The organism is Chryseobacterium sp., from assembly GCF_041914225.1.
Classification (GTDB): Bacteria; Bacteroidota; Bacteroidia; order Flavobacteriales; family Weeksellaceae; genus Chryseobacterium.
Genome location: NZ_JAYSDT010000030.1, coordinates 1 through 52,817, shown reverse-complemented (window position 1 = coordinate 52,817; position 52,817 = coordinate 1). Strand labels below are relative to the sequence as shown.

Genomic DNA, 52,817 nt, shown 5'->3' with positions numbered 1-52,817 from the left:
TTTTAAACTTTTTGTCTAAATTATAGTCGTACTAGTTACGGGGGAGCTTACAACACAATCTATACTAAAAGATATAGCCGTTTTACATTTAGTTTTTCCTTGTAAAAGCAATTGTAATAGTGTAGGGTTGAGATGTATTGGGGCTAATCATATCAAATACAATATTGCCTCCACTCTCAGTAAAAGCATAAGTTGGAATTCCATTAGGTGATCCGCTTGAAGCTACAAAACTAATGATCACAGGTGTAAATTCCGAAAGACTTACTCCAGTCGCTACTACTACAGGAGGAGCGTTTACAGCAATATTCGAAACAGTGATATCTGCCGGAAGTGCTTTAGCAACTCTATTAGCATAACCTAAATTACCACTATTATCTGCAAGAATCTGTCTTGTAAAATTAGGATTGCTATTAGCATCTGTTAATGCTCTCCCTCTAATAGTTCCATTAACATCTAAAGTAGCTGTTGGGATCGTTGTATTTATACCTACTTGAGCGCTGTAAAAAACACTGCTGCAAATGGCAAGTAATAAAAATTGTGTTTTTTTAATCATTTGAATTAAATTTTAATTGTTAATCATTAGGTTTTCAGAAAACAGGGATTAATAATAACCCCTGTGTTTCTTTCAGAACAAGTCAATTGGGTTTTAAAACTTATGAAACTTCACATTATAATTGTGACACAAAACTATTAAATGGCTTTGAAGATTAATGAAATACACTGTATACAATATGTGTACATGTTAGTTTTTGACTGTTTATTTTGTATACAATGAATATGTTTCTAGCAGTCAAAAAGTTTAGTTGTATTGTAATTAAGGATATCCATAATTCAGATTTGATATTCCTGATTAACTTTGTGAAAGATTAAAACTTAAGGAGGACTGGTGCTTATTTTCCAATACCTGAATTCTTTCTTTTCATAACATCCTCTTTTTGACTACAACAAACTAACTTTTGGCTACATCCGGACTGTCAAATCATTGCAACTTTGCTTCAACAAAATAGTAATACAATGAAAGTATTTGTAACAGGAGCATCTGGCTTTAACGGCTCTGCAGTTGTAAAAGAATTAATTGGTGCCGGACATCAGGTCGTAGGTTTGGCCCGTTCGGAAAAATCGGCAGAAATCATTCATAATCTGGGTGCTGAAGTATTGAAAGGCAGTCTTGAGGATCTTGATATCCTGAAACAGGCCGCTGCTGATACGGACGGTATCATTCACTGTGGCTTCAACCATGATTTTATGAAGGGTGGGGCAACTACATTCTCTGAGGCTGCAGCAACAGACAAAAATGCCATCCATGCAATGGGAGAAATGCTTACGGGCACAGATAAATCTATTGTGATAACTGCAGGAATGCTGGGCTTGCCCGCCATCAATGGTTTTATAACGGAAGATAGCATTGCGGAAAATTCACTCAGGTCATCTGAAGCTGCTGCATTGGCTTTAGCTGAAAAAGGAGTGAATGCCTCAGTGATCAGGCTGGCCCCTTCGGTTCATGATAAAGGTGATGAAGGCTTCATTCCTTTCATAATTCATCAGGCACGCAAAAACGGAGTTTCAGCTTATCCGGATGCCGGCAAAAACCGCTGGATAGGAGTACATCGTTTGGATGCTGCAAGGGCTTTCCGTTTAGCTTTGGAAAAAGGACATAGAGGAGCGCGGTACAATGTGGTAGAGGAACACAGCATTGAGATAAAAACTATAGCCGAAGTTATCGGCGAAAGTCTGGATCTGCCGGTTATCTCCGTTTCCGGCGAAGAACTTCAAAAGCATTTTGAGTGGATGAGTCACTTTATTACAATGGATTGCCCTGTAAGTAACCTCAAAACACAGGAAATGCTGGGCTGGAAACCTGTACACATTGGATTGCTGGAAGATATGCAGCAGCATTATTTTTAAAAGACCGATGCAAAACATTAAAGTAAACGTAAATTTTAAGATTTCAAAATGAAAAAGATACTTATAACAGGTGCCAATCAGGGGATTGGTTTTGAGACCGCCAGGCAGCTGGCTGCACTTGGACATTATGTTTATCTCGGTAGCCGCAACCGGTCAAATGGGCTGGAAGCACAGGAAAAACTGAACAAGGCAGGTTTTCAGAATGTAGAATGCATTGAAATAGATGTTACGGATATTCATTCCATACAATCTGCGAGACAGGTCCTGGAATCCAAAACAGAGCAGCTGGATATGCTGATTAACAATGCCGGAATTGCAGGTGAACAGCCGCAGAATATATCCGGTGGAAGTATGAGCAACCTTCGGAATGTCTTTGAAACCAATTTTTTCGGAGCCGTACAGACCACCCAATTGTTCATTGACCTGTTAAAAAAATCGGATGAGCCAAGAATAATCAATGTGTCAAGTCCTTTGGGTTCCCTTTCCATTCAAAGCGAATCTCCGAATCCCAATTTCAGGATGTACGATGCGTACAGTGCCTCCAAAACAGCACTCAATGCTTTTACCGTTCTTCTTTCAAAAGAACTCCAGGAAACGGATTTTAAAGTAATAAGTGTAGAGCCCGGATATACGGCATCAAATCTTAACCAATATCGAGGCACTCAAACTCCTGAGCAGGCTGCAGGTATCATTGTAAAATTTGTAACTTTACAAGACGTACCGTCAGGTAAGTTTTTTGACAGCAACGGAAACGAGTTAGCCTGGTAATACAAATGCTCTAACAATCAGTTTTAATTTTGAACGATGGAAAAACGGCAAATCCAACGGATAAAAACCATTAGCGAATTTCACCTGCTGCGCGGCCTGCCAAAGCCCGAGCATCCTCTGATCAGTGTGGTCGATTATTCGGCGATCAAAAGACCTTCGGACATTAGCGAAGTAAGTATAGTGCTGGATTTCTACATGATTTCCCAGAAAAGGGGAATTGGCGGGAAAATGTATTACGGACAGCAGGAGTTTGATTTTGATGAAGGAGTGATGGCTTTTATAGAACCCAATCAGGTTTTCAGGATACAGTCAGACCCTGCTTCTGTCGAAAAACGCTCTGGCTGGATGCTGCTCATTCACCCTGATTTTTTATGGAACACACCGCTTGCGAAAACAATTAAACGATATGATTATTTTGATTATTCCGTCAATGAAGCGTTGTTTCTTTCGGAAAAGGAGCAAAAAACACTAAACGGCATCATTGAGAACATTCAACAGGAATATCATACAAATATAGATCAGTTCAGCAAGCAGATTATCATTTCACAGATCGAAAGCCTGCTCAATTATTCTGAAAGGTTTTATAACCGCCAGTTCATAACAAGAGAGAAGGCTAACCATCAGATTTTGGGCCGTCTGGAAAACCTGCTTGAAGACTATTTTGACAGCGATGATTTAACGATGAAGGGATTGCCGACGGTTCAATATATTGCAGATACCTTACATGTTTCGCCAAAATATCTGAGTGGCTTGCTCAAAACATTAACAGGGCAGAGTACACAGCAGCATATCCATGACAAATTAATCAGCAAAGCTAAAGAAAAGCTTTCCACCACCAGTCTATCAGTCAGTGAAATTGCTTATGAGTTAGGATTTGAACATTCACAGTCTTTCAGTAAACTGTTTAAGACAAAAACAGATATGTCACCATTGGAATTCCGGGCTTCCTTTAATTGAGACTGGAGGTCTGGGAAATATCAAAGAAAAATAAAGAAGGATGCTATCCCAGCATCCTTCTTTATTTACATTTTTATGATGTACTGTCTCCTGAATTTAGTGCTTTCCCTCATTAATTTCCTCTACAAGCTTCGAGTTGAAAGCAGGAAGATCTTTGGGAGTCCTGCTGGTAACAAGTCCGGAGTCTACAACCACTTCACAATCTTCCCAATGGGCTCCTGCATTTTTCAAATCCTGACTGATGGAGTGAACTGAAGTTAAGTTCCTGTCTTCAACAACGCCGGCATTGATGAGAACCTGAGGTCCGTGACAGATAGCACCTACAGGTTTATGCTGGGCAAAAAATTCTTTCACGAAGGAAATTGCCTTTTCATTGGTCCGTAGCTGATCAGGATTGATAACACCTCCCGGCAGCACCAATGCATCATAATCTGCGGCTTGTACCTGATCTAAATTCTTATCTACATGATACTCTTTACCCCAGTTTTTTTCTGCCCAGGATTTAATGCTTCCGTTTTCAGGGCTTACAATGTGTGTGATCCATCCCTGTTGTTCCAGATATTCTTTAGGGGAGCTCAGCTCACTCTCTTCAAAGCCATGAGTGGCCAGTATTGCAATCTTTTTTGACATAATTTTATTTTTTTGTGATAAAGCAGTGGCTCAACCTCCTGTAAAACCGCTGATAGCCACTATAAGAAACCCCGCTTCCAGATGCGGGCATGGTGTTATTTCTTTAACTCCTCAAGATTCTCAAATTTATCATGAGAAGCTTTCAGCTGGTGAAGCTGATCGAGCACCACGCGGGAACTTTCCGGACATAGATCACCACTGTCTAAGGCATCCTGATAGGCATCAATAGCAGCACTTTCCCCATACACAACATTTCCGAGTGTAGCACCGGCTGTATCTCCTGCAAAGGAATTTTTTACATCAATCCAGGCCCTGTGGATGGCTCCTGCAGCAGAACCAGACTGATCCGGTGTGCCTCCTCTTTCTGTGATCAGATCGGTAAGCTGGTTTTTCATGGTGTATGACTGTGATACCATATTGTCGTAATCTGCACGCAACAGAGGATATTGGTCCCATACCTTGTCCTCAACTTTAGAAAATCCTTGAATTCTGTCGTTTGTAATGTTCAGTAAATCGTTTAATACTGACACTGTTTTTTCGTTGTTCATATTGTATATTTTTTAAAATGGTAGTATAAACTTTACAAGTGCCGTGCCTTAAACAGCCTGTCTGGTGAGATGTGGTATTTAAAGAAATCTTAAATTTTTAATAGAGATAAAAGAAAAAAGCCCGGGAATTTCCGGACTTTGGGTTAAATTATTGAAATAAGATTTTTATAATTGTTTAAAACGATGACTAAAAAATGATATATTTAAGGAAGTAACTATCATTTTAGCTTATCTTAATTAAGAGGTTTTCTCCCTGTAAAAAGATTAATCAAAACAACGATGATGGCAATCACCAAAAGCGTATGAATTAAATTTCCTGTATCCATACCCGGAATGATTCCGAGCCTTCCTAAAAGCCATACGGCGATGCAGATTACTGCAACAAGCCATAATAAATTTCTCATAATATTATTTTTTGTGGTTAGTGTGATGTATTGGTGGTTCAAGTCTATTGATGCCTTAAGCCTTTGTGGTGGTAGAACGGATTTTTCTGATTGGTTTTGTAGTTCAGAATACCGTTATCTGTTTTTCCATAATTCATATTGCCGGCTTTAAGGTCATCATGCAATTCCGGAACATTATAATGAAATTCTTTACCGTTCTTATAAAGTTTGTTGTCATATGTACGGTAAATCTGATCCTTTTTATAAGTGTTTCCGTCAGGAGCGAGGTATAACTTTTTCTTTTGGCTCTTTTTTCGCAGGCCCAGATAAAGCAAAGAGCTTCCTGCCGCTAAGGCCATTGCTATTTTTACTGTATTGTTCATACGATATCTGTTTTGTTCAAATAATTACAATTTTTTTGCCATTGCATGAAATGTGGTATTTATTTCTTCCCTCCTGTATTTTGATTTAGCATGAATTTCTATGTTTTAGTACGAGGTAAATCTATATTACCGGCAATTTCAAAAGACGGGTTGTCATAAGAGCAATTCAACCAGATACAAAACTCCGGTGAATTTCCTAAACCTGAATATGGTATAATTCCGGAATAATATATCCCTCTGCAGAAAAGAAGTAAACCTACCGGATTCCGATAGGTTTTTGGTACGCAGAAACGATAATCTTTTCAAATCTATATGTTTTTAGTAACCTTTTGAATGCTCAAAGGATTGAATTTACTGAATTGTGTAATCTTTCGTGTCTGCTTCTGACAATCTGAAATAGCCCAAAGGTGCATTGGAAGAGTGGGTCAGGTTACTGATATTCCCGTTAACAGAAGTTGGGGTCGTAGAAAACGGGCCACTGTCTGAACCGGAGGCATTCAGTATTTTCCGGAAATAATCATAATATCTTTTGGAAACTGCAATTAGCTTTATATTGATAACATCTCCTGCAGTCAGGTCTTTATCAGAATAATATACAGGATTCAATCCGCCGTTATTGTTTTCATCATCTTTTACCTTATACTGGGGAAATGCAATATGAGGATTTTTATTACTGAAAACATAATAATTTTTTTCACTGACATTATCCTGATAATAGTACGTAATCTCAATTTCATCCCCTGATATGCCTCCATTATTATTTTGGATAATTTGATCTTCTATTTCAGGAGCAGCTATTAATGTTTCTGTGGCTTTGTAAGTTTCTCCGTTCAAAATGATAGTTAATGTATAGTTTTCTCCGATCACCGGCAGGAAATTATTACAGATATATTCTCCGGTTCCCGGGTTTTCAGTAAAATTAAAAGCTGTATTTGCTGAATTGGTAATTACTATGTTTGCCCCTGAAACGCCTGGAAAATCTGAATTATAATATCCTGTAGTAGTGGAAAGCTTTATTTTCTGACGGTTTCCGGACGTGTTTTTAATCCAGTCTATGGAGGCGTCCACTACCAGTCTGGGTTGTTCTGTATCAAGGTTTACATCAATTACTTTTTCACAGGAAATAAGAAATATTCCCATAACAATCATTGTGTATTTTCTTATTATTTTCATTGCTTTGATTTTATCGGTCAGGATTTAGAATTTAAAATTATACGTAATACCCGGGACTATCCCGAAAATTGATATCTGTCTTGCCTCACTGATTCCGGTGTCCGGATTCTGTCCGAAATTAACGGCTGCCGCATTGCTTCTCCCATAAACATTGTAAATACTGAAGATCCATTCCCCCCTCCATTTTCTTATTTTATCTGCCTTTGGAGTATAGGTTGCGGATAAATCCAAATGATGATAAGCAGGAACGGAATTTCGGTTTCTTTCTCCATAGCTTGCAATGGTAATCCCCTGATACTGGTATTTTCCATTGGGATAGGTAGCTGCTTTTCCCGTCTGATAGGTGAAAATTCCTCCAAAACTCCATTTTTTTGAGAGCTGATAAGCGGCTGTCAGTGATAAATTATGCGTTTTATCATAATTAGCGCGATACCATTGGCCGTTGTTGATTCCGGGTTCGTCTGCATTCCTGCCTGGTGTTCTCTGTTCTGCGCGGGATAGGGTATAGGAAAGCCATCCAGTCAGTCTGCCCGAATTTTTTTTCGCCATAATTTCTAAGCCATAAGCTCTTCCTTCACCATTCAGCATGACCTGTTCAATTGCTTTATGGGCAATAAGCTCTGCACCATCAATATAATCGGCTTTATTCTTTATCTTTTTATAAAAAGTTTCTATTTCCAGGGAGTATTTTCCGTTATTGAAATTCCGGAAATAGCCCAATGCGATCTGGTCCAGAATCTGAGGCTTCAGATATCTGTCGCTGGGAGCCCAGATGTCTAAAGGAGAAACAGAAGCTGTATTGGAAATAAGGTGTACATATTGGGCCATACGGTTATAGCTGGCTTTAAAAGACTGGTTGTCGTCCAAAGCATAAGAAATTCCCAAACGAGGCTCCAGATTGCCAAAACCAATAATTTTTTTATTCTTCCCGTAGCTGATGCTGCCTGTAGGTGTTCCTTCCTCGTAGATCTGCATTTGCTGATTGTAAACAACAGGTTCATTATTGGTGTAAGTATTGACCTGCTGTGCTCCCAGTCGTATAAAATTACTGTACCGTAAGCCGTAAATGACAGACAGGTGATCTGAAAACTTTTGTTCAGCGCTAATATAAACAGCATTTTCCATCGCATTTTTCTTTGCGATCTGATCCGGCATTATGGTTGAATTTTCTCCAAAAGGGGCAATAGTTCCCGGATTGAACCGGTAATAAATAGAGTTCAGTCCATAATTCAGATTCAGTTTATCAGACAGGTAATGTTTGAAATCATATTTGAAATTGTAATTTTTAATATTCGATTTCCAGTCGATTCCTGCAAATTTTATCTGTAATCCATAATTATAGTCGCTGTAAATGACCGACGCGTTGGAAAATAATCGATCAGAAAATATATGATTCCATCTTATATTGAGAAGGGTATTGCCATAATCGTTCATGAAGCTGTTATTGAAGCTCATATCATCTTTCCCAAAATATCCTGATACATAAAGGCTGTTGTTGGTATTTAACTTGTAATTCAGTTTTGCATTCAGATCATAAAAATAAGCTGAGTTAGGTTTTTTGGCCAGTTTCATAAAAAGATGTGCATAGGAAGCCCTGCCAGCTATTACGAAAGAGCTTTTTTCTTTTACAACAGGGCCTTCTATCAGTAACCGGCTGGAAACGGCTCCGATACCTCCTGTAGCATGAAATTCCTTATTATTTCCTTCTTTCTGATAAATATCCAGAACAGAAGAAATACGGCCTCCGAAATTGGAAGGAATTCCTCCTTTATACAGCTTCAGGTCTTTAATCACATCAGAATTGAAAACAGAGAAAAATCCAAACAGATGGGAAGTATTATAAACAATTGCCTCATCAAGAAGTACAAGATTTCCGTCCACAGAGCCTCCTCTGACATTGAATCCGGAGGAGCCTTCCTGGGCATTGGCCACCCCCGGAAGCAGCAGGATAGATTTCAGGATATCTACTTCGCCCATTACCGCAGGCATTTTTCGGATCGTAGAAATGGATAGTTTGTTAACACTCATTTCCGGAGTCCGGATATTGGTTTGGGCAGTATTTCCTTTTACAATTACTTCTCCTACTGATTTTGTACGGATGCTTTCCGTCATGCTGAAGTTTCTCTGCATACTTTCTGTAACCGGAATTTTTTCTTCGGTTACATCAAAATCCGGGTAATTAATCACGACCGTATAATCACCTTTAGGAAGGCTGATAGAGTAGAAGCCGTAGGAGTTGGTAACCGTTGAGACATTGGCCTCAGGAACTGAAATGACAGCTCCGATAAGGGTTTCGTTATTCGATTTGTTGACAATGATCCCGCTAAGTGTCACTTTTTCCTGTCCAAAAGCCGCTGCTGAAATCAATACAAAAAGTGAAAGATATGATTTGTTCTTCATTAGGATCCGGTTAATTATAAATCTTGAGCGAAAGTATCATTTTAGAAAGCCCGGAAGCCTGGTAATTATACCAAAGCGTTTGGTTATTAGATGAAAAGATGTTTTTGAAAGATTAAAATTCAATATGCTTTTTTATAACTTTAGAAATTGAACTATAATATTAAATTTTTTGTATACAAAAGAGAAGGTTTCGTATAATATGTCATCTGATCCTGTTCTATGATTTAATTTTGTAATATATTGTTTAAAGCAATGAATCAAGATATAAATAATCAGTTAACGGATGAAAACAGGATATTCCAGTTTTTTATTTCCTCCCGATACAGAATCATCAGGCATTTGATCCTGTTTCTTTTTATAAGTATTGTACTGTATAACAGCAGGCCGGAAATTGCAGAACCCACCCCCGTTTTAATTCTGGTCATCCTGCTGTTCTACTGCAATATGTACATTCTGATTCCTAAGCTTTTGTTCAAAAATAAATATATATGGTATTGCATGGCAGTCCTTATAATTCTTGCAGCCATTGTTATTTCAGCAAAAGTGCTGTTAGCCTATTTTGGACGGACTGCTTCCGATGACGGCCTGAATATCCTCCTTTTTTCGGCCCTTATCTTAGTGCTCTTTGCTGCTTCTACTTCTATAAAATTATTTCAGAAATGGATACTGGATAAGCAACTGATTTTTGAGCTTGAAAAGTCCAGAACTTCTTCCGAGCTGGAGCAGCTGAAAAACCAGATCAATCCGCATTTTCTTTTCAATATGCTTAATAGTGCCAATGTTCTTACTAAGAAAGACCCCGAAAGAGCTTCACAGGTTTTGTTGAGATTAAGTGATTTGTTACGCTACCAGCTGTACGACAGTACAAGAGAAAAGGTCCTGCTGACATCGGACATTCATTTTCTGGAAGATTTTCTGAATCTGGAAAAGATAAGACGTGATACGTTTAATTTTATTCTTTCGAAAGAAGGCAACATAAGTGGTGTGCTTGTTCCTCCGTTATTATTCATTTCATTTGTCGAAAATGCTGTAAAGCATAATAATGATGCTGCAAGGTCATCGTATGTGAATGTTTTTTTTGAAGTGAAAGATGATGAACTGATTTTTCAGTGTATCAATTCAAAGCCGCAGCATAGGGCCGTTCCTTATTCCGGAGGTTTGGGGCTGGCCAATATTAGACGAAGACTTGAACTATTATTCCAACCATTCATTAAAAATTATAAATGATGTTGAAACCTTTACAGTCTATTTATCCATTAAATTATGAATTGTATTATTGTAACTCAGGATTTACTGACAGAAAAGGGAATCAAAAAATTAATACTGGAGTCGGATCACCTGCATTTTCTGTCTGCTTTTCAAGTATTTGATCAAGCGTCTGCATATATGGTAGAGCATTGTGTTGATATCCTGTTTTTTGACATTCAGATGTATGATTTTGACAGCATCGAATTTATTTATACCATTCCTGAAGATACGTTTGTAATCTTCGTGCCGCAATCTGACTCATTTATCAGCATGGACGGGACTGTCAGGGAAAAACCTTTCTCTGATCTTATGATGAAGCGCTTCAGGGAAGGAATTGATGAGGCCTGCTTTTTTCTCAGCGTGAATGAAAAGGAAAAATACAGTGCCACACACGATTATTTTATTATTTAAATGAAGTGGAAAAATGGTAATTTTATTTTTAAATCCTGAAATATGAAATGTATAATTGTAGATGATGAACCTCTGGCAAGAGAAGCCATTAAGATGCTTATAGATGAAACCAAGGATTTATATCTGCTGGGTACGTTTAACGGTGCGGAATCTGCCGGAATATTTCTAAAGAATAATCCTGATACGGTAGACCTTGTTTTTCTGGACATTCAGATGCCCGGCATCAATGGTATTGAGTTTTCAAATTCTATTCCCAAAGAAACACTTGTTGTGTTTACCACTGCTTTCTCTGAATTTGCAGTAGACAGTTATGAGGTGGATGCGGTGGATTATCTTATAAAGCCTGTCAGGCTGGAACGTTTTCAAAAAGCGGTGGAAAAGGCAGGAAGCTATTCCAGACTGATGAAAATAGATCGCAGTATTTCAGATATAGAGACCAGTACGGATGATTATTTGTTTGTACGGGCAGAACGGAAAATGTTTAAGCTCCATTTTAAAGATATTCTTTTTATCCAGGGACTGAAAGACTATGTAATTTTACATACGGAGAATCAAAAGATCATTACAGCCATGAATATTAAAACGATTCAGGATCAATTACCCAGAAACATATTTGTAAGGGTGAGCAAATCATATATCGTTAATTCCTTACATATAAACTCTTTAGATAATAATACCATTTACATTAGAGAAAGTGAAATCCCTATTGGAAATATATACAGGGACTATTTCTTCAGAGAATTTGTAACCAGGAAGATGCTGGGCAGATCTTAGTACATATAAAATTATTGAAGGAATTCCTGATGTTTAGTAAAGAAAAACTGAATACCGGAATTATTTATACAAATCCTTTTCTATAAAATTATTAAATCGTTTCAGAAACTCTTTTGCACGTGTTTCTTTGTTCCTTATTAACTCTTGTTTGCTCAGGGGATTTCCTGTATTTGAATCAAATAATATTGTTTCTGACATTCCGGAAGTGCTGTGCATGAGTTTGATATTTTTAGCAGGATCTTGTATGTATTCATTCCAAAGCTTGTTGAATTTTTCCTTTGTCAGGAATATTTCTGCTGTTTTTGCATCTATAAGTGAAAAGCTGTCGTTGATCTTCATACTCCCAGCCAGATTGAAGATATGAGTTTCTTCTTCGTCTACAATCTGTAAGATCAGACCTGGCAAACCACAAAATTTATAAGGTCCGTCCTGTATCTGAATATCATTCGTGAACCAGGCAGTCCAGTTTCTTCCTCCGAAATGCATAGTAGCTTTCTGAGCTTTAAAACCTTCGATATTTTTTGTTTCAGGATGAACCGTCCAGGTCATTTTATTCAGCTCTTTTACTGCAACATTGCTGGCGTTAAGTGAAGTGTGATATACTGTTGCCAGGCCGGGATATGTTTTGGAAATCCTGAAATTGACTTTCGGATGTCTGATCTTTCTAAAATCAATGTTAATGGAATTTGAAGCCTTTCCTTTTTCAACTTCAGCATTGACAAGAGAATCACGCGTAATCAGCAATGCACTGTAAAAATAGGAACCTTCTTTGGTGATATCAAGATTCATGATTTCCTTTTCTACTTTATCCTTGTTTAACGTATCCATCTTAAATGAATATTCGTAGACAAATCTTTGATTTTGAGAAAACAAAATTCCGGAGATAAAAAGGAAAAGAGTAATGATGATTTTCATTTTTAAAATTAACAGATGGTTATTAATATCGTTCAAATATAACAATGTTTCTGAAAACAGACTGTTTGGATGTCTGTAACTTAATATGGCAATTTCAAGAGATCCCTTGTTGAAATTCATTGAGAGATCTATTCTTTTCAAAAAGATTACCGGTAAAATCAACAAAAAAGCCTTGAATCACCTGATTCAAGGCTTTATATGTATTGATGTTCTTATTCAATCCACAGGTGTCCCGCAGAATAAGTTTTGGCTTTTCCTGCCACAATCACTCTTTCATTGTTGTTTTCACAAAAGAGCTGGCCGCCTCTTTCAGATAGTTGTCGGGCAAAAAGCTTATCTTTTCCCAGTTTTGCTGCCCAGAACGGGATGAGCGAGCAGTGTGCAGAGCCGGTTACCGGATCTTCAAGAATGGTTGACTGTGGGGTAAAGTATCTTGATACAAAATCACAGTCGGTTCCAGCTGATGTTACCACGACACCGCCCGGATCCAGATTGATAAGGTCAAAAACAGATCTTTCAATTTTGATATTTTTTATATCTTCTTCAGAATCATATACCAGCACATAGTCTCTTGATTGGAAGACTTCTTTAGGCTGTATATTCAGAGATCTCGTTATGATATCCGGAAGTGAGGCCGGCTCAGGCATTCTGGAAGGGAAGTCCATATAGTAAATTCCATCTTTTACATGTACTGTTAGGTCGCCGCTTTTGGTATCAAAAATGATAGTATTGTTTGGATAATTTAAAATAGAAATCAGGCAATGGGCTGTAGCAAGGGTAGCATGTCCGCACAAATCCATCTCTACCTCAGGGGTAAACCATCTCAGCTGAATGGTATTATTTCCTTTATCGATAAAGAAAGCGGTTTCCGCTACAGCGTTTTCGCGGGCTATTTTTAAAAGTAATTCATCGGGTAACCAGTTTTCCAGTGGGGCAACGCATGCAGGATTTCCATGAAAGATATCTTCCGTAAAAGAATCGATCTGATATAATTCTAACTTCATTATAATAAAAATTTCATTCCGTATAAAGGTAATCTATTTCCGGGAAAAAGCTTCCGGTCAGCAGTGTTTTCTCAATAAAGTTGTTTAAACTTTACCCAACTACAAAAGTCACAAAAGTTTTAAACATTTAAGTTTTCAGAACTAAGTCTTATGCGTAATAAGTAAACCTAAGTTTTGTGAAAATCTCTGATTTTTATCTTGTGAACTTTTCTGCAGTATCATTTTAAACTTACTTAAGTATTTTAAATTAAACCTTCTGTGACTTTTGTGGTTAAATAATGAATATAAAAGTTTAAACAACCTCAATATTCTGAATAGATCAGGAATAGAATAATTTGAGATTCAAATCTTTTATATAAAATAGTAATGATTTATTCCCATTTAATTTGTAATAATTTTTCCACATGCACGTGGATATTTTCTTACAGGTGTTTTTTCGGAAAAGGTTTAGGAAAATTTAGTTTTGTACTATCAAAAGCAGAAAACAATGAAAAAATATGACCATGATTTTCTTCATTTAAATCTTTCAGAAAGAGGTTATTCCAATTTCATTCTGTTGACAAAACCCGGCAACGTATGAAACTTTATTCTAACTGATCCGGATCACAAATCAGATCTCTAACAGTTTTCATACGATTTCTTCACTTCATTAAAAACTCATAATTATATAAGAATGTTTAAAAACTTTACTACATTATCAGTAGCGGCAGCATTGCTTTCATACAGCATTATGTCAGCGCAAAGTGTGGGAATCAACACAGCCCAGCCCGGATCAACCCTTGACGTTAACGGCTCTCTGGCCGCAAAGTACAGCGCAGTAACCTCTGCAGCTTATACCATGACCTCCGGAGATTTTCATATTTCGTATAACGGAACAGCCAATGCCGTTTTTACATTGCCAGCCGCGATAACGGGTACAGGTAATTTCAAAGGCCGTATGTATACCATTAAGAATAACACGGCTTTTACCATTACAGTAAATCCTGCAGCTACAGAAACCATTAATGGTAATGCCAGCGTTACTGTAGGTCCTAACCAAAGTTTGCAGCTGATCAGTACCGGCCTTACAGGGGCGGCTTCCACATGGGAAATATCCGGAAACAATTCTGCCGTGACAGCTAATGTAACAGCAAGTAACGGACTTAGCACTGTAGGTAATGATGTGAGACTTGGGGGTACACTTTTGCAGAATACAGCAATTGATTATGCAGATAAGGCTTTATATTTCAGAAGTAATGTTGACGGCTTCGGACTTACGGCAATCAGTAACAGCAACCCGGGAACCAATGCAGCAGCACTGTTACAGTTTACCAACGATACAGGCAGTTCTCTGAACATGTTTCTGAACTCTTCTACAAAAACTACGGACGGTGGAGCCAATGCGTCAACCATCAATAGTGTGGGAGGTCCTTTAACTGTTGCCGGGAATAATAATGTGGCACAGTTCAGGCTGAGCCAGCTGAACGGTGGTGATTATCTTTATAACGGAGACAGAAAACTCAACTTCAATGGTGATGGAGATATTACAGCTTTTGGTGCTGCCGGGAATGCTGTTAATGCCTACAACGGCCTTCTTACTTTAAAAGGGAACAGCAACAGTGCTGCATTTTCTCAGGTAACGTTGGGGACTACAGGTTTTAGATATTATTATGGCAATAATACAAGCAGCATGCTTGACATCGATGGCAATGGGGATATCAATATGAACAGGCCGGAAACAGGAGGTGTTGGTGGAAATAAAGTTGCCGCTACAAAAGGGCATCTTGATTTAAGCGGATATAATACACTGAATGGTTCCGTTACCCAGATTTATCTTGGTGCAGAAGGATTCAAATACAGCTACAATGGCAGTACTAAAGTAACTATTGACGGTAACGGACAGGTGAGTGCTGCCGGAGGGTTTGTCAATACTTCGGATATGCGTCTGAAAACCCAGGTTAAAGAAATAGGATATGGTCTGAGTACCATCATGGTATTGCAGCCGAAGCAATATGAACTGTCTGCCAATAATCAGATTAAAGAAGGAAAACCTGCTGTAAATCCAGGCCAGAAAACGCAGCATAAAATCGGATTTCTGGCACAGGATCTTTATAAAGTGATTCCTGAAGCGGTTTATAAACCAAAAGATGACACAAAAGAAGCCTGGGCTGTTGATTATGCTTCACTTGTTCCTGCACTTACAAAAGCTATTCAGGAGCAGCAGGCTGAAATAGAACTGCAAAAAGCTAAGATTAAAAAGCTGGAAACAGAAATGGATGCCATCAAAAAGAAATTAGGACTGTAAAGCGGTTATACTACCCGGAAGACAAATCGCCTTGAAAAATGATCATTTTACAGATTCTAAAAACACACAAGACATTATCATATTCATATTTAAATGAGAAAAGAATTTTAGTAAAAACAACCCTCGGTTTTCATTAAAATTCTCACTACCAAAAGTTATATTGAAGTTTCCAGCCACAAAAGTCACTTTAACACTTAAGTTGATTTTAAGTTTAAAGAAAGACTGCTGGGAAGTTCACTAAAGTTTTAAAAAAATCTTTGATTTTTATTTGATTTTGAATTTTAAATTCGTTGTAAAAGCCTGCTATCTGCAGGCTTTTTTATACTAGGTAATGAGAATTACCAGTCAGATTTATTGATTTATATACCTATCTCTGATATAAATAATCCTGAATAAAATGTTTATATTGTCTTTATTTCAGGTATATTCGTAATCAGAAAGAAACTGAATATGGAGTTAAATATACTTCCATAGCAGGTACATCTTAAAAACTAATCATGAGGCAGACTTTTATTACAGCTTTATTTTTTTTATCATCCTTTGGTGTAAAAGGGCAAAAGCAAATGATTTCTCATGACAGCCTTGCTGTGTTTTTCGATGAGTTAAAAACCGCTTCAACGAAGAATATCAGGCTTTGGGACAAAGATTTATATGGTCCCACAATTTTAATAAATCCGAAGACCAGAGAAGTTTTTGCCAATGAGCAAGATGCAGAAGGGATTTTGAAACAAAACGGAAATATTTTTTCCGGAATTCTGCCCCCTAACATTAACATTGCCAATACTGCTGTCAACTGGAGTGGAAAAAAATGGGCGATGATCATGCTGCCTCTTTCTCAAAACCGGCAAAACAGAATAAATCTGCTGGCCCATGAATCATTTCACAGGATCCAGCCTTTATTAGGATTTACGCTCAATAATGTGGAGAATAATCATCTTGATCAAAAAGATGGGAGAGTCTATCTTCGGTTAGAGTTAGAGGCACTGAAACGGGCAGTCCGCTCATCTTCAGAAAAAGAATTAAAGCAGCATCTCACCAGTGCATTTACTTTTAGAAAATACAGGAATACGCTTTATAAAGGTTCAGAGGCTGCAGAAAATTTACTGGAACTGAACGAAGGAGTTGCCGAGTTTACAGGACTTGTTGTGAGCGGCAGAAATAAAGTGGATGCAAAATCATCTCTTTTGAACGGGATAGATGATTTTATGAAAAATCCCACCTTTGTAAGATCCTTTGCTTATCATACGACCCCTGTTTATGGATATCTTTTGTATAATAAAGATAAAGGCTGGAACAAAAAAATTGAGGCAGAAACAGATCTGACCGGTTATTTCATTAAAGCATTCAATATTACAATTCCGACGGATCTGCAGAAAGCAGTTGAGAAATTATATGATGATTATAATGGCAAAACAATTATTAAAGAAGAAGCAGAAAGAGAAGAGCGAACTCAAAAGCTTATTGCTGAGTATAAGCTGAAATTTATTCAACAGCCTCATTTTGAAATCAGATTTGAGAAGATGAATGTTTCGTTTGATCCAAGAAATATTGTCCCGCTGGAAGATAAAGGGACCGTATATCCCAATATCAGGGTTACAGATTTATGGGGCATCCTGACGGTGGAAAACGGGGCATTAATGAGTCCGAATTGGGATAAAATTTCAATATCAAATCCGGTGAAAACTGAAAATAAAAAAATATCGGGGGATGGCTGGACCCTTGAACTGTCTGACGGCTACACCATAAGCAAAGATAAAGACAGTGGAAATTATAAACTGGTTAAGAATTGATACCAATCGATTAAAAGCTCCTAAAACCAGATATTTTAGGAGCTTTTTTATGGGAAAATCAAAATATGACTTAAAACTTAAACTTATATATAATTAAGGATATACAGACATTCCTGATTATCTGGTTTGATTGAACATATACCGTGAAATCTTCCAGGCACCATTTTCATTTTTCATCAGGAAGAACTCTCTGTTAAGCTCTTCAGTTTTTTGGCCATTGGCATGTATTAATTGCGTTCCGTTTGATTGTGTACGGACAAATGCGGTATTATCGTCAAGTGTTACGATTTCTTCGATTTTAAAATTTACATTAAGCTGAATTGCCTGGAATATATTTTTATAGGCCGTTGTAAGTTCTGATGTTCCGGAAGCTGTTGGCAGTCCGGCTGGCATAAAAATTCCGTCCGAGGTATACTGGCCAACTGCCTGTTCTGCATTTGATTGGTTCAGTGCATCAAAGTAAATATGTAATGATTTTTCTATTCCTGTCTTTGTTGTTGGGTTTTCCATTGCTGTTGAATTTGGGATTGCAGAATTGTCTTTTTTTTGCTTTATATCTTTCTGGCAGGCTGTTACACTGAATAGCAATACTGCCGTTATGATAACTGTTTTCATAATGGCTGGTTTTATTCTTTGTGCTGATTAAGAGCGTTTTTAGCCTCTTTAATGGATACAGGTTTACCCAATCCGCCAAACTCATGAAGGTCACCAAATACTTCAATACGGATAGACTGGCTGATACTGCCTATGTGTAAAGGTTCAAAACCACTGTCAATAATGAGTTCTTCAATAGCTTTATTACTGTTAATACTGTCTGAAGCGTAGAAAAGAACTTTTCTTTCAGGTTCTGAAAATGCAGATCCCGACAAGGAGGCGGCTCCTAATGTTCCGAAAGCTTTGATGAAATGTGTCTCTTTAGGTATTAAAGATGAAAGTGTCTGACCAGCTGAGGTGTCTTTATCAATAATCTTTTTAAAACCCCCGTTTCCATCCGGTGCAATAGGGTTTGAGACATCCACAATGATCTTTCCTTTCAGCTCTTCGGCATACTGTTTTACAAATTCTTTAATCTTGTCAAAATAAATTGCCGGAATAATCACATCTGCATGATGGATAGCGGCAGATATTTCCTCTGCATCGGCAAGTTCACCCAGTTCTCCTGCAAAACCTTTTGCTTTTTCGATTTCTCTTGACGATACAATAACCGGATGACCGCCTTTTACAAGATTGGCAGCAATAGCTTTACCTATGTTTCCTAAGCCTATAACGGCAACTTTTGTTGTTGAATTGTTTGTGTTCATTACTCTGTTTTTTAAATTGTTTGTCAATATTGACATTACAAAGTTGCAATGAACTGCTATTTGCCACCTATAAGGTATCTTAAGAAATACCCTTAAACTAGATTAAGGGTATAAGTTATTTTTTTAACCTGTCATTCTTTATTTTGCTCAGAAACTCGGCAGTAACTCCTAGATATGAAGCAATTTGTGTATTGGGTAGCCTGTTGGCCAGATGAGGATACTGGCTGATGAAGCTTTCATATCTGTCCAGGGCAGTTGTGCTAAACGTTTGAAGCAGCCGGTCCTGAAGTTCAATATATTTATTTTCAATGATTACTCGAAAGTTTCTGTCAAATTTTGGATAATTGGTATACATATACCACAAATCTCCTTTGGAAATCTGCAGAACCACTGATGGCTCAATTGCTTCGATAAACAATTTGGAAGGGATTTCCTTATGTAGGCTGCCAATGTCTGAAATCCAGTCATCTTCAGCCGCAAAAACAAGATTGTGCTCCACACCTTTATCATCTACACCATACATTTTGAAGCACCCGCTTTGTACATACGTGAAATATTTACATATATCCCCTTCCTGCAAAAGAAACTGTCTGCGTTTAATTTTCCTTTCCGTTACGCGGTCTTTCAAAGCCTGTATTTCTTCGTTATTAAGGGGTAGGTACTTTTTAAAATGATTGATAATATTTTCCAAAATGATGGTTGTTATAGGTATTCAAATATACAAAATGGGAATAGTATACCTATGATAAAGAATTTGATCTCAATGATACCTGCATGATTATTTTTTGATTTTTGAAAACACATAGAATATTTCTTCAGCAATCTGTAAACTTCTTTCAGCATAAACCGCTGTTTGATCTGGAGTATTGTCTGAGATTTTTGGATCTTCAAATGTAATGGGGATTCTTTTTTCAGCACCAGGAATAAAGGGGCATTCGCCATCTGCCTGTGAACATGTCATTATCGCAGCAAAACCGGATACAGGATTGAACAGGCTGTCGTATTTCTTTGAAAAACCAATTATTGGAAGACTGTTATCATCATATTTTACAGCATATACAGGGTTGGTTGTATCAGAAACACTGAAAACTGTAAACCCCTGATCGGTTAAAGTTGCCGCAATCTTAGGGAATAATGCCGTTGTTTCCGTTCCTCCGGAATAGCAATGAACTTCCGGAATCGCAAAGAAAGAAGCAGCTGTCTGTGCCCAGATCTGTGCCAGATGACTCCGTCGTGAATTGTGGGTGCAGATAAAATTCAGGTTGACTTCCTTTCTATCATCCACTTTTTGCTGGATAAAGCTGATTAGTGGCTCCAGAACGTCTTTTCTGTCAGTATCTGTCTTTTCCCATTTCAGAGATTGAACCGTATTTAATAATTTCTGATACATAAGTTTCTAATAAAATTAATTAGCAGCATCCTGATCCCGGAGTGCAGGCCGATGTTGGGTTTACAGATAGTTCAGACAGGTTTTTCTTTTGTTTTTCAGATGGGATTCCACAAGCTTCCTGTGCAAGGCACGCTGTAGTTTTATTTTTAAGGATAAAATTTCTCCCGTTGAATTCCAAATCATATTTACCGATGGTTTCACCCTGATATTCTACTTCAATTTCCGAATCTTCTATATCTAATTTTTCTTCTGAAAGCTGTATAATGTGAAGCAGTTTTCCCGGCTTAAGACGGTGTTCGTAGTCATTGGCATTCCATAACTGAAAGTTTACTGCTTTTTCATTCCGGATCACACCTCCGCAATCGATGAACTTTTTTATAATCTGACCAATCTCCGTTATATGGAAATGTTCAGGTACAAAAGTTCCATTTTCCAATTGAAATTCAACACTTTTGAGAGTAGGTAGAATTTCTTTAATTTCTGATAATTTCATAATAGGTATTTTTAGAGATTAAATGTATTGATTTTATAATTATATATTGCAATATTACGATGTTGAAGTGTAAAAAAATGCTTAACAGCATTGCTTTATTGTGACATCCTGATTAAAGAACAGATTAAATTCATTTTGAAATTTTTTCCAGGTGCTTTCATTAATGCAATAGCATACGGATTTCCCTTCAATGGAACCTTTGATAATATCAATGTTCTTTAATTCCTTTAAATGTTGTGAGATAGTAGCCTGTGCCAGTCCAAGTTCTTCAACGAGATCATTACAAATACATGCTTTCTGATTGATAATGTATTGTAAGATGGCTATCCTCGCCGGATGCCCCAAAACTTTTAGAAGCGAAGCCAGCTTATTCTGTTCTTGCGTGTAAATGTCAGTTTTAGTAACTCCCATTATTTTTATTTTATATTGCAATATTACGATGTTAAATTCGTAAAACAATGAAAGAAAGATTTTAATTTTAAAAAATTATTTTAACTGATTGAATTTCAGATTGTAAAAATAAAGATGAAGCAGTAATATACTTCATCTTTCAATTGGTTCTTATGGTAAACTTATCTTTTTACCCTGTTCAGGGAAGATATAATTTATTTTTAAAGGATTGTTTTGTAATAATTCTTTTTTGATAAGTTCGGGATTATCTCCGGTAGGTTTTCTGTGAGTAACAACGATGCTGAGGTTCTCAAGGCTGTTTTGTCCTGTCCTTTCTTTCAGTTTACTCAGTTCCTCTATCAATAGGTTAGGAGTAAGGTGCCCAAAGAGCAGATGCTCCGGCTGGCTGTTAGGAAAAGAAACTTCAATTAATATGGTGTTTAACTGTCTTTTTTTAACAAGAGGAGCTATAGTCTTCCATAGGTTGTCAAGGCGGTCAGACTTTTCGATACGGTCAGCACCGGTATCTCCCAGATAAAGAAGGTAGTGATCATCTCTTCTTACCAGTGCAGCACTGCTTTTGTAAGGGTTCACATGGCTTAACTCGTAGCCTGTTATAAAAAACGGTGTTTTAGGTGCCGGAATTTCGGTTCCTTCCTGAAGCTCATTGTAATGATACTTTCCAAGGATTGGTTTCTGACCTTGATCAGCAAAATTAATCCAGGTATCTGTAATGAAATAATGATTCTGCAAAATCTGAATTACCGGAGGTATAGCGAAAATATCCTTTTTAGAATCAGCCGGAGAATTGATGATAAGACCAGACAGGTGATCCAGGTGACCATGTGAGACGAAATATCCTTTTATCTGATCCTTCAGAACTGTTTCTGTAGTTCCGTCTAGGCTTTTCAATTGAATCGCTTTTCGGATTCCTGCATTGACGGTACCTGCATCAAGGCATAAAAATGCATTGTCTTTAGGTGCACCTACCAGATAAGCTGATAAATTATCTTCCTGCTCTCCACCATATATCCCTAAGGGAATCACATCAAAATTCTGGGCCTGACAAACAATATTCAGAAGAAGGGCCAATAAAGAAACTGCTGTTTTTTTCATAATATTTAAAATAGAAAACCATCCTTAATGAGATGAACAGGGCAAATTTACGGTATTTTTTGATGAATAACTTTCAATTTTGTGAACAAATAAAACCTTCAGCCGCAGGCTGAAGGTTTTATTTTAAATGTGTCAAATATTTATTTTTAATTGCGTAAAAACTGACCGATTCCGGGAGAATCAAATGTGAAAGTATTCTGGCTTTCAGATTTGTCGATTTTATTGCTGATGGTTAGTGCCCACAGCACAAGCTCTTTACAGAAATTCTGGTCTTCAGCACTCAGTTCGGAAGCATTTTCTTCAACAACGGTTACCAAAGGTTCTATTTTATCAAGTTTAGCATAGAATTCTTCATCCGTATCATTGTAATTAAGTTCCAGGTGATTTTTATTGAACCACCTGATCAGGTCGGTGTATGGTGTTTTGATTCCTTCTTTTTCCAGTTTGGAAATGCGTGGGAATATGCTTTCAAACTGTGTCATCACAGCTTTGTCGATCAGCATTTTGGCTACATAATCGGCACCTTCCTGTTCACCTTCATACACGAGTTCAATTTTTCCTGTAATAGATGGGATAATTGACATGAAATCAAGCAGGCGGACGGTAGTTTTCTCTTCACCGGATTCAATCAGCCGTAATTTAGCTGCTGCAACTAAATTTTCCATAGCACTGATTGTCAGACGGGCACTGACACCGCTTTTTGCATCTACATATTCACTGATACGGGCTGCAAAAGCAACTTCCTCCAAAAGATCTTTAGCCAGATCTGGAATTTGTATCTGTGCTTTATCTTGTGCAGAAATCAATGCCTCCTGTTCCGTAATCTGGCGGGCTAGGGCAATTGTTTTTGGATAATGGGTGAAAATCTGGGACCCGATTCTGTCTTTCAACGGAGTTACAATACTTCCTCTGTTGGTATAATCTTCCGGATTGGCTGTGAATACAAACTGAATATCAAGAGGCATTCTCAACTGGAAACCACGGATCTGAATATCTCCTTCCTGTAAAATATTAAACAGGGAAACCTGGATTCTTGCCTGCAGATCCGGCAGCTCATTCAGAACGAAGATAGAACGGTTGGCACGTGGGATCATTCCGTAATGTAAAACACGTTCGTCAGAATAAGGCAGTTTTAAAGTAGCTGCTTTTATTGGGTCTATATCTCCGATTAAATCAGCAACATTCACATCCGGAGTGGCCAGTTTTTCATAGAAACGGTGAGAGCGGTGTACCCAGGAAATCGGAGTATCATCGCCAAGCTCCTCAATAAGATCCCTGGCATATTTTGAAATCGGATGAAACGGGCTGTCATTGATTTCTGATCCTTTTACAACAGGCATATATTCATCAAGCAGGTTGACCATACTTCTTGCGATTCTTGTTTTTGCCTGTCCGCGCAGTCCAAGTAAATTGATGTGGTGGCCTGCAAGAATAGCTTTTTTCAATTGTGGAACAACAGTATCCTCATAGCCCCAAAGGCCTTCAAATACAGGTTCCTTAGCTTTAATCCTGGCAATCAGGTTGGCCTGGATCTCCTCATTAATTGTTTTATGGGTGTAACCGGAGTCTTTTAATTCTTTGAATATAATATCGTTTTTCATTGTCTTGTAATACTAATTATCTTGTAAGATTTTATGTAATGTTTTAAGAGAATTCTGTTTTTTTATATTCTTCTTATTCTGTTTTTCTCATAATCTTCAAAAATCATTTGTCCTAGGCCTGAAAGTCCTGTCAGAAAAGCTTTCCCTTTATTCTGAGCGGTAAATTCCTCTACAAACTGACGGAGATAAGGATCCTGCGCAATCATGAAGGTTGTGATAGGAATTTTAAGTTTTCTGGCCTGCGCCGCCCTGTTGAGGCATTGGTTAACAATCCTTTCATCCAACCCAAAACTATTCATATAAAACTCCCCGCTGGGCAGCTGAATACAGCTCGGTTTACCGTCGGTGATCATAAAAATCTGTTTGTTGGTATTTCTTTTTCTGCGGAGAATATCCATTGCCAGCTCAAGGCCTGCTACCGTATTGGTATGATAAGGCCCTACTTTCAGATAGGGAAGGTCTTTGATCTTAATAGGCCAGGCTTCGTTTCCGAATACTATAATATCGATGGAATCTTTAGGGTATTTACGCTTAATCAGCTCCACAAGTGCCATGGCTACTTTTTTGGCCGGGGTGATGCGGTCTTCACCGTATAAAATCATGGAGTGGCTGATGTCGATCATCAGAACAGTACTCATCTGTGCCTTATGTTTGGTTTCCTCTACGATGAGGTCATCTTCAGTAAGGCGAAGGTCTGAGATACCGTTATTGATCTGGGCATTTTTTAAGCTTTCAGTCATGTTCACTGCTGCCAGGTCATCTCCATATTGATACGATCGGTTTTCACCATCGCGTTCATCTCCGATTCCTGTTTTGCTGGTGCGGTGATTTCCGGCTCCGTTTTTCTTCAGTTTTCCGAAAATCTGATCCAGGGCATATTCACGAAGGGCTGCCTCCAGTTTTGGTGTTAATATATTTTTACCTTTTCCGCTTCCTGTATTTCCCTCTTCGGGATCATCTTCCCTGATATAGCCTCTTTTTTTCAGATCTTCTTCAAAATCCTGAAGGGTATATTCATCACTGAAAATATCATATTCCTGGTCAAGCATATCAAGCCACTCGAAGGCTTCTTCAATGTCTCCGGAAGTGTGGGTAAGCAAATCTTTGAACACATCAAAGACCCGGTCAAAATGTGATAATTCCTCCGGCACATGTTTGCTGAATATAAAGCCTCTCTGAGGATTAAAATTTTTGTCTGTCATAATGATGATAAAGCTGTTTTGCTGTTATTGATTTGAATATCTTGGATAACCAAATGAATTGTCTGGGATATTCTTTGTTTCATTTAAAACTGAAAAGTTAGGAAAATATCATCTCAGGATTCCATCAGAAAAATAGAAAAAACTAATGATGGTGATACGGAATAAGAATATAATCAGCGATCTTCCTTGAAAACTACAGGAGAGGAAAACTGAATTTTATATAATGAAAAAGCCTGTCATTCTGATAGACAGGCTTCCGTTTTATTCTGAAGATAATCTTTATAAAACTAGGGTTTCCAGAAAGACCATACTGTTCCGTTGAAGACCGCAAGCTGATGATTAGCGGTGTCATAAGCAATTGTTCCGGCGGCCGGACTGATAATATTTAAGTGTGGATTATCCATCTTGGGAAGCACCATAGATTTATTATCATCAGTTAACACTAAAATCCCCGGAGTGGCATCTGTACTGCTGTTATTTCCAATTGCTACTTTGGCGTTTATAGATTCTGTTTTTGTATTCTGCAACGCAGTATTTACAGCACCTGTAGTATCTATACTCAGATCTGTCCAGATTCCTGATTTACGGTATTTTACTTTTTTATCACTGATATCATAAATGATTGTGCCGTCTACGGCTCCGGAAACGGCAGCAGCAGATGTAACCCATGGAAGGATGATTCCTCTGTTACCATCAGGAAATTCAAGAGAAACGGACGGGTTGGTCATTGTAGTTTTACCAATAGCAACCTATGCATTGTAATGGCTGAAAAGAAATAGAATAATGAGGGTGATTATCTTTTTCATTGTTAAAGTTTTTAAAGTGAATGATTTTAGATGGTTTAATTCATACTATTGATCGGGGCACGTCTGAATGTTGATACAATGCCATCCGTATGTTGCTCCGCTGTCATTGGTCGTGTACAGTTTCAGGCAGCTGTTTGTTGTATCATATACCGTCATTCCCTCTACGAAGTCAGAAGGAGAGATCCCTACAGGGTTTCCTGATGCATTGAAAGGAACCCGGTTCAAAACAAAACCTTTCGTCTTGGCTTCCAGTGCTACCCATCCTCCTTTTCTTACCATGGGCCAGTTATCGGGATTACCACTTCCAGCCCTTCCCAAAGCTGTTATTCCCATTTTAGTATCAAGAGCAGTCCCGCCTAAGACTCCCGGTTTATAGCAGCTGCTGCATGCATTACTATTTTGAGAGCTTCCAAGTCCCTGTCCCTGGTCATTACCTATATCAGCGGCTCCTCCTGAATTGACAATAAGAGGAACCCCCTGAAAATCGATGCAGGAAGAAGTTGCGCAGAGATTTTTATTCTGGGCTATGGATCCCGGTCCTACGCCTGCTGTTCCGTTAGCTGTTACCAGTTGACCAGAAGAGACATTTTCATCACCTTCCACCGCATCCAGACATCCGTCGTTATCCGAATCAAGATCAAGATGGTTAGGAATACCATCGCCATCATAATCACAGGGTAATGGGAGAGTAGCCCCAAAAGTAAAGTTGGCATAATTTTCTGCTACGGTATAATTAAAGGAAATACTATTGTAAACGCCAGGTATTCTTAGAATAACATAGCCCTCAATTCCTGTAATCTGAGTAGGTGAATTTACCGTTACAGTATTTCCGCCGGAAGCCCAGATAATTTCTATTGGATTGCTGAAGATAATGGGAACAGCTATTGAGGAACTTCCGATAGAGGAAAAAACCAATACCGGATCTGTCATAGGAGATGAGAAAGTGAGCGTATTGGTGGTGACCTGGATATTTCTGATCGTAGGATTGTTATTGGGAACCCCATAGGAAGCAGGAAAATTAGAATGGGCATATAGATTTCCTGTTGAGCTTAAAGGCTGGCTGGAGGTATATGTGTAATTAACTCCGTTGATAGTTCCGGTTGCCACTTTATTATCTATTGCAGAAAATGTAATGGGGCCGGTCCAGAAAAACTGCCCCGGACATTCTAAAGCATCAGGAATACCATCATTATCATCATCCCGGTCTTCATCATCCATAATTCCGTCACCATCGGTATCCGTTAATTTTGCTGCTGAAGGAGGAATGTGGGCACTTCCTCCGGTAACCGGGGTTTTAACCTGAGAGAAAAACAGGGAACAAAACAACAATCCAAAGATTGTGAGAATCTTTTTACTCATGTTTAAAATTTTTTTAGTGGTTATTTAAGATTTGTGTTTATAGATTTTAATGAGGCTGTATGTGTTTTTTAATTTAATGATGAACAGGCTCACTCAATTGGTTGATAAAGTAAGAAGGTGTCACTCCCTTTTCTTTTTTGAATGCAATTACAAATACCTGTGAAGAGGCATATCCGCTTTCTTCTGCGAGATAGCTTATCTTATATTCTCTGTATTTAGGATTGTTGTATAGTTTGTAAACAATATAATTGATTCTTAATTTATTGATGTAAGCATTAAAGTTCTGAGCCTTATTGTTTTTGATAATTTCTGACAGATATTTTGGGTTTGTATTGAGAATATTGGACAGGTAACCGATATTGATCCCCTTTTTAAGGAACTTTTCTGAATTTTCGAATGCTTCCAGCTTTTTCAGCAGTTTTTTCTCAGTTTCTGTGGAGAGACCTGAAGCCATAGGGTCTTTTATATCCAGTTCTTCATGATTATTTTCATTACCTGTATTTTCATCCGATGCTTCCAGGCTCTTTTGATGAAGTTCATGGATAAGTTCATCATATTTTTTACGATGCTCACGTTCTTTCTTTTTATTGTAATACCATGAGACCATGATAATAAGAAGGATAACACCTGCAGCAGAGAAAATGACCGTCAGCCTGTTTTCATTATATACATCACGGAATGTATTGATTTTATTTTTAGACTGATTGATAACCATTATTTTCTGCGCATTTTTGATGCTGTCACTCAGATCAGTATAGAGTTTTAAATATTTAAGTTCTTCCGCAGAGTTTCCTAAAGCGCTATATGCATCCTTAATTCCTTCATAGGCACCCAGTCTGTGTTCAGGTTTTTTCTTTACCTTTTCCAGTTCCAGTACTTTCATACAGAAATCGATGCTTTTCTGGTACTCTTTTTTTGTAAAATAAAACCAGCCTAAAGATTCATAAACTTCTATATCACAAAGCTTAAAGTATTGAGGATATGTAACAGAATATTGCAGGGCTCTCTGAAAATACTTTTCAGCAAGGTCTATTCTTGGGTTTTTCGGATGATAAGCATAAGCAATTCCTAAATTCATCAGCTGAAATATTTCAAGGTAATAATATCTTACTTTCTGATATTGAGTCAGTTGATTAACAGGAGTTCTTTCGATAACATCCAGACTTTTTTTAGTATAATACAACATTGAATCCTTTTGCTCCATTCTGGAATATAATCCGGCAAGAAGCATATAGGAATTGGAAAAATAAATATTTTTATCGGCCTTATTCGTAATATTATCACCATAAGTTGTGTTCTCAAGAATCGTTTTAGCATCAGAATATAACCCCAGATCTATGGCTACACAAGCTTTATTAAGCTGAATATGGCTCAGGGAATAGTTGTCATTTTCCATAAGGGCTAATTTTTCCGCTTCATCCCCATACTTTTCCGAGAGGCTGTAGTTATCTCTTCTCAATGCATTTCGCTGTAAAAGTACTAGCCCTCTTATTTCACCTGCTCTGAACTTAATTTCTCTGGATTTGTTAACCATTTTCTGGATATCATCCATATTGGCAATCTTTCCCACATCATTATATTCAATCTGGTCATATTGATTCATAATCAGTTTTTCTTTCTTTCTGATATCCTGAATCTGGGCGGAAAGTTGATGCGTAATAAAAAGTAACAGTAAAAAAGATATCAGGGAACTTTTGGGCATTATTTTATCAATTCATTTATGATGTTAAATTTAAAATAATTTTCATAAAAATTCTTAATATAATGAAATGAATACTGAAATTATTCTATATGATATTGATTTTATTGTACTCATTTACAGTTGATAATGGTGTTTTTAGCTAAGAATGTCAGAAAATTATTTTCTTTCATCTCATCTGTGGAATAAATTCAATATTCTTTCCCTTATTGAGTTGTTACAAGCATTCTCAGCACAATAAATTTGGCCAAGATTTTATGATGAAAAAAAATTAAGACCAATTCTGCTTGTAGTTTTTAACTTTTGTAAATCTACAGCTTTGTAATGCCAACATATTCTCTGTACCCGGTTGAGGATTAAACAAACAGGTAGTTATTGCAAAAGTTATTACACAAAACGGAAGAGTAGAAACTAAAAAACTTCTGGTTAAATAAAGTAAAGTGATCAATTTGACTTCAGACAGGAAGAAAACCGTTAAGCCGATGTCATCCTTAAGGCTCAAAAACTAATAGCCTTCAAAATGGTAAAACCTTCCTGTCTGTATTTTATACAAAGCTCCGGATTATTCCAGAGCTTTGTGTATTATGCTGTATATCAATTGTTTAACATTCTGTATGATATATTATGGGTTACAGTTTTTTTAACTTGAAAGAAAACCTTTCAACCTGTAGAAGCTGTCCATTGTTTCCGGATGTAATGCAGATACTATTCATCAGATAAAATAAATCAACAGATTTGGAATATTTTATAGAGGCTCTAACTTTTACAATTGCTTTAAAAAAACAGATTTACGTGAATAAAACTTAATGTCTGTAAGACGTTTTAATAGTAAAAAAAATTAATTTCCCGGAGTTTTATCAGATATTCATTATTATAAGAAGACAAAAATTACTTTAACTTTGCCAATTGGATAATATACCGGCATTATGAAATTATTGAAAATAATGGTATATTGTTATAGGCTAATATCTCATGAACTTATGTAGTCAGGAAATTAATTTAACTGATAAACAAATATGAAATATAAATTCTTAAATTTTAAATTGAGAAAACTTGTTCATTACTCATTGATCCTTTGTATTCTGCTGATACAGGTCATTATTGCCATATTTTTTTATAACGAAATTGTCAACGGGAAAAAGCTGAAGTTTATTAAAGATCAGCTGGAAGAAAGCCGTGCCCTGGGTGGTTTGACAGATCATTCAAGGAAAGATTTCCTGGAAGCCCAGGAGCATCTCCAGAAATATATGGCTACTCAGGATAATAAAGAGCTGCAGTTGTATTTCCAGTCTCTGAGAAAGCTGAAATTGAATTTTGACAAAATAGGGGAATATGAAAATACCAGTCCGGGACTGAAAAAGATGCTGGCCCTTCATCGCCAGGATACGGTGAAAGCTGCAAAACTGAAAACACTGATAGATTCAGTGTACCAGACTTCCCTGAACCCGCCTGCCAATATTGAAGATAAGCAGTATGAACCTGCCAAGTATAAAAATGATTTTGAAGATTTCAAAATTCAAACCCGTACCTATGCCGATACCATTAAAAAGAAAGGCTTTTTCGGACGTTTAAAAGATGCTGTAACAGGGAAGGTGGATGTACAGAAGGAAAGTACGGTAATTACGATGACCAACAACAAAACGCTGGATCTTTCCCAGGTAAAATCCAAAATGGACAATACATTAAAGTCTATGGATAAGCATTACGCTGCCGAAGTGAAAAAAGTACAGCTCCTGGCAGCTCGGAATCAGAAAAACAGCTTACAGTTTTACAGCAATTTCAGTAAGCTGCTGGTGTATAGCAACGGGCTGATAGAGGTGTATGAAAATGCAATCAACGATTTTAAAGCCCAGCTGGAAAAAGAGTATAACGAGCAGAACTCAAACAATAACAGGATAAGGACTTATCTGGTATTGGGATTGATGATCCTTATGTTTATTGTATCTATTCTGATCATGTATTTTACAAGAGTAGCATTTATCTATGAACAAAAACTTAATGCTGCGAATAAAGAGATTAAAAAGAATCTTAATTTCAAAAACAGGATTCTTGGTATGCTGAGCCATGATCTGCGGTCGCCGTTAAAAATCATCAATATTTTCATAGATAAAATCCACAGAACCACAGAGGATGAAACGATCAGGGATTATCTTAAATCGATCAAGTTTACGAACAGTACTTTGCTTCTGCAGTCTAATCAGATTCTGGAGTACACCAAAAATGAAAATGCTGAAAAAGAACTTATAAAATCAGTTTTCAACCTTAAGAACGAGATAAGTTCTATCGTAAAGGTAATTACCCCTTATCTGGAAACCAGAAACAACAGATTTGTGGTAACGGACAGAATTCCTGAAGATATAATGGTATATTCGGATAATATCAGAATCAATCAGATTTTTATGAATATCCTCGGAAATGCCAACAAGTTTACGGAAAACGGTCAGATTGATCTTGTAATGGCTACAGAACCCGCCGGAGAAAATAAAATCACCCTGATTACAACAGTAGGAGATACCGGAGTGGGAATATCAGAATCTGATCTTGGTAAAATTTTTGATCCGTATTATCAGGGAATGGTGTCTGATGAAGTAGATAACCTGGGAGCAGGGCTTGGCCTTAATCTGGTAAAAGAAATTGTAGAGCTTTTCGATGGTGATATATCGGTTGAAAGTAAACTGCACAAAGGAACGAAAGTGACATTCAGGATCAATTTAAATAGTAATACTAATGGAAACATCAATTCAAAATAAAGAGATTATATTCCTGCTGGCAGACGATCACAGCATTGTGCGCCAGGGAATGGAAATTGTTATCAGTGATATTGTTCCTGACGCGAAGGTATACCAGACTTCATCTTTACATCAGGTATTGGAACTGGTTGAATCAAAAGGAATAGAGATGGCGATTATTGATGCTCATTTCCCGGACGGAAACAGTCTTCATATTATTCCTCAGATGAAAAGTATAAATCCTGATATTAAAATTTTAATTTTTACGGGACTTGAAGAGGATCTGCACGGACTTAAATTTATTAAAGCCGGTGCTAACGGTTACCTGAGCAAACTGAGTGAAGAAGAAGAGGTGAGGGAGGCTGTAACAACCTTTATCGAAAAGGGAGAATATTTTTCTGATCTTTTACGCAATCTTTTGGTACAGTTTGTTTACAATCCGGATCTTATAAGCCCTCTCAGCATTTTAACCAAAAGAGAACTGCAGATTGCAGAACTCTATGCTGAAGGATATGGAAACCTGGAAATTTCAAACAGTCTGAATATCAAACAAAATACAGTAAGCACAATCAAAAAAAATATTTTTGAAAAATTAAAGATCGAAAATATGGTAGAGCTTGTTGACCTTATCAAAACCCACCATAAGCTGTAATTTTTTAAGAAAGTTCATCACTTCATTATATCAGAATATTATATTTATCGATAAATATCTATAAGTCGATCGACATGTATCGATGGGGTTTATAGAGGATTTTATTTTATAAAGTTGTTCCTTTGTACTGTGAAATTTAAATAATGAAAAAAGCAAATGAGAATTGCTTCCAATTATTAGAATTTCATACACAAAAAAACAAATGATGATTTATAACTATACAAATAATAAACGGTAGTTATAAAAACACAAATGATGAAAATTAATAACACAACGATGGAATTAAAGAAGTGTATGAATAACCTTAAACGGACTTCTTAAAAAAACAAATGATCAAAAAAACACAAACACATATAGTGAGGTTCAGTTGAAGGTTACAGTACAAAATCAAAAGGAGGCAGTCAGCCTCCTTTTTTGTTTTTGATAGAAAATCTTTTAAAAATACTGATAAAATAGCATTGAATATGGTTTTTTATCAAATGATAAATGAATGTTGCTGTCTGTATCTTAGTTTTGCAGACAAAAAGATGTCAGGAGAAAAAGACTTAGCTGTATTGCTTCAAAAGATGGAACCGGTATTGAATGCCGGAGAATATGTTTTTTGTACCGTTGAAGCCTTAGGTGAAATTCCGGATATAGAAAAGGTTCTGTTTTTCTTCCGTGAGCATGAAGCCGTTACCATTGTGCTGGAGAAAGCCATAGCAGATGAATGGAATATGGTTTATACCTATATTTCTTCATGGATAACTCTTACTATCCACTCTTCACTGGAAGCCGTAGGGCTTACCGCCGCCTTTGCCAATGCCTTAAAAAATGAAAATATCAGCTGTAATGTAGTCGCAGCTTATTTCCATGATCATTTATTTATCGCGAAAGAAGATGCTGATAAAGCGATGAAAACTCTCAGTGCATTAAAAACAAAATAGAATGTTTTTAAAACATTTGAACATCCGGTTTTAATTTTCGCTATCCCAATTGTCTACTTGAATCACTAAAATGTCCTGTTGATAAAGCTTTCACGTGTTCTGCCTGTTTTTGTGTTTTATGTTTGCACCATAATCATACAAAAATAAACTACAATGAAAACAATCAGAAAAATCTCCGCGTTAAGCTTATTACTATGTTTAACTCTTTTTACTGTAGCAACAGTATCCTGCACTGAAGAAAACGAGCCTCCCACGATGCAGGAGGTACAAAACAGGAACCACCAAACTGCCAAGACCCAATTCATAAACGTTAAAGGAAATGCCATTGCGTATCGTGTTTTAGGAAAAAAAGATGGAATTCCATTGGTACTGCTGCCTGGATTAGGCGGTTCTATGGATGACTGGGATCCTGCAGTGACAGATGGTCTTGCAAAACAGTATAAAGTAATCATCTTCGATAATAAAGGCGTAGCTTCCTCCAAAGGAACAACCCCCAATACTGTTCAGGCAATGGCCGATGATGCGGTAGACTTTATCAAAGCGTTGAATCTGACCAAAGTGAATATCATGGGATTTTCTATGGGTGGATTTGTTGCACAGCGAATAGTGCTGACCAATCCGTCATTAATCAATAAAGTGATTTTAACCGGGACAGGACCACAGGGGGCAATCGGGTTGTCTAATCTGCCTGCTATTGTTGCAGGAACTGCAGGATTGAGCCCTGAAGCTTCATTTCTTAAATTCGGATTTACAGAATCTGCGCAGAGTATCAAGGAAGGAAAAGCTTCTTTTGCAAGAATTCAGCTCCGTACTACAGACAGAGATATTCCATTGAGTGATGCTGCTTCCAACGCACAGTTTACAGCTGTATTGAGCTGGGCCCAGCCTAATGCTGATGCCCTTACAGAAATAGAGAAGATTAAAAATCCGGTACTGATTGTTCATGGTGAAAATGACCTTCCGGTGTCTGTTCAGAATGCTAAAAATATGGCTCAGCATTTAGACCATGCGCAACTGGTTATTTTTCCTGATTCGGGACACGCTTCTTTTTACCAGTACCATGATACATTTGTTGCCAAAGCTATTGAATTCCTGGGAAAATAAGACTGACTTTTAAAGATCAGAATAAAAACCTCGCTGTTGGGCAGTGAGGTTTTATTTTTTGATGATAAAGTTGTTTAAAACTTAACTGAATTTTTTCACTGCCTCTTCGCTTACCGGAGTGAAAAAGTTGATCATATTTCCATCCGGATCACAAAACAAGAGAGATCGGTTTCCCCAAGGCATTGTTGTTGGCTCCTGGATGATTTCAGATGCTATCTCTTTAATCCTTCCATATTCTTCGTCTACATTTTTAACCAGAAATTCGATAATGGTTGATTTTGTTCCTGCGAAATCTGTCAGACCTTCTGAGAACATTTGCATTGTCCGGGTACTTCCGATAGCGATTGTGATAGAATCAGCAGAGAGTTCTGCAAAATCTTCTGTATACCATGTGGCAGCTATGCCTATAACCTGTTCATAAAATGCTACTGCTGCTTTGATGTCTTTACTGATGAGTCTTAATGAGGTAAGTTTCATAAGAATATTTATTAAAATTATTTTAACAAAGGTAAGAGGTGGTTGTGACAGCAGATTGTCAGTAGTTATTAACCGTTTTTATTTTTTTGATTAAATTTGATTGTACCAAAATGATAATCCATGAAAATCAAAGTATTAACTCTTTTTCTCCTTTTCCTTAGTCATGCCTTTTATGGCTGCAGCATGTTTAAAATGACCCACAAGGGAAAGACAATCGTTGGAAATAATGAAGACTGGGTAAGTCCCAATGCTGAAATCTGGTTTGAGCCTAAACAACAGGATAAATACGGAGTAGCCTATGTTGGTTTTATCAATCGGTTTCCTCAGGGAGCCATGAACGAAGCCGGGTTAGTTTTTGATGGATTTGCCACTCCGGAAATTTCAGTTCCCAAACAGGAAGGGAAGGTTCAAAAGCCGGTTCGGGATATTGTACATTATGTGATGGCAAATTTTAATACAGTTCATCAGGTAAAGGACTATCTGTCTGCCATAGATATGAGTTTTCTGACTTCCAGTGTGATGATGTTTGTTGATAAAACAGGAGAATATTTACTTGTAGAAGGCGGAGCTTTGGTTCTGGGAAATCAGGAATACTATATCCAGTCGAATTTTAATCCTACAAAAAGTACCGTTGAAGAAGATAAGAAAAAGCTGGATTATTATATGAAAGGTGTCAGTTTTCTTAAAGCCCGGAAACCTGACGGAACACCAGCTTTCTGTTCTTCAGTGATGGATCAGATGCATGTGAAAGATACACAGTATACCAATATCTATGATCTGAATAAAGGAACAATACAGCTTTTTCTCCACCATGATTTCTCTCATTCAGTCGAAATTAATCTTGAGAAAGAATTGAAAAAAGGGACTCATTCCTACATGATGGCAGACCTTTTTCCTGCCACCTCAGAAGGTGTATTATTTTATAAAAAATATAATGATGCAGATAATCCTGCGGGATATCTCCAGGATATCTGGGCAAAAGGAACAGCAGGTAAAACCAAAGAAGAAATTGAAAATTATAAAGCTACATCAGGATTAGCCTGGCTCAGCAATTATATCGGATATGAATGGATGCGGGACAAAAAACAAATAGGCGCGGCTATTAAAATTTTTACCTTTGCTACAGAAATGTACCCTGAAAATGCTAATTTATTTGATAGCCTGGGAGAGGCTTACTGGATGGCGAAAGACTATAAGGCTGCTATTATGAACTATGGTAAATCATTATCCCTTAACCCTAAAAATCTGGATGCTATTGATATGCTCATGAAAATCAAACAGGAGCAGGAAAAAACTGAAAGTAAAAAATAAATTAATAGAAATTGGTAAGCTGAGATAAAACAGAATTAAAAAGGATATTCCAAAAACGGAATATCCTTTTTAAATTTATGGAGTAACAGGGGGCTGGATTACAAAAGTCTCCGTATCTGTTGTATGGGCGGAAAAATATCCCAATGCTCCGTTGCTGATATTGCTTGGAGGGTTAGCTGGAGTAACGGTTCCCCCATTACCGCCTGAGATCTGAAGCAGAGCACTGTAATAAGTGAATACATTCGTATCTATAGACTGCATTTCCACATGAATTTTATCTCCTACAATTACTTCGTGATCTCTGCCTTTGTTATCATCATTAGGAAGGATGAGAGGCTGCTGGTTGGGCAATCCGTTATTGACATTATCTGAAATTGTATTTATGTATTTTTTAGAAAGATCATTGATTGTAAAAATGAAAAGGTAACGGTTCCCGAGCGGCATTGGGTCTGTAAAGAGTGGTAAGAGGGTATAAGTAATCTTATCACCAAATTTAAAAGAGCTTTGCTTCAATCCGTCAAAATAAACCACTTCAGGCATTTTGCTCTGGGCTGTATATTCTTTTCCTTCAGCCTGTACCTTCAATGTATAGGTTCTGCCGGGGGAGCCTGTAAAAGTTGAGGTTTGGTACATTCCGTTTCCTGTATACTGAAGTGTTTCGGTCTGACCCATATCATCACTTAAAATAACCTGGGCGCCGGTAACAGCAGGGTATTGATTTGGTTCTGAAAAACCTACTGATTTTGTGATTTTTACGGTGTAAGGACCTGGCTGGTTCGTAACATTTCCTTCAATGACAATGTTTCCGCTCTGATCATTCAGATCCAGATCGATTTCTTTTTCACAAGAGGTTAATGCCAGGAGAGATAATATGATATAAAATGTATTTTTCATGATTTAGAATTTGAAATTATATGTGATGTTAGGTACCCAGCGGAATAAAGAGGTCTGCATGGCACGGGTGGTTCCGGGACGGTCAGGATTGTCTTCGAAATTAATGGTATAGGCATTTTCACGGCCATACAGATTATAAATACCGAATGTCCACGATCCGCGGAAACGCTTATTGGAGCTTGGTTCATAAGTAGCACTTAGGTCCATTCTGTGATAAGCAGGCATTCTGTCTGCATTTCTGTTGCTGTACTGGAATATGGTTTGCCCGTTCAGCTCATATTTCCCGGTAGGGAAAGTAACCGCATTTCCTGTACTGTAAACGAACAGCCCTGAAAAACTCCACTTCGGATTAAGCTGATACGTTGCAACAATGGAAAGATCATGTGTTTTGTCCATTCTGGCATTGTACCATTCATTATTGTTGATTCCGTTGATCTTTCTTTCCGTTTTGGAAAGCGTATACGAAATCCATCCTGTAAGTTTTCCGCTTTTCTTTTTGGCGATAAGTTCCAGCCCGTATGCTCTTCCTTTTCCGAATAACAGTTCACTTTCTACATCCGCTCCTGTGTCAAAGCCAATCTGAGCCCCGTTTTTAAAGTCGATCTGGTTTTTCATGTCTTTATAGTATACCTCAGCATTCAATTCATAATTGTTGTTGTTGAAATTTCTGCTGTACCCAAGGCTGATCTGATCTGCAATCTCCGGTTTTACCGTATAGCTGCTTCCGATCCACTGATCGGTAGGATTTCCACTGTTGCTGTTGCTTAACAGGTGAAGATTCTGGGTATTTCTGGAATAACCTCCTTTCACACTGCTCACTTCATTGATGCGGTAGTTGGCACTGATCCGCGGTTCAAGATTTACATAGGTTTTCCCGAATTTTCCTTTTTCCAGGAACCTGCTGTCGGTAAGCACTCCATTCTCATAAGTATTGAAGGTATCACCTCCCAATACACTGAACATGGAAAGCCTTGCCCCGTAATTGATGGTCAGCTTCTCCGTTGCTTTATAATCATCATTGATGTAAACCGCATTTTCCCATGAATATCTCGGATTTCTTACAAAACTGCTCACCGTAGTACCGGAAGCGCTGCTCGGAGTTAAGGTGTGATAAATAGACTGCAGCCCGAATTTCACAGAATGCTTGTTTCCTGCAAACCAGGTAAAATCCTGCTTCAGATTCCAGTCACGGATTTTTGAATTTAAATCAAATACCGTATCATCATTTTTCAGACTGATTTTATAATCATAATTACTGTAAATAAATGATGTATTGGAGAATAGCTTGCTGCTGATGATACTGTTCCATCTCAACGTGGCTGTAGTATTTCCCCAGTCTGTATTGAAGGTGTCTCCCAGTCCCAGAACATCTCTTCCGAAATACCCCGAAAGGTAAATACGGTTGTTTTCATTGATCTGATAATTGGCTTTCAGGTTAAGATCATAAAAGTACAGCTTGTTGTCTTTATAATCCTTACTTGTCTTAAGGAATAAATCGGCATACGTTCTTCTTCCTGAAACAATGAATGATGATTTTTCTTTCTGAATAGGACCTTCCACACTCAGCCTGCTGCTGATCAGACCGATTCCTCCGTTCACGTTATAGTCTTTATTGTTTCCGTCTTTCATTTTGACATCCAGCACAGAAGAAAGACGGCCTCCATATTGGGCAGGGCTGTTTCCTTTGATGATACTGGCATCTTTCAGGGCATCATTGTTGAATGTGCTGAAAAAACCAAGAAGATGGGAGGCATTATAAACCGGTGCTTCATCCAGCAGGATCAGGTTCTGGTCGGTAGCGCCACCTCTTACACTGAATCCGCTGCTTCCTTCACCGTTACTTTTGATGCCCGGTAAAAGCTGTATGGTTTTCATCATATCCTTTTCCCCGAAAAGAACAGGAAGCTTTTCTATACTTTTAATGTTTAACGTTTCCGCTCCCATTTGGGCAGAGGTTAAGTTTTTATCCTTTTTTATGGCCGTTACCACTACTTCGTCAATAGTTTTGGTCTCTGTTTCCTGAGGAATAAGGGGAAGATCCAGTTTTATATTCTGATCCACTTTGATCTGCTGTTCAAAATCCTTATATCCCGGGTTGGAAATAACGAGAGTATAATTTCCCTCAGGTAGTGATAAGGAATAAAATCCATATTCATTGGCTACAACATTAATGGCGGGATCTTCACTTACCTTTACAGATACTCCGATGAGCAGCTCACCGTTTTTTTTGTCTTTCACCGTCCCACTTACGGAATAGGTTTTTTGGGCTATTGCCAGAGTACTGAAACAGAGCGCAGCCGTGGCCGCGGTAATTTTTAGAAAGGATGTTTGCATTAGTTTATTTTAAAGTAGTAGATCTCTTATCTATGAATTAGTTTTTTGATAATGTTCGATTAGTTGGATGAATAGGGGATTTGTTACACGTAATGTGTTAATTATGAAATAAATCTGTTGGAAAATCAGATTTTTGAAAATATAAAGAGCAGTTAAAAAGTAAGTCTCCTGCATAAAAGATAATATTATGCATCTTATATTGATTTATCTCTTTATTTTTCATTGGTTATATTAAAAAGTAAATTATTAACGGCTGTTGGATGAATTTTATTACTGACATGATGAAATTTCCAGTTTATTTTTGTTTAAATCCCCTTTAGGAATTAAGGTATTTTGTTTTAAAAACTATTTACGTGAATTTTCGATCAAAATATTTACCCTATATTGGCAGGGAATTAAGCGGAAGAATATGGAAAATCTGAAAATCTGGTTGAAGAGAAATGGCTCTACTGCAGTACTTACAGTGTTGTTCATTGTCATATTGGTGAATAAAGATGCAAAGGCATGGCTCATGAGGCAGGTTGCTTCCACCGGAATCCTCAATTCCGAAATATCAGAGGCAAAAGAAATAAAAAATACTTTAAACCATGATTCTTATACCGGTTTTATACTGAAAAATGAAGACGGAACAATGATTGATGTTTCCGCTTTACACAATAAAGTAGTCTTCATTAATTTCTGGGCATCATGGTGTCCTCCCTGCAGGGCGGAGTTTCCGTCTGTTCAGAAGTTATATGACCGATACAGAAACAATCCGGATATGGTATTTCTTACGGTAAACCTGGATGATAATATAAGTCTTGGGAAATCTTATTTAAAAGAGAAAGGCTTTACGGTTCCTTTTCTTACACCAACTGGAAATATCCCAGATGTATTGTATAGCGGATCTTTACCCACAACCGTTGTACTGGATAAAAAAGGTGAAATCCGTTTACACCATAAAGGCGTTGCCGATTATAGTAAAGATTCATTTTATAAACAGATTGATGAACTGCTGAACGAAAAGCCATAATTTAAATTTGATAATGAGTTCCTTTATCCTGCCTGCTTGCAGGAATAGAAGCTGAAACACCGGAAAAAATATTGTACAGATTGTGGTTAAGTAGGCCGTCAGTAGAATCAAAAGAAGACCTTTGGATATAATCAAGGGTTTTCTTTTTTTAGTTTCCTTAATAAATGTTCTGTAAAAGATTATGATTTTCTCAAAAGTATGAAATTCGTTTTTTTCAAAAAAATGCTGGTTTTTATATCAAAATAACCATTCTGTTGATAATTAAGAAAAGAGTTATGAATGCTTTCAGTTATTATAAATTTTGTATAAACGTTCTGTAACAGAGATTGAATGTATTGAAAAATTAACAATTATTTTTTATGAAAATTAGTTCTCTTTTGTGTGATATTTATTATATTTGTTTTAGTATAAATTAATTACTTCAACTAAATAATAGTTATTATTGAAATAATATAATGTTTATGTTAAATAAATCATATAAATATTAATCTAAAATAGAATTATTATGAAACACAAACTGATCTATTCTTTATTTTTTTTAACCGGAAATTTTATTTTTTTAGGTGCTCAGGTAGGTATTTAGACTTCTAATCCACAGGGAGTGTTTAATATTGATGGAGCTAAGGATAACCCGGCTACAGGAACACCTTCAACAGCACAACAGGCTAATGATGTGGCGGTTACTACAGCAGGAAACATGGGGATTGGTATTACTGCCCCTACGAATAAACTTCACGTCAACGGAACCGATCCGCTGCGTTTGCAGGGAGTTGGTACAGGAAGTAGCTCTACAGATCCGCTGTTGGTAATTGATGCTAATGGTATAGTGAAGAATATAGGGACATTAGGAGCTTTATCTATTCCCAGTCCGGCAGTTTTCAGGCTGGAAACCACACAGTCTAACTTTTTACAGGCGCAGGGAGCAGGTGGATCACAGGTAGTACCCATGTCTGTTGTAAAAAACTCAATTCCGGGCATGAGTTATAACGCAGCCACCAGCACAATTACATTTCCTGCAGGAACTTACCAGATTACATTTGTTTATGAAGCAATACATAATGCTACAGGATGTACAATAAGCTCATACTTTGTAGATTTTCCACTCAATGCAACTACTTCAAGAATTCACAGTACCGCATCACATTCTGAGGGAGTACTTTCCAATCATGGAGGAACAATTACTTATGCAACTACTGTTCCTGCCAATAAAACCTGGACAATATCACTGGGAAGAGGCCAGTCCGGTAACTGTGGAGGAGCTGGAATGCAGTTGTCAGCACCGTCTACTCAAGTACTTGTTTTCCGAATCGGAGATTAATTTCCTGATAGTTCCCGATCAGGTATTATTCTTTCGGCGAAGATTCTATTAACACAAATAGTAAAAACATCGGCTAATGCTGATGTTTTGTTATTTTATGAAATAGAGTTTCTTATATGATTTAAAATGACTTTAAAAGTAAAGATTTTCATACATTTATAGAGATTAATCAATAGTCATTATACAGATGAACATTCAACTTTTTTCAAAAAATGCTTTAGTAGGAGGAGCTACGCAGGGAATAGGAGCGGGAATTGCCATTGAACTGGCAAAGTGCGGGGCCAATGTTACCGTTATGTCCCGCAATGAAGCTAAACTTAAAGATTTTGTTTCATCTCTGCCGGTTATGAATGCCGGTCAGAAACATGAATATCTTGTTGCTGACTTTTCGGATTTTGAAAGCTATAAGAAAATAATTGCAGGATATTTTAAGGAACATTCAGTAGATATCCTGGTTAATAATACCAATGGTCCGGAACCCGGCCTTGCCCTTGATAAGAATCCTGAGGATTACCAGAAAGCATTTGACCTTCTTTTTAAAACAGTTTGTGAAACAACATTACTGGCTTTACCTCATATGATCCAACAGAAAAGCGGACGTATCATTAATGTTTCATCACTTTCAGTAAAAGAACCGATCGGAAATCTCGCATTATCCAATTCAATTCGTTCTGCTGTAATCGCATGGGCCAAAACCCTTTCCAATGAAATTGCACAACATAATATTACGGTAAATAATGTGTTGACAGGGTATTTTGATACTGAAAGAATTCAGAAACTGGTTGCCCATGAAGCTCAGCAAACCGGCAATTCTGCAGAAGAAATAAAAAAAGCGAGGGAGAATAAAATTCCGATGAAAAGATTTGGTAAGCCGGAAGAATATGGACATCTGGTGGCTTTTCTGGCGTCTGATTATGCAAATTATCTTACCGGAACAAGCATTCCGCTGGATGGGGGATTGAATAATACCTATTAAAATTTTACCAACTAAGAAATATGCATATTTTAAACCACAAAAGTCACAAAGTTTTTTGAGTCTGTTTCTAAGTTTTCTATTTTGAATTAAAGTACACTTAAGTTATTTGAAATCTTTGATTTACTTCTTCTTATATGAACTTTTTGCAACATTGTTTTTAAACTTAATTAAACTACTCCAAGACTTTTGTGACTTTGTGGCTTTAGAATAAATAAGGGAAATGTAATAAACTCTTTCTCCCGGTTGTCATATACATATTGGAAAATATGATATGAAAAACTGGTCTTTTAAAAAATGGAACACCGTACTGGGATGGTTCCTTTTCGCTGTTGCGCTTATTACTTACCTTTCAACCATTGAATATTCTCTGAGTTTCTGGGATTGCGGAGAATATATCTCTTCAGCCGTAAAACTGGAGGTAACCCATGCTCCGGGAACTGCTTTATTTCAGATTGTGGGAGCCGTGGCGAGTATTTTTGCATTGGGGAATGCTGAAAATTATTCCATTGTGATCAATGCCATGTCGGCGTTATTCAGTGCATTTACCATTCTGTTTCTGTTCTGGACGATCACTCATTTTTTAAGACGGCTTTTACATAAAGATTTTGAAGATATTACAAAACATCACGAAATCTCTATCCTATTTGCAGGAGTTATCGGTGCTTTATGCTTTACCTTTTCAGATACCTTTTGGTTTTCTGCCGTAGAAGGAGAGGTGTATGCGATGGCTTCCCTGTTTATTGCGTTGCTGGTATGGCTTATCACAAAATGGGAGAACGAATATAAAGCTGCTGATAATGAAAGATGGGTTATTCTTATTTTTTTCATCATAGGACTTTCTGTGGGAGTGCACATGATGTGTATGCTGGCTATTCCGGCTATATGTCTGGTATATTATGCAAGAAATTATACCTTTTCGTGGAAAAGCTTTATAACAGCCAATCTGGTTACGCTCGGAATTCTGGCTTTTGTATTCAAGATTATTTTCCCTTTGATTATGACCTTGTTTGGACAGCTTGAGATTTTCTTTGTGAACGGTTTAGGGCTTCCTTTCCATTCAGGGACAATTGCTGCGTTTGTTCTCATGATCCTAATAAGTTATCTCCTGATTAAGTATGCCGGGAAAACCAAAAAGAAGGTATATCAGACTGTAGTTTTATCCCTTGTTTACATGATCATTGGCTTCTCCTGCTGGCTGGTGATTCCCATCAGGGCCAACGCCAATCCTCCAATGAACCTTAATGATCCGGATACAGCTATCGGGATGAGAGATTATTACAACAGGGTGCAATATGGAGACTGGCCTACCATCTACGGACAGAATTACACTGCATTTCTCGATAAAAACGGACTGGAAAAAGAGGAGGACGGAAGCTACAAAAGGGACATCACCGGAGATATTTATGAAAAAGATGAAAAAACCGGAACCTACAGAAAAACCGGGGAAAGATTCAATTATGTGTTTAATAAATCTCACATAAGCTTTATGCCAAGAATGTTCAACGAGGACAAAGAAGTGATGGCTAATTATATTTCTTTGTACGGAGCTCCTGATTTTAGCTTTAATTATGATAACGAAGAGGTGGCAGACAATCCTGAAGCCCACCGTATTTTTGATGAACTGAGAGCAAAATATGAAGGAGATTCTATCACGGCAGAAGACTATCTGAAAGTAAAACCATATGATCTGATCAAGGTACAGCGCCCTTCCTTTGCACAGAATATGGATTATTTCATCTCGTTCCAGAACGGATATTACTTTGTGAGATACCTTATGTGGAATTTTGTTGGTAGACAGAACGATCTCCAGGGCCATATGGAAAATACCAATGGTAACTGGATTTCAGGGTTTTCTTTCATTGATAATGCTTTGCTGGGCGATCAGGATCATATGCCTGCCCGGTTTAAAAACGAAAGTACCGTAAAGTTTTTCTTCCTTCCATTGATTTTAGGTCTAATTGGTTTCTTTTTCCAGCTCAACAGGGATTTCGGGAGGTTTTATGCCATTCTTTCGCTGTTTATTCTAACCAGCGTGGGAATAGTTTTCTATACCGGAGTAAAACCGTTTGAGGTAAGGGAAAGAGATTACGCCATGGTGGGCTCGTTCTATGCTTTTGCCATCTGGATCGGTCTGGGTGCGGGATCCATACTTTGGTTTATTCAGTCTAAGGTAAAATCCAATGCTGTCAATATTGTTTTGGGAGCTGTATTGCTGGGAATTCCTTTTATGATGGGATTCCAGAATTATACTTCCCATAACAGAAGTAAAAAGACAGCAGCCCGTGATTATGCCTATTCATTGTTACGTTCACTGCCTGAAGATGATATCATTTTTATTTATGGTGATAATGATACATTCCCGGTATGGGCTATTCAGGAAACAGAAAGATTCAGGGACGATGTGAAGACTGTCAATTTCACCCTTTTAGCCACTCCATGGAATATTGATCAGGTGAAAAGAAGAACCTACAATGCCATGGGAATTCCGGGTGAATTAGCGCATGAGGAATATAGAGACGGAGTGAATGATCAGGTATATCTGATGAAAAAAGAAGACTGGGAAGGGTTTTTCCAAATGCTGAAAGAGCAGGGGGCACCGGAAACCGCTTTCCGGGATTTCAGAAAATACCTGACACAGGATTCTCTGACGTTGAAAGATGCCATTAAGTTCCTGAAACTAAAATCATCTGAAAAAGACGAACTTCTGAAAATGTACTTCGGGGAAAAACAATATGAAAAATATAATATTCTTCCGGTAAGCAAATTTATTCTCCCTGTGAACAAAGAAAATGCTGTAAAAGCGGGAATTATTAATCAGGCTGATGTTCCGGATGCAGTAGATCAGATTATGATTAATTATGAAGCGAACACCCTTTACAAAAGCAACCTGATGATGCTGGATATGCTCGCGAATTTTGATTGGAAGCGCCCGGTAAACTTCTCATCAGGCGGAATGTACGACAGTGAAAATATTTTTTATCTTGATGAATATCTGCAGTTTGACGGTTTCAGTTATAGGCTGGTGCCTATCCATACTCCTCAGGGATCCGGTGGAGATAAAGGAAGGGTAGATGCCGGTTCTCTTTATCAGGTGGTAAAAAATTTCAGATGGGGAAATTTTAAAGATCTGAGTAATTATTATGATGAAACAGCAACGTCAAATATTCTGGGCTACAGAGTGTCGGTGAGCAGAGCAGTATCAGCACTTATGGTAAGCGGACAGAAAGCTAAAGCGCTGGAGTTACTGGATCTTGCTGCAAAAGAAATTCCTGTGGAGAAATACAATGACCCACGTTCATTGAGTGCCATCGTTACCGGGTATATTGTTGCAGGACAGGAACAGAAAGGGCTTCAGCTGGCCGAAATGCTTAAGAAAGAGATATTTGAAGAATATGATTACTATCAGAGTCTCTCACCATCATTTAAAGCGGTGGCAAAAAGACAGATGAGGTCAAAACCGATGGAATATGCACTTGTTGTTTCAGCGGTTACCGATGCTTATAAAAGCTTGGGACAGAATGAAAAAGCGCATGCCTACCTTTTAAAATCGATTGAGCCCATCGACAAAAAATTCAATGTTTTTATAAAAGGACTTCAGCAGATGGGCAAAGAAAAAGCAGTGAAGGAATCCGAAAATATACGCCAGATTGCTCCTTTTTACCAGTATCTGTTCAACGTTATGGAACCTTTTGATTCCGCATATTCCGGAAAAAAAGAAATTGAGATTACCAGCGCGATGATGAAAGTAACGCAGTAATAATAAACAAAAAGCCTTTAAGCAAACAGTTTAAAGGCTTTATTATTTAATTCAGGATTGTTTAATCTGTAAGATTCTGAATGCCTTTATTGCTCTTCCTTAAATCCGAAGGCCTGGATTGGGTGAATTCATGAAAAGTATCGCTAAAAGCACTGATAGAGCTGTAACCGACATCATCTGCTATTTCATTGATGGGTTTGTCCGTATTTAAAAGCAGTTCAATAGCCTTGATAATTCTTAAGGTTTTCAGGTACTGCAGGAAAGAAATATCCATATCCGCTTTGAACAGGCGGGACAAAGAACGTTCACTCAAACCAAACTTGCTGCTTACATGGGCCAGAGTAAGCCTTTCCCCGATATTCCATTCCAGATAAGATACAATTTTCATCATCTGTTTATGATGAGTAGCCGGAAGAATAATGGGCAATGGCTGTTGATGGGTTTTGGGAAGAATTTTTTTTAATGCTACCAGGAATTCAAAATTTTCGTCTTTTGCGGTAACATGTTTTTCATCCCATATTTCAGTATACTTTATCATCTGGATCAGCAGTTCGGAGGCCGGATAAATTCCCAGTCTGCTGTAAAAAGGATCTGAAACATCATCATGAGCATAAAAATAAAGAGAACGCAAGACCGTTGCGGTGTGCCCGATTTCTAAAATATGTTCCATCCCTTGCGGAATCCAGAAGAAATGTCTGGCCGGAACCACATAGGTTTTGTTATCAATGGTAATGTAAGCGATACCGCCCTCCACATAGCTCAGCTGTCCTTTGGTGTGCTTATGAAAAGGAATCAGCTTTTCCGATTTTTCATGCATGACAAATACACTTTTATCATCCTTATCGATATCCGGAAGCGCAGCAATTAATCCCATAAAAAATTAAAATATCAATGAAACTGCAAATATAACCATTTGGCTGGAATCATGTAAAAGTTGACTATTTTAGATAAAAATAATCTCCGGATTGCCAATAAATTTGCAGTGCAATAATTCAAAAATTCAAATGAAAATTTATGTCGCCGGACTGCTGATGCTGGGAGTTTCCTATACCATATCGGCTCAGACAGACAGTCCAACAAGGGATACCATACGACTCTCCTTAAAAGATGCATGGCAGAAAGCTGAAGAAAACAGCCGTCATATCAGAATCAATACCATCAACGCAGACATTGCCGAAGCCGAAGTAAAAGATGCCAAAAGAGAACGTCTTCCGGAAATAGAAGTCAAAGGGTCGGCAGAAAAAGCATCCAACATTCCCATCTATGAAAACGGAATTTTTTCCAGACCTGTGCAGCATGAAGTCATCCACACGTTGTACAGAGCCGGAGCGGATTTTTACCTGAATATTTACAACGGGAACAAGCTGAACCTTAAAATTAAGGAAAACCAGACCCTTCAGAAAATTAAGGACATCCGGAAAGAGCAGTCGGTTTCAGATATTCATTATAAAACAGCAACGCTTTATCTTGAGTTGCAGAAAACGTTAATCTTCAGAGATCTTATTAAGCAGGATATTGAAGATCAGAAAGCCCAGCTCAAAGAAATACAGGCGCTTTATAAAAACGGAGTGGTTTTAAAAAGTGATGTTTTAAGGATTGAACTTGAGCTTTCAAAACGGAAAATGGCCCTGGTGACCATAGAAAATGATATCCTCATCGCTACACAGAAGCTGAATATTATTCTGGGGATCCCTGATGATCAGGTTGTTATTCCGGAAGTGCCATCCGGTCAGTGGAATGAGAATATTTCTTATAATGAGTATCTGAAAATGGCGCTGGATCATTCTTTTGACTATCACGTTTCAGAGCAGCAGACCGCATTAAGTGTAATTAAACTAAAGCAGGTGAAAGCCAATGTAAGACCTAAAGTCGGGATGTATGGAGAATTTTACTATGCCAATCCACAGATTTTCCTGTATCCTTACAATCCTTATTGGTATTCTTTGGGAATAGTGGGAATAAAAGCTTCGTTTTCCATCTCTTCCCTGTATCATAATACCCAAAAGGTAAAGGCAGCACAGCTGGAGTTTGAAAAAGAAGAGGAAGCACACAAGGATACGGAAGATAAAGTAAGACAGCAGGTGAAAGAAGCCTATCTGAGATATCAGGAAGCTCTGGAACAGATCAAAGTGGCAGAAGCCAATGTAGCCCAGGCAAAGGAAAATGCAAGAATCATCAAAAATACTTACTTCAGCCAGACTTCCCTTATTACAGAACTGCTGGATGCGGATATACAGCTTCTTCAGACAAAATTTGAGCTGGAAGCGGCAAAGATTATGGCACAGAACAATTATTATTTACTACAGAACATTACAGGCGTTTTATAATACAATGAAAAAAAAATATACCCCAACCGACAGACTGATCACGAAGATCACAGGATGGATTTCACTTGCTATCGTTGCCGCACTTGCTGTCTGGGGCGGTTTTACCTTAAAGAATTATTATGCATATGAACAGACCAATGATGCCCAGGTGCAGGAATATGTAAACCCGATTATTTCAAGAGCCGGAGGATTCATTGTTGCAGTAAAATTTGAGGAAAATCAGGAAGTAAAAAAAGGAGATACCCTTTTAATCATTGATAACCGTGAATATGTTCTTCAGGAAAAACAAACGCAGGCAGCCCTCCGTAAAGCCTACGCCCAACTGAAAGTCCTGGAAAGTACTACAGAAACTACGGAAAAAGAGGCTGCCGCAGCAATGGATCAGGTAGATGCCAATAAAGCAAAGGTTTGGAAACAAAAGCTTGATTATAACAGGTACAAAAAACTATATGATGAAGAATCTGCCACCAGACAGCGTCTTGAAGATGTAAAAGCAACTCTTGACATCAATGAAAGTGATTACAGATCTTCACAGGATAATTATGCAGCCTCAATATCCAAAATAAATGATATCCGGGCGGAAAAAACGGTTGTCCTTGCAGAAATTGCCAGACTGGAAGCACTGCTGGACCGTCATAAGCTGGATGTGAGCTATACAGCCGTTACTGCAGCATATGACGGAAGGATGGGAAGAAGAACCGTTGAAGTAGGACAGATGATTGATGCAGGAGAAACACTTGCATTTATAGTCAATAATGAAACCGACAAATGGGTAGTGGCCAATTATAAAGAAACGCAAATCAAAGATATGCATATCGGAGATCATGTAAAAATTGTTGCAGACTCTTATCCTGACAGAGAGTTTAAGGGAACCATCATTTCACTTTCCCCGGCAACAGGTTCAAGTTTCTCATTGCTTCCGCCGGATAATTCCACAGGGAATTACGTGAAAATTGTACAACGTATTCCTGTAAGAATCAGGGTGGATGGACAAAGAAAAGACATTGATATTCTGAAAGTAGGAATGAATGTAAATGTATATGCCAATAAAAAGCATTCCAATGGCTAAAAGACAGATGCCTTATTTCAAAAAATGGGCTCCCGAATGGCTTGTTAAAATCATCCTTTTTTCAATGACACTGCCGGGGATCATTATCTTTTTTCTTCCGCTTGCCAATGTGAATGCGGCGGCGGGATATTACGGAAGTGAACCGGCAGATATCCAGTTTTCAGTAGCATTATTTTATGCCGGATATGTAGGCTTTTACAGCCTTGAAAGAAGATTTTTCAGTTTCCTGGCTGCGAAAGAGTATTTTCTGCTTTTTACCACGCTGCAGATCCTGGCCTGCCTGGTCTGCTATTTTACGCATGAAATCTATATACTGTTCCCGATACGCTTCATGCAGGGAATGCTGTTTGCAGGGAACGTAAACCTTTCACTGACTCTTATTTTTACAAGATTAAGCAGCGAAAGAGGGCGGGAGATCAGCTTTTCAGTGTTCTTCGGAATTCTGATCTGTGCTTTGCCTTTTAACAACCTGATCACAGCAGATCTTATTGATTCCTATAATTTTAATATCGTTTATAAGACAGCCATATTCTCATACCTTCCGGGACTTATTTTTCTTACACTGGCTATGAGTAATTACAGAACCCATGCAAGATTTCATTTGTACAAGCTCGACTGGCAAAGTTTTGGGCTGTTTAGTACGATGCTGGTGCTGATCGGGTATATTACCATTTTCGGACAGGAATATTATTGGCTGGAAGACATGCGGATTATGGGAAGTATCATTGGAATTGTTGTTTTGGGTGGAGTATCAATATTTCGTCAGCAGGCTATCAAAAGACCTTATATTGATCTGCGGGTTTTCAGGTACAGAAATTTTAAGGTAGGTCTGCTGATCCTTTTTGTGATGTACATCTGCCGGTTTGCATCAGGGATTGTCAATAGTTATTTTGCAACAGAGCTGCATCTGGATCCGTTTCACATCTCCTATATCAATATTTTTAACCTTGCAGGATTGGTTACAGGTGTGATTATCGCCTGCTGTATGGTTTTACAGAAGAAAAATATAAGATATATCTGGGGCCCCGGATTTTTGTTGCTTCTTATCTTTCACGGATTAATGTATTACTCTTTTGATGTTCAGGCTGATGAGTTTAATTATTATATTCCATTATTCATTCAGGGATTGGGAGTAGGATTAATTATGGTTCCGACGATTATTTTTATTATCTCCTCAGTTCCTGCTGCCATTGGCCCTTCAGCTGCTGCAACGGCCCTGGCGGTACGATATTTCGGATTTTGTATCAGCATTGCATTGATCAATTTTTTTGAACTGTTTGAAAAAAGCCGTCATTATAACGCATTTCAGGATCATTTAAGTGCTGTGGACCCGGCAGTTAAAAATTTTCTTCATCAGCAGACCGCTAAACTTGTTGCAAGAGGAATGCCTGAAGGTAAAGCCGTAAAAGCTGCCAATAAGCTGTTGATTGGAAGGATGAATGTTCAGGATCATGTCCGTTTTGCAATGGACTATTACGAAATGATGGTGTGGCTCCTTGCAGCGTCACTGTTATTGATTTTTCTTTTTCCTTACCTTAATCGTACTGCTCTTTATCTGAAGTCACGCAGATTATCACCTGCGTAAGGAAATGTTTTAACAAAAAGTATAGCTTATCAGCTGATTTTATAGTAGAGTGCTGAGACTGTCTGATCAGGCAGTCTCTTTTTCTTATATTTAAATTCTGTGGCTGTTCATCACTGGTGAAACCCGAAAAGTTTAATACAGAGAGGAATAAAACCTATCGAAACGGCAATATAAACTGCTACCCGGATATAGTTAAGCGTTTTCCAAAGCGATATTTTTGTTAAGATTTGTTCCGGAACCGAAGAAGCTGCAGCCAGATTCTGAAACTGGATAATATGGGGCGCAAAAAAAGTAAGTGTCCATACTCTTACAGCGGCATGAATGATGAATAATACCAGAAGCCAGTTCCTTACCGGATCTATTTTCCAGCAGAAAATAATGGCAAGAATGAAAGCGATTTCATGCAGTGAGTGGAGTATAATCCAGAAAAAATTCAGGCTTGCTCCTTTTCCATCCTGAAGAAACTTAAATGTCTCGGGTGGGGAAGAGGCCCATTTGGGTACAAAAATAAGGGTCTCAAAAATCTGTGCGCCATTCATGAGAAAATAAAGCAAAGTTGTAATGCAAAGCCATATTTCTGCGCGGGTGATATAGGTGGTGGTTAAACTTTCCATGGTTTTATATTGTTTATTGGTTGTTTAAATGGTCTGCTGTTTCTTTCATAAGAATTGTTGCTTCCCTGAAATAGCGTTCAATGGTTTCTACTTCTTTTTTTGAAAAGGTAGAAATTAAGCGCAGTGTTTTTTGTTGCAGTTCATCGAAAATGGGCCCCAGTAATTTCATGCTGTTCTCAACATTTGGGATAATGATCACTTTTCTTCGGTCTTCCTGAATAAACTGTCTTTTCAGAAGATTCTTTTTCTCCAGACGATCTATTAAACCTGTTACAGCACCGGTTGTAAGGCCTGTCAACTTAGAAATTTCTCCGGCTGTAACCGATTCATACTGCAGAATAAGTCCCAGGTATTTATGATCGGTACTGGAAAGCCCTGCCTTTCTGGCAATGGCCTCATGCATGAAAATACTGGCATCGGAATAAGCTCTGCTGGCTTCTCTGAAATTTCGGATATTATATTTTGTCATTAATTTACTTATTTGATAATTATCTTAGTTGCTAAGATATAATTTGTTTTTTATTCTGCCAAACATTTTCTTTACCCCAAATGACAGCTTATCTGTCAACTATGATGATTGCTGGAAAAATTCAGTAAAAAAATAAATAGCGTAATTGATTTATAAACAGGTGTTTGACTTTTTTGGGGTGAAATTTATTACAAAAAAGCGTTGGAAAATTTGGAATTAAGGAGGGTTTTCCTATTTTTGCAGTCCCTTAAACAAAGGGATTTACTTGAAAAAGTAAGCGGCCGACTCGGTAGCTCAGCTGGTAGAGCAATACACTTTTAATGTATGGGTCCT

47 protein-coding genes are annotated in these 52,817 nt (G+C 37.7%); 20 read left to right on the top strand and 27 right to left on the bottom strand.

Annotated features, from left to right (window positions below):
- Window positions 1–88: 88 nt before the first annotated feature.
- Window positions 89–553, bottom strand: a complete 465-nt coding sequence (locus tag ACE3RB_RS13735) for a hypothetical protein (protein WP_374464730.1) — start codon at window positions 551–553, stop codon at window positions 89–91.
- 461 nt (window positions 554–1,014) lie between these two features.
- Here ACE3RB_RS13735 and ACE3RB_RS13730 point away from each other — a divergent pair, with 461 nt between their 5' ends.
- The 3 genes from ACE3RB_RS13730 to ACE3RB_RS13720 are packed head-to-tail and all read left to right on the top strand — an operon-like array spanning window position 1,015 to window position 3,630.
- Entirely contained in the window at window positions 1,015–1,905 is an 891-nt protein-coding gene (locus ACE3RB_RS13730) for an SDR family oxidoreductase (RefSeq protein WP_374464729.1), read from the top strand.
- A 48-nt stretch (window positions 1,906–1,953) separates the two neighbouring features.
- The gene (locus tag ACE3RB_RS13725) at window positions 1,954–2,673 is read left to right on the top strand and encodes an SDR family NAD(P)-dependent oxidoreductase (RefSeq protein ID WP_374464728.1); all 720 of its coding nucleotides are present in this window, start codon (window positions 1,954–1,956) and stop codon (window positions 2,671–2,673) included.
- 36 nt (window positions 2,674–2,709) lie between these two features.
- Window positions 2,710–3,630 carry a helix-turn-helix domain-containing protein gene (locus tag ACE3RB_RS13720; RefSeq protein ID WP_374464727.1) on the top strand — a complete coding sequence of 307 codons (921 nt, stop codon included), beginning with the start codon at window positions 2,710–2,712 and terminating at the stop codon, window positions 3,628–3,630.
- Window positions 3,631–3,726: 96 nt separating this feature from the next.
- Here ACE3RB_RS13720 and ACE3RB_RS13715 read toward each other — a convergent pair whose 3' ends face one another.
- The 6 genes from ACE3RB_RS13715 to ACE3RB_RS13690 all read right to left on the bottom strand — a co-directional run bounded on the left by ACE3RB_RS13715 (window position 3,727) and on the right by ACE3RB_RS13690 (window position 9,147).
- Window positions 3,727–4,260, bottom strand: coding sequence for a type 1 glutamine amidotransferase domain-containing protein (locus tag ACE3RB_RS13715; protein WP_374464726.1), 534 nt, complete (start codon window positions 4,258–4,260; stop codon window positions 3,727–3,729).
- A gap of 95 nt (window positions 4,261–4,355) precedes the next feature.
- Complete coding sequence (locus tag ACE3RB_RS13710; protein WP_374464725.1) at window positions 4,356–4,808, bottom strand: PA2169 family four-helix-bundle protein; 453 nt, start codon at window positions 4,806–4,808, stop codon at window positions 4,356–4,358.
- 233 nt (window positions 4,809–5,041) lie between these two features.
- Window positions 5,042–5,212: a lmo0937 family membrane protein gene (locus ACE3RB_RS13705; RefSeq protein ID WP_374464724.1), complete on the bottom strand. Its 171-nt coding sequence runs from the start codon at window positions 5,210–5,212 to the stop codon at window positions 5,042–5,044.
- A gap of 44 nt (window positions 5,213–5,256) precedes the next feature.
- Window positions 5,257–5,574 carry a hypothetical protein gene (locus ACE3RB_RS13700; RefSeq protein ID WP_374464723.1) on the bottom strand — a complete coding sequence of 106 codons (318 nt, stop codon included), beginning with the start codon at window positions 5,572–5,574 and terminating at the stop codon, window positions 5,257–5,259.
- A gap of 351 nt (window positions 5,575–5,925) precedes the next feature.
- Window positions 5,926–6,747: a DUF4249 domain-containing protein gene (locus tag ACE3RB_RS13695; protein ID WP_374464722.1), complete on the bottom strand. Its 822-nt coding sequence runs from the start codon at window positions 6,745–6,747 to the stop codon at window positions 5,926–5,928.
- A 24-nt stretch (window positions 6,748–6,771) separates the two neighbouring features.
- A complete protein-coding gene (locus ACE3RB_RS13690) occupies window positions 6,772–9,147 on the bottom strand; it encodes a TonB-dependent receptor domain-containing protein (RefSeq protein WP_374464721.1) in 2,376 nt (791 codons plus the stop codon).
- A 252-nt stretch (window positions 9,148–9,399) separates the two neighbouring features.
- Between ACE3RB_RS13690 and ACE3RB_RS13685 the strand changes: the two genes are divergently transcribed.
- From ACE3RB_RS13685 to ACE3RB_RS13675, 3 genes are read left to right on the top strand one after another with little or no spacing between them, the layout of a single operon-like run.
- Entirely contained in the window at window positions 9,400–10,374 is a 975-nt protein-coding gene (locus tag ACE3RB_RS13685) for a sensor histidine kinase (protein ID WP_374464720.1), read from the top strand.
- Between the two features lie 36 nt (window positions 10,375–10,410).
- A complete protein-coding gene (locus ACE3RB_RS13680) occupies window positions 10,411–10,806 on the top strand; it encodes a hypothetical protein (protein ID WP_374464719.1) in 396 nt (131 codons plus the stop codon).
- Window positions 10,807–10,848: 42 nt separating this feature from the next.
- Window positions 10,849–11,580, top strand: a complete 732-nt coding sequence (locus ACE3RB_RS13675) for a LytR/AlgR family response regulator transcription factor (RefSeq protein WP_374464718.1) — start codon at window positions 10,849–10,851, stop codon at window positions 11,578–11,580.
- A 60-nt stretch (window positions 11,581–11,640) separates the two neighbouring features.
- Here ACE3RB_RS13675 and ACE3RB_RS13670 read toward each other — a convergent pair whose 3' ends face one another.
- Both ACE3RB_RS13670 and ACE3RB_RS13665 read right to left on the bottom strand, forming a co-directional pair.
- Window positions 11,641–12,495 carry a GLPGLI family protein gene (locus ACE3RB_RS13670; RefSeq protein ID WP_374464717.1) on the bottom strand — a complete coding sequence of 285 codons (855 nt, stop codon included), beginning with the start codon at window positions 12,493–12,495 and terminating at the stop codon, window positions 11,641–11,643.
- Between the two features lie 212 nt (window positions 12,496–12,707).
- Window positions 12,708–13,499, bottom strand: a complete 792-nt coding sequence (locus ACE3RB_RS13665; RefSeq protein WP_374464716.1) for a PhzF family phenazine biosynthesis protein — start codon at window positions 13,497–13,499, stop codon at window positions 12,708–12,710.
- A 673-nt stretch (window positions 13,500–14,172) separates the two neighbouring features.
- On the opposite strand from ACE3RB_RS13665, the gene ACE3RB_RS13660 reads away from it, so the two are divergent.
- Both ACE3RB_RS13660 and ACE3RB_RS13655 read left to right on the top strand, forming a co-directional pair.
- A complete protein-coding gene (locus ACE3RB_RS13660) occupies window positions 14,173–15,783 on the top strand; it encodes a tail fiber domain-containing protein (protein WP_374464715.1) in 1,611 nt (536 codons plus the stop codon).
- 497 nt (window positions 15,784–16,280) lie between these two features.
- On the top strand, window positions 16,281–17,573 hold the full coding sequence (locus tag ACE3RB_RS13655) for a hypothetical protein (RefSeq protein WP_374464714.1): 1,293 nt from the start codon (window positions 16,281–16,283) through the stop codon (window positions 17,571–17,573).
- Between the two features lie 117 nt (window positions 17,574–17,690).
- Here the strand turns inward: ACE3RB_RS13655 and ACE3RB_RS13650 are convergent, their stop codons facing one another.
- The 12 genes from ACE3RB_RS13650 to ACE3RB_RS13595 form a co-directional block, all read right to left on the bottom strand.
- Entirely contained in the window at window positions 17,691–18,188 is a 498-nt protein-coding gene (locus ACE3RB_RS13650; RefSeq protein ID WP_374464713.1) for a nuclear transport factor 2 family protein, read from the bottom strand.
- A gap of 11 nt (window positions 18,189–18,199) precedes the next feature.
- Complete coding sequence (locus tag ACE3RB_RS13645; RefSeq protein WP_374464712.1) at window positions 18,200–18,874, bottom strand: NADPH-dependent F420 reductase; 675 nt, start codon at window positions 18,872–18,874, stop codon at window positions 18,200–18,202.
- A 115-nt stretch (window positions 18,875–18,989) separates the two neighbouring features.
- A complete protein-coding gene (locus tag ACE3RB_RS13640) occupies window positions 18,990–19,565 on the bottom strand; it encodes a Crp/Fnr family transcriptional regulator (protein ID WP_374464711.1) in 576 nt (191 codons plus the stop codon).
- An 87-nt stretch (window positions 19,566–19,652) separates the two neighbouring features.
- Window positions 19,653–20,264, bottom strand: a complete 612-nt coding sequence (locus ACE3RB_RS13635) for a low molecular weight phosphatase family protein (protein WP_374464710.1) — start codon at window positions 20,262–20,264, stop codon at window positions 19,653–19,655.
- Window positions 20,265–20,283: 19 nt separating this feature from the next.
- Window positions 20,284–20,757, bottom strand: coding sequence for a DUF6428 family protein (locus ACE3RB_RS13630; protein ID WP_374464709.1), 474 nt, complete (start codon window positions 20,755–20,757; stop codon window positions 20,284–20,286).
- Between the two features lie 81 nt (window positions 20,758–20,838).
- Window positions 20,839–21,168, bottom strand: coding sequence for an ArsR/SmtB family transcription factor (locus ACE3RB_RS13625; RefSeq protein ID WP_374464708.1), 330 nt, complete (start codon window positions 21,166–21,168; stop codon window positions 20,839–20,841).
- Between the two features lie 150 nt (window positions 21,169–21,318).
- Window positions 21,319–22,263, bottom strand: a complete 945-nt coding sequence (locus ACE3RB_RS13620) for a 3',5'-cyclic-nucleotide phosphodiesterase (RefSeq protein WP_374464707.1) — start codon at window positions 22,261–22,263, stop codon at window positions 21,319–21,321.
- A 146-nt stretch (window positions 22,264–22,409) separates the two neighbouring features.
- Window positions 22,410–23,864 (bottom strand): sigma 54-interacting transcriptional regulator, encoded by a 1,455-nt coding sequence (locus ACE3RB_RS13615; RefSeq protein ID WP_374464706.1) that lies wholly within the window; start codon window positions 23,862–23,864, stop codon window positions 22,410–22,412.
- 62 nt (window positions 23,865–23,926) lie between these two features.
- Window positions 23,927–25,066 (bottom strand): VWA domain-containing protein, encoded by a 1,140-nt coding sequence (locus ACE3RB_RS13610; protein ID WP_374464705.1) that lies wholly within the window; start codon window positions 25,064–25,066, stop codon window positions 23,927–23,929.
- A 287-nt stretch (window positions 25,067–25,353) separates the two neighbouring features.
- Entirely contained in the window at window positions 25,354–25,794 is a 441-nt protein-coding gene (locus tag ACE3RB_RS13605; protein WP_374464704.1) for a hypothetical protein, read from the bottom strand.
- 123 nt (window positions 25,795–25,917) lie between these two features.
- Complete coding sequence (locus ACE3RB_RS13600) at window positions 25,918–27,231, bottom strand: hypothetical protein (protein ID WP_374464703.1); 1,314 nt, start codon at window positions 27,229–27,231, stop codon at window positions 25,918–25,920.
- Between the two features lie 73 nt (window positions 27,232–27,304).
- Complete coding sequence (locus ACE3RB_RS13595) at window positions 27,305–28,933, bottom strand: helix-turn-helix domain-containing protein (protein WP_374464702.1); 1,629 nt, start codon at window positions 28,931–28,933, stop codon at window positions 27,305–27,307.
- A gap of 1,040 nt (window positions 28,934–29,973) precedes the next feature.
- Between ACE3RB_RS13595 and ACE3RB_RS13590 the strand changes: the two genes are divergently transcribed.
- The 4 genes from ACE3RB_RS13590 (at window position 29,974) to ACE3RB_RS13575 (ending at window position 34,341) form a co-directional block, all read left to right on the top strand.
- A complete protein-coding gene (locus ACE3RB_RS13590; RefSeq protein WP_374464701.1) occupies window positions 29,974–31,680 on the top strand; it encodes a sensor histidine kinase in 1,707 nt (568 codons plus the stop codon).
- A complete protein-coding gene (locus ACE3RB_RS13585; protein WP_374464700.1) occupies window positions 31,658–32,311 on the top strand; it encodes a response regulator in 654 nt (217 codons plus the stop codon). The genes ACE3RB_RS13590 and ACE3RB_RS13585 overlap by 23 nt, the downstream gene beginning before the upstream one ends.
- Window positions 32,312–32,838: 527 nt before the next feature.
- Window positions 32,839–33,237, top strand: coding sequence for an ACT domain-containing protein (locus ACE3RB_RS13580; RefSeq protein ID WP_374464699.1), 399 nt, complete (start codon window positions 32,839–32,841; stop codon window positions 33,235–33,237).
- 153 nt (window positions 33,238–33,390) lie between these two features.
- Window positions 33,391–34,341, top strand: coding sequence for an alpha/beta fold hydrolase (locus ACE3RB_RS13575; RefSeq protein WP_374464698.1), 951 nt, complete (start codon window positions 33,391–33,393; stop codon window positions 34,339–34,341).
- An 81-nt stretch (window positions 34,342–34,422) separates the two neighbouring features.
- Here ACE3RB_RS13575 and ACE3RB_RS13570 read toward each other — a convergent pair whose 3' ends face one another.
- On the bottom strand, window positions 34,423–34,818 hold the full coding sequence (locus ACE3RB_RS13570) for a VOC family protein (protein ID WP_374464697.1): 396 nt from the start codon (window positions 34,816–34,818) through the stop codon (window positions 34,423–34,425).
- Window positions 34,819–34,938: 120 nt separating this feature from the next.
- Between ACE3RB_RS13570 and ACE3RB_RS13565 the strand changes: the two genes are divergently transcribed.
- Window positions 34,939–36,129 (top strand): hypothetical protein, encoded by a 1,191-nt coding sequence (locus ACE3RB_RS13565; protein ID WP_374464696.1) that lies wholly within the window; start codon window positions 34,939–34,941, stop codon window positions 36,127–36,129.
- Between the two features lie 75 nt (window positions 36,130–36,204).
- Here the strand turns inward: ACE3RB_RS13565 and ACE3RB_RS13560 are convergent, their stop codons facing one another.
- A complete protein-coding gene (locus ACE3RB_RS13560; protein WP_374464695.1) occupies window positions 36,205–37,023 on the bottom strand; it encodes a DUF4249 domain-containing protein in 819 nt (272 codons plus the stop codon).
- 3 nt (window positions 37,024–37,026) lie between these two features.
- Entirely contained in the window at window positions 37,027–39,357 is a 2,331-nt protein-coding gene (locus ACE3RB_RS13555; protein ID WP_374464694.1) for a TonB-dependent receptor domain-containing protein, read from the bottom strand.
- Between the two features lie 409 nt (window positions 39,358–39,766).
- Between ACE3RB_RS13555 and ACE3RB_RS13550 the strand changes: the two genes are divergently transcribed.
- The 4 genes from ACE3RB_RS13550 (at window position 39,767) to ACE3RB_RS13535 (ending at window position 46,420) form a co-directional block, all read left to right on the top strand.
- Complete coding sequence (locus tag ACE3RB_RS13550; protein ID WP_374464693.1) at window positions 39,767–40,369, top strand: TlpA family protein disulfide reductase; 603 nt, start codon at window positions 39,767–39,769, stop codon at window positions 40,367–40,369.
- Between the two features lie 601 nt (window positions 40,370–40,970).
- Window positions 40,971–41,687 (top strand): hypothetical protein, encoded by a 717-nt coding sequence (locus tag ACE3RB_RS13545; RefSeq protein WP_374464692.1) that lies wholly within the window; start codon window positions 40,971–40,973, stop codon window positions 41,685–41,687.
- A 187-nt stretch (window positions 41,688–41,874) separates the two neighbouring features.
- Entirely contained in the window at window positions 41,875–42,663 is a 789-nt protein-coding gene (locus tag ACE3RB_RS13540; RefSeq protein ID WP_374464691.1) for an SDR family oxidoreductase, read from the top strand.
- Between the two features lie 271 nt (window positions 42,664–42,934).
- A complete protein-coding gene (locus ACE3RB_RS13535) occupies window positions 42,935–46,420 on the top strand; it encodes a DUF2723 domain-containing protein (RefSeq protein ID WP_374464690.1) in 3,486 nt (1,161 codons plus the stop codon).
- Window positions 46,421–46,481: 61 nt separating this feature from the next.
- On the opposite strand, the gene ACE3RB_RS13530 is transcribed toward ACE3RB_RS13535, so the two are convergent.
- Entirely contained in the window at window positions 46,482–47,294 is an 813-nt protein-coding gene (locus ACE3RB_RS13530) for a helix-turn-helix domain-containing protein (RefSeq protein WP_374464689.1), read from the bottom strand.
- A gap of 130 nt (window positions 47,295–47,424) precedes the next feature.
- Here ACE3RB_RS13530 and ACE3RB_RS13525 point away from each other — a divergent pair, with 130 nt between their 5' ends.
- Genes ACE3RB_RS13525 through ACE3RB_RS13515 form a run of 3 tightly spaced genes read left to right on the top strand, consistent with a single transcriptional unit; the run spans window position 47,425 to window position 51,401 of the window.
- Window positions 47,425–48,747, top strand: coding sequence for a TolC family protein (locus ACE3RB_RS13525; RefSeq protein ID WP_374464688.1), 1,323 nt, complete (start codon window positions 47,425–47,427; stop codon window positions 48,745–48,747).
- Between the two features lie 4 nt (window positions 48,748–48,751).
- Window positions 48,752–49,816: an HlyD family secretion protein gene (locus tag ACE3RB_RS13520; RefSeq protein ID WP_374464687.1), complete on the top strand. Its 1,065-nt coding sequence runs from the start codon at window positions 48,752–48,754 to the stop codon at window positions 49,814–49,816.
- The gene (locus tag ACE3RB_RS13515) at window positions 49,809–51,401 is read left to right on the top strand and encodes a beta-carotene 15,15'-monooxygenase (protein WP_374464686.1); all 1,593 of its coding nucleotides are present in this window, start codon (window positions 49,809–49,811) and stop codon (window positions 51,399–51,401) included. Before ACE3RB_RS13520 ends, ACE3RB_RS13515 begins: the two co-directional genes overlap by 8 nt.
- 110 nt (window positions 51,402–51,511) lie before the next feature.
- Here the strand turns inward: ACE3RB_RS13515 and ACE3RB_RS13510 are convergent, their stop codons facing one another.
- Entirely contained in the window at window positions 51,512–52,015 is a 504-nt protein-coding gene (locus ACE3RB_RS13510; RefSeq protein ID WP_374464685.1) for a transposase, read from the bottom strand.
- Between the two features lie 13 nt (window positions 52,016–52,028).
- Window positions 52,029–52,484, bottom strand: a complete 456-nt coding sequence (locus tag ACE3RB_RS13505; RefSeq protein ID WP_374464684.1) for a MarR family winged helix-turn-helix transcriptional regulator — start codon at window positions 52,482–52,484, stop codon at window positions 52,029–52,031.
- Between the last annotated feature and the right edge of the window lie 333 nt (window positions 52,485–52,817).

What these genes read in the sequence shown, in the direction of transcription:
- ACE3RB_RS13735 (WP_374464730.1), bottom strand. Translation starts at nt 553, where the DNA reads ATGATTAAAAAAACACAATTTTTATTACTTGCCATTTGCAGCAGTGTT.
- ACE3RB_RS13730 (WP_374464729.1), top strand. Translation starts at nt 1,015, where the DNA reads ATGAAAGTATTTGTAACAGGAGCATCTGGCTTTAACGGCTCTGCAGTT.
- ACE3RB_RS13725 (WP_374464728.1), top strand. Translation starts at nt 1,954, where the DNA reads ATGAAAAAGATACTTATAACAGGTGCCAATCAGGGGATTGGTTTTGAG.
- ACE3RB_RS13720 (WP_374464727.1), top strand. Translation starts at nt 2,710, where the DNA reads ATGGAAAAACGGCAAATCCAACGGATAAAAACCATTAGCGAATTTCAC.
- ACE3RB_RS13715 (WP_374464726.1), bottom strand. Translation starts at nt 4,260, where the DNA reads ATGTCAAAAAAGATTGCAATACTGGCCACTCATGGCTTTGAAGAGAGT.
- ACE3RB_RS13710 (WP_374464725.1), bottom strand. Translation starts at nt 4,808, where the DNA reads ATGAACAACGAAAAAACAGTGTCAGTATTAAACGATTTACTGAACATT.
- ACE3RB_RS13705 (WP_374464724.1), bottom strand. Translation starts at nt 5,212, where the DNA reads ATGAGAAATTTATTATGGCTTGTTGCAGTAATCTGCATCGCCGTATGG.
- ACE3RB_RS13700 (WP_374464723.1), bottom strand. Translation starts at nt 5,574, where the DNA reads ATGAACAATACAGTAAAAATAGCAATGGCCTTAGCGGCAGGAAGCTCT.
- ACE3RB_RS13695 (WP_374464722.1), bottom strand. Translation starts at nt 6,747, where the DNA reads ATGAAAATAATAAGAAAATACACAATGATTGTTATGGGAATATTTCTT.
- ACE3RB_RS13690 (WP_374464721.1), bottom strand. Translation starts at nt 9,147, where the DNA reads ATGAAGAACAAATCATATCTTTCACTTTTTGTATTGATTTCAGCAGCG.
- ACE3RB_RS13685 (WP_374464720.1), top strand. Translation starts at nt 9,400, where the DNA reads ATGAATCAAGATATAAATAATCAGTTAACGGATGAAAACAGGATATTC.
- ACE3RB_RS13680 (WP_374464719.1), top strand. Translation starts at nt 10,411, where the DNA reads ATGAATTGTATTATTGTAACTCAGGATTTACTGACAGAAAAGGGAATC.
- ACE3RB_RS13675 (WP_374464718.1), top strand. Translation starts at nt 10,849, where the DNA reads ATGAAATGTATAATTGTAGATGATGAACCTCTGGCAAGAGAAGCCATT.
- ACE3RB_RS13670 (WP_374464717.1), bottom strand. Translation starts at nt 12,495, where the DNA reads ATGAAAATCATCATTACTCTTTTCCTTTTTATCTCCGGAATTTTGTTT.
- ACE3RB_RS13665 (WP_374464716.1), bottom strand. Translation starts at nt 13,499, where the DNA reads ATGAAGTTAGAATTATATCAGATCGATTCTTTTACGGAAGATATCTTT.
- ACE3RB_RS13660 (WP_374464715.1), top strand. Translation starts at nt 14,173, where the DNA reads ATGTTTAAAAACTTTACTACATTATCAGTAGCGGCAGCATTGCTTTCA.
- ACE3RB_RS13655 (WP_374464714.1), top strand. Translation starts at nt 16,281, where the DNA reads ATGAGGCAGACTTTTATTACAGCTTTATTTTTTTTATCATCCTTTGGT.
- ACE3RB_RS13650 (WP_374464713.1), bottom strand. Translation starts at nt 18,188, where the DNA reads ATGAAAACAGTTATCATAACGGCAGTATTGCTATTCAGTGTAACAGCC.
- ACE3RB_RS13645 (WP_374464712.1), bottom strand. Translation starts at nt 18,874, where the DNA reads ATGAACACAAACAATTCAACAACAAAAGTTGCCGTTATAGGCTTAGGA.
- ACE3RB_RS13635 (WP_374464710.1), bottom strand. Translation starts at nt 20,264, where the DNA reads ATGTATCAGAAATTATTAAATACGGTTCAATCTCTGAAATGGGAAAAG.
- ACE3RB_RS13630 (WP_374464709.1), bottom strand. Translation starts at nt 20,757, where the DNA reads ATGAAATTATCAGAAATTAAAGAAATTCTACCTACTCTCAAAAGTGTT.
- ACE3RB_RS13625 (WP_374464708.1), bottom strand. Translation starts at nt 21,168, where the DNA reads ATGGGAGTTACTAAAACTGACATTTACACGCAAGAACAGAATAAGCTG.
- ACE3RB_RS13620 (WP_374464707.1), bottom strand. Translation starts at nt 22,263, where the DNA reads ATGAAAAAAACAGCAGTTTCTTTATTGGCCCTTCTTCTGAATATTGTT.
- ACE3RB_RS13615 (WP_374464706.1), bottom strand. Translation starts at nt 23,864, where the DNA reads ATGAAAAACGATATTATATTCAAAGAATTAAAAGACTCCGGTTACACC.
- ACE3RB_RS13610 (WP_374464705.1), bottom strand. Translation starts at nt 25,066, where the DNA reads ATGACAGACAAAAATTTTAATCCTCAGAGAGGCTTTATATTCAGCAAA.
- ACE3RB_RS13605 (WP_374464704.1), bottom strand. Translation starts at nt 25,794, where the DNA reads ATGACCAACCCGTCCGTTTCTCTTGAATTTCCTGATGGTAACAGAGGA.
- ACE3RB_RS13600 (WP_374464703.1), bottom strand. Translation starts at nt 27,231, where the DNA reads ATGAGTAAAAAGATTCTCACAATCTTTGGATTGTTGTTTTGTTCCCTG.
- ACE3RB_RS13595 (WP_374464702.1), bottom strand. Translation starts at nt 28,933, where the DNA reads ATGCCCAAAAGTTCCCTGATATCTTTTTTACTGTTACTTTTTATTACG.
- ACE3RB_RS13585 (WP_374464700.1), top strand. Translation starts at nt 31,658, where the DNA reads ATGGAAACATCAATTCAAAATAAAGAGATTATATTCCTGCTGGCAGAC.
- ACE3RB_RS13580 (WP_374464699.1), top strand. Translation starts at nt 32,839, where the DNA reads ATGTCAGGAGAAAAAGACTTAGCTGTATTGCTTCAAAAGATGGAACCG.
- ACE3RB_RS13575 (WP_374464698.1), top strand. Translation starts at nt 33,391, where the DNA reads ATGAAAACAATCAGAAAAATCTCCGCGTTAAGCTTATTACTATGTTTA.
- ACE3RB_RS13570 (WP_374464697.1), bottom strand. Translation starts at nt 34,818, where the DNA reads ATGAAACTTACCTCATTAAGACTCATCAGTAAAGACATCAAAGCAGCA.
- ACE3RB_RS13565 (WP_374464696.1), top strand. Translation starts at nt 34,939, where the DNA reads ATGAAAATCAAAGTATTAACTCTTTTTCTCCTTTTCCTTAGTCATGCC.
- ACE3RB_RS13560 (WP_374464695.1), bottom strand. Translation starts at nt 37,023, where the DNA reads ATGAAAAATACATTTTATATCATATTATCTCTCCTGGCATTAACCTCT.
- ACE3RB_RS13555 (WP_374464694.1), bottom strand. Translation starts at nt 39,357, where the DNA reads ATGCAAACATCCTTTCTAAAAATTACCGCGGCCACGGCTGCGCTCTGT.
- ACE3RB_RS13550 (WP_374464693.1), top strand. Translation starts at nt 39,767, where the DNA reads ATGGAAAATCTGAAAATCTGGTTGAAGAGAAATGGCTCTACTGCAGTA.
- ACE3RB_RS13540 (WP_374464691.1), top strand. Translation starts at nt 41,875, where the DNA reads ATGAACATTCAACTTTTTTCAAAAAATGCTTTAGTAGGAGGAGCTACG.
- ACE3RB_RS13535 (WP_374464690.1), top strand. Translation starts at nt 42,935, where the DNA reads ATGAAAAACTGGTCTTTTAAAAAATGGAACACCGTACTGGGATGGTTC.
- ACE3RB_RS13530 (WP_374464689.1), bottom strand. Translation starts at nt 47,294, where the DNA reads ATGGGATTAATTGCTGCGCTTCCGGATATCGATAAGGATGATAAAAGT.
- ACE3RB_RS13525 (WP_374464688.1), top strand. Translation starts at nt 47,425, where the DNA reads ATGAAAATTTATGTCGCCGGACTGCTGATGCTGGGAGTTTCCTATACC.
- ACE3RB_RS13520 (WP_374464687.1), top strand. Translation starts at nt 48,752, where the DNA reads ATGAAAAAAAAATATACCCCAACCGACAGACTGATCACGAAGATCACA.
- ACE3RB_RS13515 (WP_374464686.1), top strand. Translation starts at nt 49,809, where the DNA reads ATGGCTAAAAGACAGATGCCTTATTTCAAAAAATGGGCTCCCGAATGG.
- ACE3RB_RS13510 (WP_374464685.1), bottom strand. Translation starts at nt 52,015, where the DNA reads ATGGAAAGTTTAACCACCACCTATATCACCCGCGCAGAAATATGGCTT.
- ACE3RB_RS13505 (WP_374464684.1), bottom strand. Translation starts at nt 52,484, where the DNA reads ATGACAAAATATAATATCCGAAATTTCAGAGAAGCCAGCAGAGCTTAT.